General features: G+C 48.0%; 47 protein-coding genes, 2 pseudogenes and 1 riboswitch (2 of these 50 only partly in view). Of the genes and pseudogenes, 38 read left to right on the forward strand and 11 right to left on the reverse strand.

Annotated features, from left to right (window positions below; all coding sequences use genetic code 11):
* The 3 genes from M3194_RS26945 to tatC all read left to right on the forward strand — a co-directional run.
* Nucleotides 1-292, forward strand: partial view of a molybdopterin-binding protein gene (locus tag M3194_RS26945; protein ID WP_251657216.1) — the end only. The gene continues 728 nt to the left of window position 1, outside the view; the window shows 292 of its 1,020 coding nt (coding positions 729-1,020); its start codon lies off the left edge, out of view; the stop codon is at nucleotides 290-292.
* Between the two features lie 41 nt (nucleotides 293-333).
* Entirely contained in the window at nucleotides 334-555 is a 222-nt protein-coding gene (locus tag M3194_RS26950) for a twin-arginine translocase TatA/TatE family subunit (protein ID WP_251657217.1), read from the forward strand.
* A 111-nt stretch (nucleotides 556-666) separates the two neighbouring features.
* Nucleotides 667-1,410, forward strand: a complete 744-nt coding sequence (gene tatC, locus M3194_RS26955; RefSeq protein ID WP_251657299.1) for a twin-arginine translocase subunit TatC — start codon at nucleotides 667-669, stop codon at nucleotides 1,408-1,410.
* 59 nt (nucleotides 1,411-1,469) lie between these two features.
* Here tatC and M3194_RS26960 read toward each other — a convergent pair whose 3' ends face one another.
* Nucleotides 1,470-2,711, reverse strand: a complete 1,242-nt coding sequence (locus tag M3194_RS26960) for a sugar phosphate nucleotidyltransferase (RefSeq protein ID WP_251657219.1) — start codon at nucleotides 2,709-2,711, stop codon at nucleotides 1,470-1,472.
* A 480-nt stretch (nucleotides 2,712-3,191) separates the two neighbouring features.
* Here M3194_RS26960 and glgB point away from each other — a divergent pair, with 480 nt between their 5' ends.
* A complete protein-coding gene (gene glgB, locus M3194_RS26965) occupies nucleotides 3,192-5,222 on the forward strand; it encodes a 1,4-alpha-glucan branching protein GlgB (protein WP_285889576.1) in 2,031 nt (676 codons plus the stop codon).
* Nucleotides 5,223-5,249: 27 nt separating this feature from the next.
* Nucleotides 5,250-6,680 carry a glycogen synthase GlgA gene (gene glgA, locus M3194_RS26970; RefSeq protein WP_251657221.1) on the forward strand — a complete coding sequence of 477 codons (1,431 nt, stop codon included), beginning with the start codon at nucleotides 5,250-5,252 and terminating at the stop codon, nucleotides 6,678-6,680.
* 54 nt (nucleotides 6,681-6,734) lie between these two features.
* On the opposite strand, the gene M3194_RS26975 is transcribed toward glgA, so the two are convergent.
* Together M3194_RS26975 and M3194_RS26980 are read right to left on the reverse strand one after the other, a co-directional pair.
* A complete protein-coding gene (locus M3194_RS26975) occupies nucleotides 6,735-8,483 on the reverse strand; it encodes an alpha-glycosidase (protein ID WP_251657222.1) in 1,749 nt (582 codons plus the stop codon).
* Between the two features lie 42 nt (nucleotides 8,484-8,525).
* Nucleotides 8,526-9,329, reverse strand: a complete 804-nt coding sequence (locus M3194_RS26980; protein WP_251657223.1) for an SDR family oxidoreductase — start codon at nucleotides 9,327-9,329, stop codon at nucleotides 8,526-8,528.
* Between the two features lie 441 nt (nucleotides 9,330-9,770).
* Here M3194_RS26980 and M3194_RS26985 point away from each other — a divergent pair, with 441 nt between their 5' ends.
* From M3194_RS26985 to groL, 5 genes are all read left to right on the forward strand, one after another.
* Entirely contained in the window at nucleotides 9,771-13,550 is a 3,780-nt protein-coding gene (locus M3194_RS26985) for an S-layer homology domain-containing protein (protein WP_251657224.1), read from the forward strand.
* Nucleotides 13,551-13,790: 240 nt separating this feature from the next.
* Nucleotides 13,791-14,957, forward strand: coding sequence for a YhgE/Pip domain-containing protein (locus M3194_RS26990; RefSeq protein WP_251657226.1), 1,167 nt, complete (start codon nucleotides 13,791-13,793; stop codon nucleotides 14,955-14,957).
* Nucleotides 14,958-14,990: 33 nt separating this feature from the next.
* The gene (locus M3194_RS26995) at nucleotides 14,991-15,581 is read left to right on the forward strand and encodes a TetR family transcriptional regulator (RefSeq protein WP_251657229.1); all 591 of its coding nucleotides are present in this window, start codon (nucleotides 14,991-14,993) and stop codon (nucleotides 15,579-15,581) included.
* 220 nt (nucleotides 15,582-15,801) lie between these two features.
* Entirely contained in the window at nucleotides 15,802-16,083 is a 282-nt protein-coding gene (gene groES, locus M3194_RS27000) for a co-chaperone GroES (protein ID WP_251657231.1), read from the forward strand.
* A gap of 67 nt (nucleotides 16,084-16,150) precedes the next feature.
* Nucleotides 16,151-17,785, forward strand: coding sequence for a chaperonin GroEL (gene groL / locus M3194_RS27005; protein ID WP_251657233.1), 1,635 nt, complete (start codon nucleotides 16,151-16,153; stop codon nucleotides 17,783-17,785).
* A 231-nt stretch (nucleotides 17,786-18,016) separates the two neighbouring features.
* Here groL and M3194_RS27010 read toward each other — a convergent pair whose 3' ends face one another.
* Nucleotides 18,017-20,044 carry a right-handed parallel beta-helix repeat-containing protein gene (locus M3194_RS27010; RefSeq protein WP_251657234.1) on the reverse strand — a complete coding sequence of 676 codons (2,028 nt, stop codon included), beginning with the start codon at nucleotides 20,042-20,044 and terminating at the stop codon, nucleotides 18,017-18,019.
* 453 nt (nucleotides 20,045-20,497) lie between these two features.
* On the opposite strand from M3194_RS27010, the gene M3194_RS27015 reads away from it, so the two are divergent.
* From M3194_RS27015 to M3194_RS27100, 18 genes and pseudogenes are all read left to right on the forward strand, one after another.
* Nucleotides 20,498-21,529: an NAD-dependent epimerase gene (locus tag M3194_RS27015; RefSeq protein ID WP_251657235.1), complete on the forward strand. Its 1,032-nt coding sequence runs from the start codon at nucleotides 20,498-20,500 to the stop codon at nucleotides 21,527-21,529.
* 16 nt (nucleotides 21,530-21,545) lie between these two features.
* Nucleotides 21,546-22,889: a UDP-glucose dehydrogenase family protein gene (locus M3194_RS27020; RefSeq protein WP_251657236.1), complete on the forward strand. Its 1,344-nt coding sequence runs from the start codon at nucleotides 21,546-21,548 to the stop codon at nucleotides 22,887-22,889.
* Nucleotides 22,890-23,077: 188 nt separating this feature from the next.
* Entirely contained in the window at nucleotides 23,078-24,040 is a 963-nt protein-coding gene (locus tag M3194_RS27025; RefSeq protein WP_251657237.1) for an NAD-dependent epimerase/dehydratase family protein, read from the forward strand.
* Nucleotides 24,041-24,064: 24 nt separating this feature from the next.
* Nucleotides 24,065-25,216 (forward strand): acyltransferase family protein, encoded by a 1,152-nt coding sequence (locus M3194_RS27030; protein ID WP_251657239.1) that lies wholly within the window; start codon nucleotides 24,065-24,067, stop codon nucleotides 25,214-25,216.
* Nucleotides 25,217-25,299: 83 nt separating this feature from the next.
* Nucleotides 25,300-26,046 (forward strand): YveK family protein, encoded by a 747-nt coding sequence (locus tag M3194_RS27035; RefSeq protein ID WP_251657240.1) that lies wholly within the window; start codon nucleotides 25,300-25,302, stop codon nucleotides 26,044-26,046.
* A 49-nt stretch (nucleotides 26,047-26,095) separates the two neighbouring features.
* A complete protein-coding gene (locus tag M3194_RS27040; protein WP_251657242.1) occupies nucleotides 26,096-26,677 on the forward strand; it encodes a CpsD/CapB family tyrosine-protein kinase in 582 nt (193 codons plus the stop codon).
* Between the two features lie 84 nt (nucleotides 26,678-26,761).
* Nucleotides 26,762-28,060, forward strand: a complete 1,299-nt coding sequence (locus M3194_RS27045; protein ID WP_251657243.1) for a lipopolysaccharide biosynthesis protein — start codon at nucleotides 26,762-26,764, stop codon at nucleotides 28,058-28,060.
* 2 nt (nucleotides 28,061-28,062) lie between these two features.
* Nucleotides 28,063-29,295: an O-antigen ligase family protein gene (locus tag M3194_RS27050; protein ID WP_251657245.1), complete on the forward strand. Its 1,233-nt coding sequence runs from the start codon at nucleotides 28,063-28,065 to the stop codon at nucleotides 29,293-29,295.
* A gap of 18 nt (nucleotides 29,296-29,313) precedes the next feature.
* The gene (locus tag M3194_RS27055; RefSeq protein ID WP_251657246.1) at nucleotides 29,314-30,408 is read left to right on the forward strand and encodes a glycosyltransferase; all 1,095 of its coding nucleotides are present in this window, start codon (nucleotides 29,314-29,316) and stop codon (nucleotides 30,406-30,408) included.
* Nucleotides 30,409-30,420: 12 nt separating this feature from the next.
* Nucleotides 30,421-31,089, forward strand: a complete 669-nt coding sequence (locus tag M3194_RS27060) for a sugar transferase (protein ID WP_251657248.1) — start codon at nucleotides 30,421-30,423, stop codon at nucleotides 31,087-31,089.
* A 29-nt stretch (nucleotides 31,090-31,118) separates the two neighbouring features.
* On the forward strand, nucleotides 31,119-32,063 hold the full coding sequence (locus tag M3194_RS27065) for a glycoside hydrolase family protein (protein WP_251657249.1): 945 nt from the start codon (nucleotides 31,119-31,121) through the stop codon (nucleotides 32,061-32,063).
* A gap of 43 nt (nucleotides 32,064-32,106) precedes the next feature.
* A complete protein-coding gene (locus M3194_RS27070; RefSeq protein ID WP_251657251.1) occupies nucleotides 32,107-32,625 on the forward strand; it encodes a YdcF family protein in 519 nt (172 codons plus the stop codon).
* A 56-nt stretch (nucleotides 32,626-32,681) separates the two neighbouring features.
* Complete coding sequence (locus tag M3194_RS27075) at nucleotides 32,682-34,043, forward strand: phenylacetate--CoA ligase family protein (protein ID WP_251657252.1); 1,362 nt, start codon at nucleotides 32,682-32,684, stop codon at nucleotides 34,041-34,043.
* A 114-nt stretch (nucleotides 34,044-34,157) separates the two neighbouring features.
* Entirely contained in the window at nucleotides 34,158-35,096 is a 939-nt protein-coding gene (locus M3194_RS27080) for a polysaccharide deacetylase family protein (protein ID WP_251657254.1), read from the forward strand.
* A gap of 17 nt (nucleotides 35,097-35,113) precedes the next feature.
* Nucleotides 35,114-36,259 carry a glycosyltransferase gene (locus M3194_RS27085; RefSeq protein WP_251657255.1) on the forward strand — a complete coding sequence of 382 codons (1,146 nt, stop codon included), beginning with the start codon at nucleotides 35,114-35,116 and terminating at the stop codon, nucleotides 36,257-36,259.
* A complete protein-coding gene (locus tag M3194_RS27090; RefSeq protein ID WP_251657257.1) occupies nucleotides 36,256-37,428 on the forward strand; it encodes a glycosyltransferase family 4 protein in 1,173 nt (390 codons plus the stop codon). The genes M3194_RS27085 and M3194_RS27090 overlap by 4 nt, the downstream gene beginning before the upstream one ends.
* Before the next feature lie 315 nt (nucleotides 37,429-37,743).
* Nucleotides 37,744-37,847: riboswitch (purine riboswitch) on the forward strand.
* Between the two features lie 167 nt (nucleotides 37,848-38,014).
* A pseudogene (locus M3194_RS27095) lies at nucleotides 38,015-38,227 on the forward strand (type I phosphoribosyltransferase); the annotation flags it as partial.
* Nucleotides 38,228-38,256: 29 nt separating this feature from the next.
* Nucleotides 38,257-39,528: pseudogene (locus M3194_RS27100) on the forward strand (nucleobase:cation symporter-2 family protein).
* Nucleotides 39,529-39,587: 59 nt separating this feature from the next.
* Here M3194_RS27100 and M3194_RS27105 read toward each other — a convergent pair.
* Entirely contained in the window at nucleotides 39,588-39,878 is a 291-nt protein-coding gene (locus M3194_RS27105; RefSeq protein ID WP_251657258.1) for a hypothetical protein, read from the reverse strand.
* Nucleotides 39,879-40,127: 249 nt separating this feature from the next.
* Between M3194_RS27105 and M3194_RS27110 the strand changes: the two genes are divergently transcribed.
* From M3194_RS27110 to M3194_RS27120, 3 genes are all read left to right on the forward strand, one after another.
* On the forward strand, nucleotides 40,128-40,988 hold the full coding sequence (locus tag M3194_RS27110) for an ABC transporter substrate-binding protein (RefSeq protein ID WP_251657259.1): 861 nt from the start codon (nucleotides 40,128-40,130) through the stop codon (nucleotides 40,986-40,988).
* A gap of 93 nt (nucleotides 40,989-41,081) precedes the next feature.
* On the forward strand, nucleotides 41,082-41,753 hold the full coding sequence (locus tag M3194_RS27115) for an amino acid ABC transporter permease (protein ID WP_251657260.1): 672 nt from the start codon (nucleotides 41,082-41,084) through the stop codon (nucleotides 41,751-41,753).
* Entirely contained in the window at nucleotides 41,746-42,468 is a 723-nt protein-coding gene (locus M3194_RS27120; protein ID WP_251657261.1) for an amino acid ABC transporter ATP-binding protein, read from the forward strand. The genes M3194_RS27115 and M3194_RS27120 overlap by 8 nt, the downstream gene beginning before the upstream one ends.
* A gap of 83 nt (nucleotides 42,469-42,551) precedes the next feature.
* On the opposite strand, the gene M3194_RS27125 is transcribed toward M3194_RS27120, so the two are convergent.
* Nucleotides 42,552-43,817 carry an alkaline phosphatase gene (locus M3194_RS27125; protein ID WP_251657262.1) on the reverse strand — a complete coding sequence of 422 codons (1,266 nt, stop codon included), beginning with the start codon at nucleotides 43,815-43,817 and terminating at the stop codon, nucleotides 42,552-42,554.
* A 142-nt stretch (nucleotides 43,818-43,959) separates the two neighbouring features.
* Nucleotides 43,960-44,460: a CAP domain-containing protein gene (locus tag M3194_RS27130; RefSeq protein WP_251657263.1), complete on the reverse strand. Its 501-nt coding sequence runs from the start codon at nucleotides 44,458-44,460 to the stop codon at nucleotides 43,960-43,962.
* A gap of 107 nt (nucleotides 44,461-44,567) precedes the next feature.
* On the opposite strand from M3194_RS27130, the gene M3194_RS27135 reads away from it, so the two are divergent.
* On the forward strand, nucleotides 44,568-45,047 hold the full coding sequence (locus M3194_RS27135; RefSeq protein WP_251657264.1) for a GAF domain-containing protein: 480 nt from the start codon (nucleotides 44,568-44,570) through the stop codon (nucleotides 45,045-45,047).
* 333 nt (nucleotides 45,048-45,380) lie between these two features.
* Here M3194_RS27135 and M3194_RS27145 read toward each other — a convergent pair whose 3' ends face one another.
* Nucleotides 45,381-46,364, reverse strand: a complete 984-nt coding sequence (locus M3194_RS27145; protein WP_251657301.1) for a diaminopimelate dehydrogenase — start codon at nucleotides 46,362-46,364, stop codon at nucleotides 45,381-45,383.
* Between the two features lie 123 nt (nucleotides 46,365-46,487).
* On the opposite strand from M3194_RS27145, the gene M3194_RS27150 reads away from it, so the two are divergent.
* The 3 genes from M3194_RS27150 to M3194_RS27160 all read left to right on the forward strand — a co-directional run bounded on the left by M3194_RS27150 (nucleotide 46,488) and on the right by M3194_RS27160 (nucleotide 50,821).
* Nucleotides 46,488-47,489 carry a CobW family GTP-binding protein gene (locus tag M3194_RS27150; protein WP_251657266.1) on the forward strand — a complete coding sequence of 334 codons (1,002 nt, stop codon included), beginning with the start codon at nucleotides 46,488-46,490 and terminating at the stop codon, nucleotides 47,487-47,489.
* 110 nt (nucleotides 47,490-47,599) lie between these two features.
* Entirely contained in the window at nucleotides 47,600-48,082 is a 483-nt protein-coding gene (locus M3194_RS27155) for a hypothetical protein (protein WP_251657267.1), read from the forward strand.
* A 258-nt stretch (nucleotides 48,083-48,340) separates the two neighbouring features.
* On the forward strand, nucleotides 48,341-50,821 hold the full coding sequence (locus M3194_RS27160) for an EAL domain-containing protein (RefSeq protein WP_251657268.1): 2,481 nt from the start codon (nucleotides 48,341-48,343) through the stop codon (nucleotides 50,819-50,821).
* 56 nt (nucleotides 50,822-50,877) lie between these two features.
* Here M3194_RS27160 and M3194_RS27165 read toward each other — a convergent pair whose 3' ends face one another.
* Both M3194_RS27165 and M3194_RS27170 read right to left on the reverse strand, forming a co-directional pair.
* Nucleotides 50,878-51,528 carry a hypothetical protein gene (locus tag M3194_RS27165; protein ID WP_251657269.1) on the reverse strand — a complete coding sequence of 217 codons (651 nt, stop codon included), beginning with the start codon at nucleotides 51,526-51,528 and terminating at the stop codon, nucleotides 50,878-50,880.
* Nucleotides 51,529-51,691: 163 nt separating this feature from the next.
* Nucleotides 51,692-52,471: an AraC family transcriptional regulator gene (locus tag M3194_RS27170; RefSeq protein ID WP_251657270.1), complete on the reverse strand. Its 780-nt coding sequence runs from the start codon at nucleotides 52,469-52,471 to the stop codon at nucleotides 51,692-51,694.
* A gap of 152 nt (nucleotides 52,472-52,623) precedes the next feature.
* On the opposite strand from M3194_RS27170, the gene pyk reads away from it, so the two are divergent.
* Nucleotides 52,624-54,045: a pyruvate kinase gene (pyk, locus tag M3194_RS27175; protein ID WP_251657271.1), complete on the forward strand. Its 1,422-nt coding sequence runs from the start codon at nucleotides 52,624-52,626 to the stop codon at nucleotides 54,043-54,045.
* A gap of 51 nt (nucleotides 54,046-54,096) precedes the next feature.
* Here pyk and M3194_RS27180 read toward each other — a convergent pair whose 3' ends face one another.
* Entirely contained in the window at nucleotides 54,097-54,822 is a 726-nt protein-coding gene (locus M3194_RS27180; RefSeq protein WP_251657272.1) for a YqaA family protein, read from the reverse strand.
* Between the two features lie 375 nt (nucleotides 54,823-55,197).
* On the opposite strand from M3194_RS27180, the gene M3194_RS27185 reads away from it, so the two are divergent.
* A complete protein-coding gene (locus tag M3194_RS27185) occupies nucleotides 55,198-56,574 on the forward strand; it encodes an asparaginase domain-containing protein (RefSeq protein ID WP_251657273.1) in 1,377 nt (458 codons plus the stop codon).
* A 35-nt stretch (nucleotides 56,575-56,609) separates the two neighbouring features.
* Nucleotides 56,610-57,671, forward strand: partial view of an asparaginase domain-containing protein gene (locus tag M3194_RS27190; protein ID WP_251657274.1) — the start only. Its footprint extends 1,386 nt past the window's final position; 1,062 of the gene's 2,448 nt are visible here — the first part of the coding sequence; its start codon is at nucleotides 56,610-56,612; its stop codon lies off the right edge, out of view.

Raw genomic sequence — 57,671 nt, forward strand, 5'->3', positions numbered from 1 at the left:
TTATGATATGATACTAGTGACCGGCGGAATGTCGGTTGATCCTGATGACCGGACACCAGGCGCCATTAAAGCGTCCGGAGCGGATATAGTCAGCTACGGCACACCGATGCTGCCGGGCTCGATGCTGCTTATGGGATATTTGAACGGCGTACCCATTATGGGACTGCCAGGCTGCGTCATGCATGATCCGTATACTTCCTTCGATGTACTGCTGCCTCGTATATTAGCTGGTCAGACTATCGTGAGAGAAGACATTGTCCGTATGGGATATGGCGGTTTGAACAACGGTTAGTGTAGTACATAAGCGTATAACGATTAGGGGGAAGATCAAGGATGTCAGGTATAGGCGCAACAGGCTTTATATTACTCGCAATTGTTGCTTTGCTGCTGTTTGGACCAAATAAGCTTCCTGAGCTTGGCCGTGCGTTTGGACGCACGCTGAAAGAGTTTAAAGCAGGGGCAAGAGATATGATGGATGATGAGAAAGACACGAAACGCGTTGAAGTGAACCGATCGGAAAATATCGAATCGGATAATAAGCGGCTTCCGGACTAAACCGGGCCCGCTTTTTTGCTGAAAGGGGGCCTATAGAAGTTGAGCACATCGCAAAACAATGCTTCCGGACAGCAGCCGTTTGATCGGGCTCGAATTCGTGAGGAAGGCTTAATGCCTTTGTTTGAGCATCTTGGCGAGCTGCGGAAGCGTATTATTTATATGCTGATTGTCATCGTTGCCGGCCTTATTATCGGACTTGTTATTGCAGAGCCGGCCTACACTTTCCTGATGGAGCAGGAACCGGCAAGAGGCTTGCAGCTGCATGCCTTTTCTTTATGGGACGGCATCGGTATCTATATGAAGTTTGCATTTGTGATCGCGCTACTGCTTGCGATTCCATTCACGGCATACCAGCTGTGGGCTTTCGTCAAGCCCGCGCTTAAGCCGGTTGAACAAAGAGCAACATTGAAGTACATCCCTTTTGCGCTTATTATGTTTTTAATTGGTCTGGCGTTCTCGTACTTTGTCGTTTTTCCGCTGGCCTTTCATTTTACGCGTAAAATCTCTTCGAATTTGAATCTGGAAGAAACGATTGGAATCACGCAATATTTCTCGTTTATGTTTAATATTTTGATTCCGATCTCCCTCTTGTTCGAGCTGCCGCTTGTCATTATGTTTCTGACGGCTATCCGGATTCTTAATCCGACCCGGCTCCGCAAGATGAGAAGAATCGCTTATTTTCTGATGATTCTTATTGGGGTTATTGTTACTCCACCGGACTTCGTATCCGACAGCCTTGTGGCGATCCCGCTTATTATCTTGTACGAAATAAGTGTGTTATTGTCCGGTATGGTCTATAAAAAACAGCTCGCGGCAGCCGCGAAACGTGAAGCGGAATGGGCAGGTCAATCATAGGAAATGAAAAAACCTCGGGGATTCCCATTCCCCAAGGTTTTTTTTGGCTTCGGCCGGCTTTAGTAGCTGAGTACTTTACCCTTGTACAGCTTGCGTTCTCGCCGTCCGGCTCCGGCGAGCAGCGTGGTAATCGCCTCCCGGCTTGCGGAGACGGACTTGCGGCCTGCTGTGACACGCTCGCCCGGTCCGATGACCGTTATTTGCTCCGATTGCGGAGCACCGATAACGGCACCGTCTTCAATAACGGCGTTCTCCCCGATAATAGCCTTATGGATGCGGACATTACGTCCTATCCGTGCCCCCGGCATAATCACGCTCTCGAACACGAGGCTGCCTTTTCCTACTTCTGCACCTGTGCTAATAACCGAGCGTTGCGCGCTGCCGTCCATCCGGCAATGGCTGTCGATGATGCAGTCGTCAGGAATACTATTATTCTTGCGGTACTGACTGCCTGAAGCCGGCACATAGCCGGCATAAAGAGGCCATTGCGGTTCAGATAGCTGCAATGTACCGTCGATTAGCTCCATGTGGGCTTCCCACAAGCTCTCAACCGTACCCACATCCCGCCAGTAGCCTTCGTAAGGATAAGCGGTCAGGCTGGCTCCTTCCTGAAGGAGCATCGGAATGATGTCTTTCCCGAAGTCATGGCTGGAGGCTGGGTTGCAGGCATCGCGTGCGAGCACCTCCTTCAGCTTGTCCGTCCGGAACATGTAAATGCCCATAGAAGCCAGGTTGCTCCTTGGACGGGAAGGCTTTTCTTCAAATTCAACTACACTGTAATCCTCATTGGTGTTCAGAATGCCGAAACGGCTTGCTTCATGCCACGGTACCCGCTTAACGGCAATTGTAGCGGCCGCACCGCTCTCGATATGCGCTTCCAGCATGGGACGGTAGTCCATTTGATAAATATGATCGCCGGATAAGATGAGAACATGTTCCGGATTATGCTGTTCGATGTACGAGAGGTTGCGGTAGATCGCATCGGCTGTTCCCGAGTAGAGGCCATCTGGAGAGCTGTCGGAAGCGGGCAGCGACGCAATTTCTCCCAGATGTTTCGTTTGGATCGCGTTCAGCCACGCTCCTCCGTCACCAATATGGCGATGAACCGTGTCCGCGCAATATTGGGTCAAAACACCGATTCGGCGGATACCCGAGTTCATGCAGTTGCTTAGCGGGAAGTCAATCATCCGATACCTTTCCCCAAACGGTACAACCGGTTTGGCGAGTTCGGCGGTAAGTGGTGCCAGTCGTTTGCCTTCGCCGCCCGCAAGCAGCATGGCCAAGCAATTCATCTGTGTCATTCTATATTCCTCCAAGCTTTCTTATTTGGGTTTCATTTGATCAACAGGTGTTCTTGTACCATCTGCTTACACCTTAACCCTCCCATTTGAAACAGCTGTTTCAATAAAATGGATAGCGGGTATTAAACATTCTGGATTGTGTTGTTGCTTTAGAGGGGAAATGCTTGCGAAGCAAGAATTGCTATATAGCTGAAACAAGCTTTCCAAATGCTTACGTGCAAGAAATGCCCTAAAAGGCATAGAGCATTTCTTTTAGCGAATGCTTGCGAAGCAAGAAATGCCCTAAAGGCATAGAGCATTTCTTTAAGCGAATGCTTGCGAAGCAAGAAATGCCCTAAAAGGCATAGAGCATTTCTTTAAGCGAATGCTTGCGAAGCAAGAAATGCCCTAAAAGGCATAGAGCATTTCTTTTAGCGAATGCTTGCGAAGCAAGAAATGCCCTAAAAGGCATAGAGCATTTCTTTTAGGAGGTTGGAACCATTGAAACGAAGCATCAAGCTTAACGCAGACGATATTTATCAATTTCATGAAGGCACATGGATGGACAGCTACCGTAAGCTGGGCGCTCATCCGGTTCAAGAGAAGGGGAAGACGGGTACCCGTTTTACCGTCTGGGCGCCCAATGCCCGCCGGATTGCGGTTGCATCCAATTGCAACAGCTGGGACGGGTTTCGAAATGCCGGATATGACCTGCAGAAGGTCGAACAGTCCGGTTTGTGGAGCGGCTTTCTCGAAGGCTTTGGTGAAGGCGATATGTACAAATACGATATAGAGACAGCAGCGGGTGACAGGCAGCTGAAGGCAGATCCGTATGCGTTTAAGGCAGAGGTCCGTCCGCGCACGGCTTCGGTAATCTGCTCGCTGGAAGGGTACGAATGGCAGGATAAGGCGTGGCTTCGCGGCCGTAAGCCGCTGTTCAACCAGCCTTTGAATATATATGAAGTGCATGCGGGTACCTGGAGGCGGCATCAGGACGGAACCTTATATACCTATGAGGAACTTGCGGAGGAGCTGCCTTCTTACGCCGCGGATATGGGATATACCCATATCGAGCTGATGCCTCTTGCGGAGCATCCGTATGACCGCTCCTGGGGGTATCAGGGGACGGGTTTTTTTGCAGCAACAAGCCGGTATGGAGAGCCTCATCAGCTGATGGCTTTTGTTGATCGCTGCCATAGCCTGGGGCTTGGCGTAATTCTGGATTGGGTTCCCGGACATTTTGCCAAGGATGCGGCAGGCCTCCGCCGTTTTGACGGCAGTCCGTTGTACGAGCATGCCGATCCGCTTATAGCAGAGAAGGAACAATGGGGGACCCTTGCTTTTAATTACGAGAGGCCGGAGGTATGCGGTTTTCTGATCTCAAACGCCTTGTTCTGGATGGAAATGTACCATATCGACGGTTTGCGGGTAGATGCGGTAACCAGCATGCTGCTTCGGGACTTCGACCGCCCGGATGGGCGTTGGCGGCCGAACCGTCATGGCGGGAGAGAAGATCTGGATGCTTCCGCGTTCATTAGACGGTTGAATTCGGCTATATTGACTCGGTTTCCCCATGCTCTCATGATGGCGGAGGAATCGCATGCCTACCCCGGCGTGACTGTTCCTGCCGATAAGGGAGGGCTGGGCTTCACGCACAAATGGAATATGGGATGGATGAACGATACGCTGAAATACTTGGCGCTTCCGCCGGAGGCAAGGAGCTCTAATCATGGCTTGCTTACATTCCCGATCTGGTATGCCTTTGACGAGAAGTATACGCTGCCGCTTTCCCATGACGAGGTTGTTCACGGCAAGAAGTCGCTGCTCGACAAAATGCCCGGAAGCTACGAGGAGAAGTTTGCGGGATTACGTCTGCTCCTGGGCTACATGATGACCCATCCGGGCAAAAAGCTGCTGTTTATGGGCGGCGAATTTGGCCAGTTTATTGAATGGCGTGATGAAGCGGAGCTGGACTGGCTGCTGCTCGCTTATGAGCAGCATCGGATGCTTCACGGCTTTGTCCGCACGCTGAACCACTTGTATCTGGAGCAGCGGTCGTTATGGCAGCTTGACTCTTCTCCGAAGGGCTTCGAGTGGATCGACTTCCGGGATGAGGGGCAAAGCGTAATCGTGTACAGACGTAAGGGGAGGGCAAACGCAGAGTCGCTGATCATCCTCTGCAACTTCCATACGCATGCCCATGCCCATTACAGGATAGGAGTTCCGAGCCAAGGAGGCTATAAAATATTGCTGAACAGCGACAGCCCCTCTTATGGCGGCTCCGGATTTATGGAGCTGTCCGCGGCGGAAGGGACTGTCATTCCGTCACAGGCGGTTATCTGGCATGGCCGCAAGCATAGCATTGAGCTGCCGCTTCCGCCGCTGTCGATCGTTATTTTAAAGCGGGAGAAGGAATCGCGTGCCGCTGTCCGAATGGAACAGGAACCGCAAGCGCTGCATAAGGAGCTTAGTCTGGAATTACCTGGTAATAAGCGAAGAAGCCGGCAGAGGGAACGAATTGCTACGGTATAAGCAGGTTTACAAAGGAGAGAACGAAATTTGAATATTTTGTTTGTAGGAGCGGAATGCGCCCCGTTTCTGAAGACGGGCGGGCTTGGCGACGTGCTTGGCGCACTGCCGGCCGCGCTTAAATCCCAAGGAGTTGAAGCACGCGTAATGCTGCCGCTGTATACCTCGATTCCAGAGCATTACCGGACCCGCATGAAGACGATAGCGGAAATCCGGGTTTCGGTCGGATGGCGATATGCGTATTGCGGAATTCGCGAATTGGAGCATGAAGGTATTATTTATTATTTTCTCGACAACGAGCAGTATTTCAAGAGAGGCTCTGCCTACGGACATGACGATGACGGGGAGCGATTCGCCTTCCTGTGCCGCGCTGCGCTGGAGTCCCTCCCTTCAATCGGATATTGGCCCGATCTTATACACGGGCATGATTGGCATACCGGCATGATTCCTGCGCTGCTGCGCCATCATTACGGCTGGCGGAAGGAATATGCGGGAATTAAGACGGTGTTCACCATTCATAATTTGCAGTATCAAGGCAATTATCCGCCGCATGTACTCGGCGATTTGCTGGGACTGCCGCCTCATTATATGAGCTACGATCATGTGGAGTCTTACGGCTCCGTCAGCTTTATGAAAGCCGGCATTCAGCTGTCGGATCGCGTCACAACCGTTAGTCCGTCTTATGCGGCCGAAATCAAGACGCCGGAATATGGCTGCGGAATGGAAGAGGTGCTGCGCAGCCGGGGCGGCAGCCTGGTTGGCATCGTGAACGGCATCGACGATGGTTTGTATGATCCGGCGGCGGATGCGGAGCTGCAGGCGCATTATTCGGCCGTCTCGCCAGATGCCAAGATGGTCTGTAAAACGGCGCTGCAGTGGGAGCTAGGCCTGCGGGAAGACGTAGAGGTACCGCTCATTGGCATGGTTGGCCGTCTTACGGACCAGAAGGGGCTTCCGCTCGTTCTGGAGCGCTTGGACGAGTTGGTGGCTACCGAGCATGTCCAGCTTGCGCTGCTTGGCACCGGGGATCCACATCTGGAGTATCTGTTCCGCGAAGCGGAGCACCGCTATAAAGGAAGAGTTGTCTCCTATATTGGCTTCGACGAAGGTCTTGCCCGCCGAATCTATGCCGGCTCGGATCTGTTCCTGATGCCGTCGCGGTTTGAGCCATGCGGGATCAGCCAGCTGCTTGCGCTAAGATACGGCAGCCTGCCCATTGTCCGCGAGACGGGAGGACTGCGTGATACCGTTCAGAGCTATAATGAGTGGACGGGAGAGGGCAATGGCTTTTCCTTTGCTTCCTACAATAGCGGGGATATGCTGTATACGGTACGCCGGGCGTTATCTTTATGGAGAGACCCGGAGGTACGGGATAAGCTCGTAAGGCGCGCTTTGCAGGGCGACTACAGCTGGAACCGATCGGCGCAGCAGTACAAGGAATTATATGAGGAGCTATTATAAAGACAATGGCGGTGCCGGATTCGTCCGGCACCGCCTTTATTGTTGCTTCACCCGCTAATCAATCTTGCGCCATACAATCCGGTACCCGTTTGGTTCCAGAGAGATAACGAGCTTGCCGTCAGGATTGTCTATCTGCTCGTCGGTCAACGCATCGCGCCATCCGCCTTCCTTCATTGGGTGCGACAGCTCCACAGGCTCATCCGAACGGTTCATCCATACCGTGAAATGCTCTTTGCCGTCCAACCGTTCATAGACGAGAGAACCGCCTTCGCCATCGGCAGACAATACGCGGTAACGGCCGCTTCGCAGGGCGGCGCGCTCCTTCCTGAGCGAAATAAGCAGCTTATAGAAATCAAACAGCTCCCGGTTCTGGTTTTCCTCGTCCCAGACCATGCATTTGCGGCAATCCGGATCTTCGCCGCCATCCATGCCAAACTCATCCCCGTAATAGATACAAGGCAAGCCCATTGTGGTCATCAGATACACGACGGCCTGCTTCAGCCGTTTGGCATCCCCGCCGCACCGGGTCATAACGCGCGGAATGTCGTGGCTCGACAGCAGGTTGAACAGCGTTTCGTTCGTCTGCTGCGGATAACGCATAAGCAGCCGGTTCATCTTTTCCGCGAATTGGGCTGAAGAGATTGAACGGTCGGCGAAAAAACGGAGGACCAACTCCTTGAACGGATAGTTCATAACGGAATCGAACTGCTCGCCAAGCAGCCAGCGCAGCGAATCGCTCCACACCTCGCCTATAATAAAGGCTTCCTTGTTAGTTTCTTTCACCGCTTTACGGAAGTCGCGCCAGAAGTGATGGTCCACCTCGTTTGCAACATCCAGCCGCCATCCGTCTATTCCGGTGTCTTTCATCCAGCCTACCGCGGTTCCGATCAGATAGTTCTTCACGTCCGGATTAGCCGTATTCAGCTTAGGCATATTGCCGTAGAAGCCAAACGTATCATAGTTCGCAACGCCGTCCCGCACTTCAACGGGGAATTGGTTCAGATGGAACCAATCCTTGTACTTCGATTGCTCGCCTTTCTCCAGCACGTCCCGAAACGGCGGAAACTGTTCGCTTGAGTGGTTAAACACGGCATCCAGCACAACGCGGATGCCGTGCTCATGGCAGACGCTGACCAGCTTCTTCAGCAGCTCCTTATCTCCGAACTGAGGATCCACTTCACGGTAATCAACGGTGTCGTATTTATGATTGGAGGGAGAGAGGAAGATCGGGGTCAAATAGACGGCGTTTACGCCCAGCTCCTCTAAGTGGCCAATCCGGTTGATAATGCCTTGCAGATCCCCGCCGAAAAAGGATGCACCCTCCGGCTTCTCTCCCCATGGGGAGGTGCCTTCAGGATCATTGGACCGGTCTCCGTTCTCGAAGCGGTCGGGGAAAATCTGATAGAAAATCGCTTCTTTGGCCCATTCGGGAGCCTCGAACAGATCGATGGGATGAATATAATGTCCCTCGAAATAACCTCCGGCAGGCGCTGGCTGCTCGGAAAAGAAGCCGTCCTCCGTCAGCCAGATCGTCTCCTCGCCGCTATGCAGCCGGAAGCCGTAGCTGAACCGTTTGAATTCCGGCCGGATGACGGCCTCCCAATAATCATGAAGTCCATCTGCCGCAATATGGTCCATGTCGATTTCCTGGCAATGATGATCCCAGTCGTATTTATCTCCTGCAATAGCAACAACCCGCTCGATATCGTCGCGTTTGGTTCGAAGACGCAGATGGAAAGTTTCCGGATCATAGGCATATGCCCATCTGTGGCTGGGGGAATGGTAGATGCTCTCTAATTGCAAACGGGTTCACTCTCCTTTTCTCTATACTTACGGTTGTGCATGTTAACCGCGAAGCAACGACTCTGCTCCGTCAATATAGACCGGTGTTCCGGTTATATGGCTGGACTCGTCCGATGCCAGAAACAAAACGAGATTAGCAACCTGTTCTGGCTTTCCGGGGCCATTCTCAAGCGGGTGGCCGCCTTCGGGAAACTCAACGGGGATCCGGATTTCCTCGACCTCCGGCTTCGGTTTGGTCGACTGATCGATGTTCGTCGAAATGGCTCCAGGGCATATGGCATTGACGCGGATGCCGTATTCCGCCAGCTCAAGGGCAGCCATTCGGGTAAAGGCAGTCTCTCCGGCCTTGGAGCTGCTGTAGGCGCTGAAGCCAAAGTTCGAGAACACGCGGTTGCCGTTAATGGAGCTTGTTACGATAATGCTGCCGCCTCTTTTCTTCATAAGCGGTATCGCATGCTTGACGGTCAGGAACGTGCCGGTAAGGTTAACGGCGATGGTCTTCTCCCACTCCTCCTTGCTCATGTGCTCAATAGGGGATATGGTGCCGTTAATGCCTGCATTGGCAAACACAATGTCCAGCTGTCCAAACGCGGAGATAGCTTTGCCATAAGCTTCCTCCAGAGAATGCTCGTCCGAAATGTCCGCTTCGACGGCTATAGATTTCGCGCCAATCGCTTCGGCTTCACGGCACACCGCGGCAAGCGTTTGCCGGTCCCGGTCCAGCAGGACAAGATTTGCTCCCTCCTCAGCGAACCGGATGGCGGCAGCTTTTCCGATTCCGGAGCCTGCGCCGGTAATGAGGGCGACCTTTCCTTCTATTCGTTTAGCGGATGAATGGCGGGGCATATACATCTCTCCTTTTTTATTGTTTGTTTAGTAAGTACACGGGTTCCATCCGTATCTAAACATTTTTTTAATTGTTGGCAGCAATTTGTTAACTACGGGTTAGTTTATATAACGCAAATGTATAAAAAACAAATTAATTGACGTGCTATTAATAAGAGAATAATATAATAATATTAGGATTTGTTATGTTTATGTTAATTTATATAACATTATATAAAACACAAATTCTAAAACTGCGGTAAATACGATCCGATGCGCATGATCTTGCGAGTGGAACGTATAAAAGACGGAAGCAAAAGAGGTGGTATATTTCGCAATAAGCTTAAATTTTTGCCGTCAATGGGTATGTCCCCTCATGGCATTTGTGGATCGACTGGAGATGAATAAAGAAGCAAAAAACGGAGGTTCACTAACATTTATCATTGGAGGAATGCATGTAGCATGAAAAAATTCCCAAGCGTCATCCTTTCGGCCGTACTGGCCGGCACGTTATTATTTTCATCCTTCAGCACTTCGGCGCTAGCCTCTGCGGAGGCTGTTAAAGGAATATCGACTTCTGTTCCCGCTCAGGTTGATCTGCCGAACGGCTCCGCCCCAGCGGAAGCGGGTGAAGTTGAGGCGACAAGCCCGCCCCCTGTGTCAACGCCTTCGGCAGGCGATTCGACGGATGGCCAACTGCAGACGGATATGGCGCCTGAGCCGGTATCCTTGGTGGTTGACACGGAGGTCGACAACTACCTGACGGTAGACGACAATCACGAGGTTCATCTGAAACAATTATTTAGCGACGGTACCTCGGTGGACGTGACCCAATCCGCCGAATGGACATCCAATGACGAGTCCGTTGCGACCGTGTCGAAATCCGGGAGCTCCGACAACACGGCTGTTGTTATCCACGCTGCGGCAGCTGGCGATACCGTTGTCACCGCTACATACAACAACGATGCTCCGGTGTCCTTCTGGGTATCGGTTTCCGAGAAACCATTGCCTGATGAGACTTTGGACATCGTGCTGAACAGTGAGCGTGTCAAGTTGAAGGAAGGCGGCTTCTATCAACTATCGGCAACACGGAGAAATATTAGCCTGATAAGAAACGATGTTACCACCCAAGGCGAGTGGCTGTCGCTTGACCCGAGTATTGCTACTGTCACTGCCGAGGGATTGATCCAGGCTAAAAAATTAGGCGAAACCTATATCCATTTCAAATATGAAGACCTTACGTACACCGTGCAGGTGAACGTGATCGACACGGTTGGGCTGACCGCAAGTGAAGACAGCGTGGAGATTATGCCAAATGACGGAACGAATGTTAGTTCTTATATTATTTTTAATGACAATACAAAGAGCGACATCACCACGCAAGCCGTCTGGACGGTTAAAGACCCGGAAATTGCGAACGTTGATACCGGCGTCATTTTCGGCTTGTCCGAGGGCGAAACAACGGTGACGGTCTCGTATGAATCCTTTACTTACGATATTGCCGTATCGGTGACCAACAATCCGAAGGAGCCGATCTTGCTTGGACTGAGCGTTAACCAGCCGAGCTATACGTTGGGCAGGACTGAGAAATCGGAGCCGATGGTCGTTACGGGGGTGTTCAGCAACGGTACCACCAAAGACGTTACCGATGAGATCGAATGGGAAGTCGGCAATATTCTGATTTCCGTAGAGAACAATGCCATAGTGGCTACGGACGCCGGCTTTGGAGCTAGTCTTGTTATGGCCACTTACATGAACAGATCGGTTTATGTGCCGGTTTACGTGAAGCAGGATGCGGGAGAGCCGCCTGTGGAAACACATATCTTCACCTCTTTGGAGGTAACTCCTGAAGTAACGACCATGCAAGTGAATGAGACTCGGGATCTTCATGTGGAAGGGATCTATAACTTCGGTTCGGATCCTGCCAAAAACTTCGATATTACCGACCTTGCTCTTTATACATCGCTGAATCCGGATATTCTGAGCGTAAGTCCTGACGGAAAGCTCACGGCTCTGAAAGAAGGGAAAGCAACGATTACCATTTATGGTCTTTCCTTTACGAAGAGTCTGACCATTGATGTTACCTCCGGAGTGACAGTTGCTTCGTCTGGCATTGTTCCTTTTAAACAAATGACAGGGCTTGTGCTGGATGAGAACCAAGTCAAGCTTGAGCCAGGCTCCTCGCATGATTTGAACGCGCGGGCGCATTATAATGACGGCTCTTCCGATGACGCTACACAAGCTAGCTCCTGGGTTTCTCTGAACCAGAACGTTGTTAGCGTAAAGGACGGAGTTCTGACTCCTGTAGGTAAGGGTAAAACCGAAGTATTGGTTCATTACGGCAGCTTTAGTGAAATGATCGAAGTAGCGGTAGGTATAGATGACGGCCTTCCATCGGCAGATGAAAGCCATGTTGACGTCTTTTATCAGCCTGCCCATATCGTTGTACAGCCTACTGGTCTGTATCCAGCGCGTCTGCAGGCTGCATTATCCGATGGCCGAATCGTTGACGTGACGGAGCTCTCCGAAAATGATCCTGTCGCGGGTCTCGCTGCAACGGAATGGGGGATTGCGGACGACTCGATCGCTACAGTTTCTCAAGGCAAAGTGAAAGGCGTTGCCCTCGGGGAAACGACTGCAACTGTCCAATATGGCGATTATCCGGCGCTTGATATTCCGGTTACCGTGCAATCGGAACCCGGTGATGTTGTGCTCGTCGGAATCTGGATTGAAGACATTGACCTTCTCATTAGTCGTAATACTCAGGAGCCGGCACATCGAGTGTTTGCCGAATACTCCAATCATCGCATTGTTGAAGTAAATGATCAGGGAAGATGGAGCACAAGTGAGCCTTCCATTGCAACCGTGGACTCCCATGGCAATGTCGAGACGTATAATGAATTCGGCATCGCTTATGTCAAATTCGAGTATGACGAACCAAGGCAAGAAACACCGCTTAATGATCAAATGTTCGTCAGAGTTGTAACTCCAAGCTCTTTGGCAACCTTTGACGGTGCAACCGAATATACGCTTCCGGCTAAGACAGAGCATCAAACCATAATCCAAATGTTCTATGAAGGTGTGCCTCGTGTATCTCCGGCTGAAGTGCAGGATAATGGAGACTGGACTTCTTCGGATGAATCCGTAGCGACTATAACGGACTTTGGTTTAATTCTTGCGCAATCTCCGGGTACAGCAGTTATTACAATCAGTTATATGGGACTCAAGCTTGATCTTACAATTACGGTGACGGATCCGATTGTTGATCCAGATCCTGCTCCAATCGTTTCGACTTACGCTTCGCCCGGTTATGTGATTGAAAGCGTCGGCTCTGAAGTGAAGCCTACGATTACAGCCATGTTTTCGGACGGAACGTTTAAAGATGTCACTTCCAAAGTAAACTGGTTAGCGTCGAGTGCGAAGGTTACTGACGTTCAGAATGGTGTTATTAAAGCTAATTCCCGCGGAGCGGCGGTTATCGGCGCGGAATATCATGGCGATCTTGTTATTATTCCGGTCGTTGTAAAAGCCGGAACGTCCGGCGGCGGCACGAATCCGCCAACAACGCCAAGCAATCCGGGAACACCAACGCCGCCGCCGGCGAATCCTGATGCCGGGAAGCCATCTCTCATCGAAGGCGTAGATGCCGTCAAGCTTAAAACCGTAATTGAGCAAGCGCTAGCCAATACGGCTCCCGTTGCATATAAGGATGTGGCAACCCAAGCATGGAGCACGAAGGCCATCACGCTTGCGAGTCATATTGGGTTTGTGAACGGCTACTCTGACAATACCTTCCATCCGGAGGCAAACGTTACGCGTGCTGAATTAGTAACGATGCTTGCGCGTGTACTAGGCTTGAACGACGGCAAGGGAGCAGCAGCCTTCTCCGATGTTAGCAGCACGAGCTTTGCGGCAAATGCCATTAACAATCTCCATGCCTTAGGCTTGATTAATGGCTATGGCGACGGCACTTTCAAGCCAAACCAGGTCATCACGCGCGCGGAGGTGGCTACCATTCTTGCAAAAGCCGTGAGCTTGACCTCCGCATCGTCAGCCGGCAAATTCGCGGACGTGAACGGCCACTGGGCGGAAGACGCGATTAATTCGATGGCCGAGCAGGGGATTCTTAAGGGCAAAGGCGCCAATCTTTTTGCTCCTGATGCGAACACATCACGCGAAGAGGCCGTTGTGCTTGTTCTCCGCACGCTTGGCAAAGCGTTGGAGCTTGACTTGAAGCTGTAAATGATATAATTCTCTAAATTTAGAAGAATAGGCGGTGAAGGGTGCCTCCCTTCACCGTTTTTCGATGGATGAGCAGCTGGTCTTTGCGATTAGCTGCTTTTTTTGCGTTATAGGTGGTGGTTGATGGAAGGTTTTTTTGTTTGCCATTGACATGAAGAGGCGTGCTTGATAATGTATTAAACAGTTGTATTAAACAGTTGTTTTAAACATATGTTTAAATCATTAAAACAGATATAGGGAGTGGAGAGATTGAATCAGGCACTGCAGGCATTTATGAAGCGTCCGACCACATGGGTAGGCATTATTACAGCATTAACCTTCCAGATTGTATTCTCGTTGATCTGGATGACGGGTTATGACGGGGTAACCGACCGCGTTGACCGGCTCCATATTGCGATCGTCAACAAAGATCAGCAGCTTGGAGCTCAGGTAAGCGATAATTTGATGAAGGAACTACCGTTCCGGATGTCGAAGATCGATGAATTGGAGAATGCCAAGCAGCAGCTCGATGACCGCAAGCTGCAGATGGTTATTTATATGCCGGAGGATTTCACGCAGAAGACCGCGTCTCCGGACGGACACGCCAATATTCAATATTGGATTAATGAGTCGAATCCTGCTTTAATTAAAAGTATAATGAACGGGGTAGCGCAGCAGGTAACGGCCGAGGTTAACAAACAAGCTGTTTTCGCAGGCGTGAAGTCAACTCTAGGAGCGACGGCTAAGATGCCCGAAGCTCAGGCTGCAACAGCGGCACAAAGTTTGGCTGAGCGAGTAACGGCTGATATCCAGTCAACCAATGCCATACATGGCATGAACAATCAGATGGTTCCGATGATGATGGTGCTTGCTTCTTATGTAGGCGCTATGATAATGGGAATGAATCTGGAGCAGTCGTCTATGGCGGTTCAAGCGAGCGTAAGCCGCTGGAGAAGATTTGCCGCAAGAAGTATCATTAATATCGTCGCGGCCCTATTTGTGTCGTTAGTTGGCTCGACGCTGCTTTATTCGCTAGGCGGACAAATCGAGCAGGGCTTTATCCATCTGTGGTTATTTGAAATGCTGTTCCTGCTGACCTTTATGTTCGTATCGCAGATGTTTCTTTATCTGTTTGGCATGGCGGGCATGCTGTTTAATATTATGCTGCTGTCGGCGCAGCTGGTGTCATCGGGCACGATCGTGCCGCGTGAGCTGTTGTCGGACTTTTATACCGGACTGGTCTTGCTTCTTCCCGCAACGTATGCGGTTGAGGGCAATATGAACCTGTTGTTTGGGGGGCCGGGAGTAGGGCATGAGGTAGCCATCCTCTTCCTGATTACCGCGGTGGCTGTCGCGGTCAGCGCTGCCGCTACGGGATTGAAACGAAGCGCGGGCAGACAGCATGAAGCAGCAATCGCAGCCAAATAAATGGTGTAAATAGATATGCTGGAGGATTAGACAATGACAACGAATGAGAGCGATGTGAAGTCTCGCATCCTGCTTGCAGCAAGGAAGCTGTTTGCCAGCCAAGGCTTCGACGGGACGACGGTAAGGCAAATATGCGAGGAAGCGGGTGGGGCTAACGTCGCTCTCATCTCGTATCATTTTGGCGGTAAAGAGAATATGTTCGCTGCGCTGTTTGATGCTTATTTTCCAAGCCGACAGTTTGCAGAAGTAAACATGGACTTGCCTCCCGCGGAGGGCGTAAAGCTTGTTATTGCGGAAGTCACCAAGTTTCGTTACAGCGATCCGGAGCTAATCCAAATTATCCAGTATGAGATTTTGCTCAATACCGTCCGAATCGAGAAAATTCGATATTACGTAATGCCGCTGTGGAGAGCGCTGCGCCAATGGCTGGAGACAGGGCGAGAGCAAGGCGTCTTTCAGTTTCGCTCGCTTGACCTTACTCTCTTCTCCATAGCCGGAGTACTGCTCTTTAACCGTTACTCGGATTACTGGCAGTCAATCCGCATTGAAGAGCCTCATACTCTGGAAAACACGATTGAAGAGATGACTCATTTTATTATGAACGGCTTGCAAGCCAAGCTGTAGAAGAAGACGGCATGCGCGTTAATCGCGTATGCCGTCTTTTAGCTAGGGCTATAATGGTGAAGGTGCCATGTGAGCTGATGTTAAATAACTGCAAAAATGACCAAAGACACTTGAAATCGGACAAGAAAATGAGTATGATAAAAATGGTTGTTAGCACTTCAAGCTTACGAGTGCTAATTTAAAACAATAAGCGACAAATTTTTTAAGGAGGCTATTTTCAATGATCAGACCTTTAGGTGAACGCGTATTGATCGAACCGATCGCAAAAGAAGAAACGACTGCAAGCGGCATCGTTTTGCCGGATACGGCTAAAGAAAAACCACAAGAAGGCAAAGTGGTGGCAGTTGGCAGCGGCACGCTGAAAGACGGCGTTCGTGTTGCGCTGGAAGTTAAAGAAGGCGACCGCGTTCTTTTCTCCAAATATGCGGGAACAGAAATCAAATACGACGGCAAAGAGTATTTGATTATGAAGGAAAGCGACATTCACGCGATCTTTGGATAAGCCCGCTTCTTAATATAGAGGGCAAGGCGTAAGATACTTATTATACTTTTTGGGAGGTAACACGATAATGGCAAAAGAAATTAAATTTAGCGAAGACGCTCGCCGCGCAATGCTGCGCGGTGTCGATTCCCTTGCAAACGCGGTTAAAGTAACGCTTGGTCCTAAAGGCCGTAACGTGGTGCTTGAGAAGAAATTCGGCAGCCCGCTCATCACAAACGACGGTGTTTCCATCGCGAAAGAAATCGAGCTGGAAGATGCATTCGAGAACATGGGTGCTCAGCTGGTTAAAGAAGTAGCAACAAAAACAAACGACGTTGCCGGTGACGGCACAACTACAGCTACCGTATTGGCTCAAGCGATGATTCGCGAAGGCTTGAAAAACGTTACGGCTGGCGCTAACCCTATGGTTATCCGCAAAGGTATCGAAAAAGCGGTTAAAGCTGCTGTAGAAGAGCTTAAAAACATCGCAAAACCAATCGAAGGCAAACAATCGATCGCACAAGTTGCTTCGATCTCCGCTGCTGACGACGAAGTAGGCCAACTGATTGCGGAAGCAATGGAAAAAGTGGGCAACGACGGCGTTATCACGGTTGAAGAATCCAAAGGCTTCGTAACGGAGCTTGAAGTGGTTGAAGGCATGCAATTCGACCGCGGTTATGTTTCCCCTTATATGATTACAGATACAGATAAAATGGAAGCTGTCCTCGACAATCCATACATTCTGATCACCGATAAAAAAATCTCCAACATTCAAGAGATCCTTCCGGTTCTGGAGAAAGTCGTTCAATCCGGCAAACAACTCCTGATCATCGCGGAAGACATCGAAGGCGAAGCGCAAGCTACGCTCGTACTGAACAAACTTCGCGGCACATTCACTTGCGTAGGCGTTAAAGCTCCAGGCTTCGGCGACCGCCGCAAAGCCATGCTGGCTGATATCGCTGCTCTGACTGGCGCTCAAGTAGTTACGGAAGAGCTGGGCCTTGAGCTGAAATCGGCATCCGTCGAGCAACTCGGTTCCGCACGCCAAGTTCGCATTACAAAAGAAAACACGATCATTGTTGACGGCAGCGGCAACGCGGAAGACATCCAAGCTCGTGTGAACCAAATCCGCGTACAATTGGAAGAAACAACTTCCGAGTTCGACCGCGAGAAGCTGCAAGAGCGTCTGGCTAAACTGGCTGGCGGCGTAGCGGTTATCAAAGTCGGCGCGGCTACTGAAACAGAACTGAAAGAGCGCAAGCTCCGCATTGAAGACGCCCTGAACTCGACTCGCGCAGCGGTTGAAGAAGGCATCGTATCCGGCGGCGGTACTGCTCTGATCAACGTATACAAAGCTGTTGCAGCCGTTCAAACAGGCGGCGACGAGCAAACAGGCGTTAACATCGTATTGCGCTCCCTCGAAGAGCCGCTTCGCACAATCGCTGCGAACGCTGGTCAAGAAGGTTCCGTCATCGTTGAGCGTCTGAAAAACGAAAAAGTCGGCGTTGGTTACAATGCCGCAACCGGCGAATGGGTGAACATGTTCGAAGCGGGTATCGTTGACCCTGCGAAAGTAACTCGTTCCGCTCTGCAAAACGCTGCTTCCGTAGCGGCTATGTTCCTGACGACTGAAGCTGTAGTAGCTGACAAGCCTGAGCCGAAGGGCGCAGGCGCTGGCATGCCAGATATGGGCGGCATGGGCGGTATGGGCGGCATGATGTAATTCAATCATCTAACGAATTAACAATTCGTAGATGAGCGACCGCGCCTCAGCGGTAGTCTGATATGCCGATCGGGCAAAGTACGTCCGATGCGGAAGTTCGGCCGCGATTTAGCGGTGAATTGAAGAAGCTTTCCATAAGTTCGCTGAACTATGGAAAGCTTCTTTTTATTACTTTTATACGAAAAACGGCGATCCATACCTGTTATAAACAGGAATAAATCGCCGTTTTTTTTATATCGAGGTTATTGTTCCTATACCGGCGTCAGACAAGTCCGCCTTCGCGCCTCCGCCGCGAGTATCATTATTCTGCATTAGGGTTGCGCTGGTGTTTACGTCAATCAATATGCCATACTGCGGTTTGTTCGTGAGTCCACCTGCGCGGCAAATATTGCCTTGTACATTATTTGTAGTGTTCGCCCCTTGTGCCCCGCCACTGACAAAGATATTGTGATAGCCTTGGTTAGTTGTTTGGCTATTTTCTTTGCATTGATTGTTTGAGATAGTGTTGCTGTGCGAATCGTTCGCCGAGTCCCCCTTGATAAAGATCCCATGTTGACCGTTTTTGGCACAGCGGTTGCTGTTGATCAAGTTATATTTACTATTCCAAAGGTAGATGCCGGACAAAGTGTTGCTTGAGCTGGTATTGCCATTAATGGAATTGTCGGTGCTAACGGCCAAGAAAATACCGCGGCCTGAATTGTTTGTAACGTTATTGTCATTAATGACATTGTCAAAGCTTTTATAAACATTGATACCCTCACCGGAGTTTCCATATACTTTGTTGTCTGTTATGACGTTCCGGTCTGCATTGTTCAGCAAATAAATACCGTGCGAGCCGTTATTATAGACAACATTACTGCTTATAACATTATCAGTAGAGGTGTTAACGTAAATACCGTAACTGCCGCTAGCGTACACGATATTGCCAGTAACGCTGTAATAACGCGAAGATGAAGCCAAGTAAATCCCCCACATAGTATTTCCGTCGAATACATTACCGGTGATTGTCGCGCTTGCATCGCCGAGGGCTTGGATCCCAATTTTATTTCCTTTAAAGACATTCCCCGTAATTGTAACGTCTTTAACCGTACCGCCGAGCTCTGGCTCGAGATCAATCCCCGCTGCTGGATCCGTACCCTGCGTAGTTTCGAAGGAACAGCCGATTACACGAAAATTTTCATTGGCGCAAATCGAAATACCCTGCCTGCGGTTATCAATAAAGTTGACATTCTCGACGGTAACTTTTTTTGTGTTACCAAGTGTGGCGTGATATAGAGTGTAAATGCCATCACCCCAAAACTCTTTGCAGGTTACATTCCGAATGGTTACGTTTGTTGCGCCCTCAAGCCAGACGCCTACACCAACTTGACCCGCGACGGGGCCAGTATGCGTATATCGTTCTCCTTGCAGAATGCCGCCTTCAATAGTGACGTTAGAAACAGCTCTGACAAGAAAAATCGCATAGTTGTTGAACGCATTTGTAATGGCTTTCAGTACTGTGTTTTCGGTCATTTTAATTGTGATGTTATTTTTTAAAGAAATACATGTTGCGTTTGTTACCGGGTTGTAAGGGTTTCCTGTATTGATCATATAAGTGCCCTCGGGAATGTACACCGTGCCGCCAGAAGCCGGAAGAGAGTTAATAGCAGCGTTAATTTTTGTTGTGTCATCGTTAATGCCATTACCCAGAGCACCAAAGGCTTTCACATTCACCCAGTTCTCAAGAGGGCTTGTGCCGCCAGCAGTGCCGCCAGTAGTTGTAATGGTAATATCACTTGAGCCGTCAAAGGTGGCAGAGCCCGCAACACTTCCTGTCAGCGTAATTGTTCTTGCGGTCTGTAATTTTGCTGCTTGATCAACAACGCCATTATTGTTTGTGTCATACACGGATTTCAGCATATCTCCGCTGCTACCCTTTGCATTCCACGCTGCTTTCTCTATATCGGTTACGAATCGATGTGTTGTGTCTTGAACGATTATGGAGGCAGGGTGTGTGGAAGGATGGACATAGTTATTTGCTCCTGTTGCCACCCCATCTAACTTTGCTTTATCTGCAGCGCTCATTAAGCCTTTTTTGCTTGATGTTGCATTTGGAATAGTAGTCGCAATGTTGATATTACTACTGCCATCAAATGCAGCGGAGCCTGCGGCATCTCCGCTTAACGTAATGTTTCGAGCAGTTTGCAGCTTTGCTGCCTTATCCACAACACCATTATTGTTCGTGTCATAGACAGATTTAAGCATATCCCCATTTGCCATACCAACATCTCCTTTTCTCTTGTAACTAAACACAAGCGGGTTTATTTGCTACAACCCGCGTGAGCGTCACCCGTTTTTTGCTTGAAAAAATAAAAGGTGGTGCCGAGTAGTCAAGCAGGGACATGTAGAATCAGCCGGTGTTTGGTTACCAAAATTTTTAATATTTATGACACTATGACACTCACTTTTATATAACATATGAAAGAATAGTAGAGTTGGTATGGGTGGATAAAGAAGAATTATGATAAAATTCATGACAAAAATTGATATTTAGCGTGTTGCAAAATGTGAAACTAGTAATGGACGAATGCTTATGGTTAGTGGAGAGAGACACAGAAGCCCTATAAAGAAAATTATCTTGACTTGTTACAAATTGTATCTTAAATTTAGAATTATAATCAAGGATACAAATTGTATCTATTTTCTTACTCTAAAATGGGGCGTGAATGAAAGATGCGTATCTTGGTAACGGGCTCCGCTGGATTTATTGGCTTCCACGTATCCAGTAAGCTGTTAAATCTGGGCTACACGGTCGTTGGTTTTGATAACCTGAATAGCTATTACGACTTGGAGTTGAAAAAGGCTCGTTTGGAACATTTATTGGAGTATGATCAATTTCATTTTGTAAAAGGGTCTCTAGAAAATCGATCCGAGCTTGAACAGCTGTTTGCAGAACATCAGTTTCAAGTCGTGATTAATCTAGCTGCACAAGCAGGAGTACGGTATAGTTTGGAGCATCCTCAAACCTATATTGACTCTAATGTGACGGGTTTCCTCAACTTATTGGAGATGTGTAGAATCCATCAAATAGGCCATCTTCTGTATGCATCGTCAAGTTCGGTTTACGGAGCTAACCTAAAAGTACCTTTCTCTGTAGAGGATAAGACCGACCATCCGGTCAGTTTGTATGCAAGCACCAAAAAAATGAATGAGATGATGGCGCACGCCTATAGTCATATTTATCGATTACCTGTGACGGGAATGCGGTTTTTTACCGTATATGGTCCATGGGGGCGACCGGATATGGCTTACTTTTCGTTTACGCGCTCCATTCTGGAAGAGAAGCCGATTACAGTATTTAATAATGGAGAAATGTGGCGTGATTTTACATATGTAGATGATGTCGTGCAGGCAATCATCCATCTTATACCGCTTCCGCCTGTGGCTGACACCAATTGGAGTGGGCAGACAGGTAGCAGCAATGCTCCTTACCGCATCTATAATATCGGCAATCACAATCCGGTTAAACTGGCCGATATGATCAGTCTTCTTGAACGGCATTTGGATAAGCCAGCTCGTATTGAGTATCGCCCCATGCATCCTGGCGATGTTGAAGTGACTTATGCCGACACGGAATCATTAGAGGAGCAGGTTGGATTCAAGCCTGAAACTCCATTGGATACGGGGTTAGGTAAATTCGTTTCCTGGTATAAAGCCTTTTATGAAGTAAACGAGCTAGCATTGACGAAGTTAAGCGGAGAATAATAGGGGAGATAGAAACATGAGAAAAATTGCTATGATTGGTACGGGGTACGTAGGGCTTGTAAACGGCACATGCTTGGCACATATCGGCCATAGCGTGCAATGCTGCGATACGAATTCCGATAAGATCGAATGGCTGCAGCAGGGTCGAATTCCGATTTATGAGCCGGGACTGGAAGCTTTGGTCGCAGACAATGTTGCTGCCGGACGGTTGTCGTTCACGTCCAATATGGTTTCTGCTATTGAGCAATCGGATTTGCTGTTTATTGCTGTTGGAACGCCAATGGCTCCTACAGGTGCAGCGGATCTTGGCTATATTCAAGCGGTAGCGGAATTCATTGGCTGTCATTTGACGGCATACAAAACAATCGTAATCAAGAGCACTGTTCCGGTGGGTACAGGACGCAAGGTAGAGAACTGGATCAGGGAAAATATGCCAAATCCGCATATCCCATTTGATGTGGTCTCCAATCCTGAGTTTCTACGCGAAGGTTCTGCCGTAGCAGATTTTATGAATATGGAACGGTGTATTGTGGGGGCGCTTCGTCCTGAAGCCGCTCAGGCTGTAGCAGACTGCTTTGAGCCGCTTGGCACGAGAACCTATTTTACAAGTAATGAGAGTGCCGAGATGATCAAGTACGCGGCAAATGCATTTCTCGCGACTAAGATCTCGTTTATTAACGCTATTGCGAATCTATGTGAACGGTATGGGGCAGATGTTGAGGATGTGGCTGAAGGAATCGGTTCGGATAGCCGCATCGGTTCTGCGTTCCTGCAGGCAGGTATTGGCTATGGCGGATCATGTTTCCCGAAGGATACCCATGCTTTGAACTGGATGGCTGATCAAGCGGGGTATAATTTCGGATTGTTGAAGGAGGTTATTCAAACCAACGAAGAGCAGAAGTATATGCTACTCAAGAAATTGGTTCTAGCCTTAGGCGATTTGAGAGGAACAACGATAGCGGTGCTGGGATTGTCGTTTAAACCTAATACCGATGATTTGCGCGATGCTCCATCGCTGGCACTCATTCCTGCTTTGATTGCCGCCGGAGCAAACGTGCGGGTGTACGATCCGGTTGCCATGCCTGAGGCGAGAAAATGGTTTGGTAGCGATGTGATTTACGGTACGGGCGTTTATCAAACCATCTCTGGTTGTGATGCATGTATGATTCTTACAGAGTGGAGGGAATTCATTACGCTTGACTTAGAGCAAGTTCGTCAGCTCTTAAAGCGTCCGATTGTAGTAGACGGACGAAATTGCTACCCGCTTGAAAGCATGAGTCAACATGCTATTGAATACCATTCCATTGGGCGTGCTGCTATTCATGTAGAATTATCGGAAAACCAATATCTAGTGAACTAGTCGAGGTTGGGGGAAGAGAGTGAATGATCACGCTCCCTATGATACAAATTGTATCGTTATGATGGCAGTTGTAAATCGTAAAGAAGCATCACTCATACAACAGTCTAGCTGTACATTGCGTTGTCGCTGCATGATAAGTCACCGCCGCTGGACTAACTAAATAATTTGAAGAGGTGGATTGAACCCCTATGAATCCCAAAAAAGTAATTGTTACAGGCGGTGCAGGTTTTATTGGCTCTCATATTGTTGAACGTTGTCTCTTGAAAGGCTGGGAGACAATCGTAGTTGATAATCTGTCTAAAGGGGAATTCGAGAATATCCCTATCGGGGCTCGTTTCTATCATACCGATATCAGATCGCATGAGATGGAAGGGATTCTAGCTAAAGAACGACCGGATGTGATTGTTCATCAAGCTGCACAAACAGATGTTCAATATTCCATTAATGAGCCGCTTGAAGATGCCACTGCGAATATTTTGTCCACAATCCGTTTACTTGAGCTTGCCGTCAAGTATGGCGTGCGCAAGTTTGTTTATGCTTCATCTGCCGCCATCTATGGAATGCCGGAAGCTGTTATGATCAACGAGGCGCATCCGAAGCATCCGATGTCCGGCTACGGAGTCTCCAAGTATGTGCCTGAGCTGTACATTTGTACGTATGCTAAATTATATGGATTGGAATATGGTATTTTACGCTACGCAAATGTATATGGACCGCGCCAAGCTAGTGATGGGGAGGGCGGCGTAGTAGCTATTTTCGTGGACCGTCTGCTGCGCGGAGAAAAGCTTGTCATTTATGGAGACGGAGAGCAGACTAGGGATTTTGTCTACGTTGAGGATATTGCAGATGCGAATATTGCTGCCATTCTTACAGAACAGAATGTGATCGCGAACGTAGGCACGGCGCACCCACTAAGCGTCAATGCTCTTGTAGCAAGCCTGCAAGACTGCTGTGACCAGAAAACAAGAGTTGAGTACCGTCCTGCTCGTGCCGGTGACATCAAACATAGCTGCCTGGACAATCAAAAAGCAATTCAACAGTTGAAATGGGAACCCAAAGTACGTTTGGAAGAGGGACTTTGGAAAACATACTCCTACCGATTGTCAAAAATGGCGCAAGAGAAAGCACTCAAATCGGCGGCGCATATTTAATTAGGCGTTGGAGGGTGGATGGGTATGAAGGATTCATCCAAGGTTATTAAAGAAATGTTTGTGCTAAGAAGCATTGCTTGCTTAGGAATCGTATTATTCAACACACTGGATACGGCTATTACACATTTCAATCTAACCGAGTCTGCGGGTTACAGCATAACACCGGACATCCTCCACACGATACAAATGCTGCTGCTGTTCTCTACACCTATGTTTATTTTTATTTCTGAGTTTATTATATCGAAGTCGTATCGGGATGAGGTTCCGCCAGGCTTTTTGAAAAAAAGAGCCAAGTATATTTTAATGCCTTATCTTACAATGGCGGTTTTATTTTCATTGATCGATGTGAACGTTGATCATGCGGTACCTTCCTTTAAGCTGTACCTTTACGAGCTCGCCAAAAACATCCTGCTTGCAGACTTCTTCGGTTATTTCCTTCTAGTTGTCTTTCAATTTTATCTGCTGCATATCTTGTTTGCCAGATGGGTATCTCGCAGATTTTCAATGAGATTCGTGCTTATTTGCTCGATTGGAGCCAATGTAGTCTATCTGGCTATCTTTAATCTGATTGACCTTGAATCTCTCCCGTTTGGAAATTACTACGTGATCAGCTTTCTGAACAAGGTGCCGGCGATCGCTTGGCTTGCCTACTTTTCGATAGCATTCTATAGCGGCAGAAACTATGAAGTTTTTGTCGAAAAGCTAGGCAGGCATATCAAATGGATAATCGCTCTCGCTTTACTCTCGGCAGCAGCCATGCTTACCCTGAACCAGTTAGGCATTATAGACAGGGTATATTCCAAACGGTTCGATGTCTTATTCTATACGACGGGTATCATCTTTACTATGGTGTATTATGCCAAACAACTAACGCAAGTTCCGGTCGTTCTAGTGAAAGTCAGCCAATATTCCTTCGGAATATTTTTGCTGACTCGGTTCTTTCTGTATGGTGTAAGTCTACTAGCTCCCGCGTGGTATTCATTAACTAACCTTTTACTATTTATCGTTATTGCATTCTTGGCTGCTGTCTTCGGTTCTATAACCGTTACGCATTTGCTCAATAAGAACCGGTTTGGCCCGCTTATTGCAGGCAGGGTTGGTATAGGAAACCAGCAGCAGAAGCCTAAGAAGCAGAGCAACAAAGTAAGTGGACAAAGAATGGGTAAATTTGATTGACAAGTTACAATTTGTATCATAAAATCTGAAATGCAGAGTATAGATACTAACTGTAACAAATTACGAGTGAAAAGAGGGTACAAATGGAGCTAAATCAAGTTCTAAGAGTGCTTAAGTCCAAAGCCTGGTTCATTGTTGCTTTCATTTTGATTATTACAACGGCTGTAGGCATCTTCAGTGTTTTTTACATTAAACCCGTATATGAAGCCTCTGCGAAAATAGTTTTAAAATCTAACGGTGAAACAGAAGGCAGACTGGTTGATTATGATTCGCTCTTAGCCAACGTGATGTTGATCGAGACCTATCGGGATATTGTGAAGACGCCTGGACTGATGGAGAAGGTCATTGCGGCTTATCCGGAAATAAACATGGCGCCGGAGCAGCTTATTCTAAAGGTCAAAGTAAATTCTTCCAATAACCAAATTATGTCGGTTCAAGTAAGGGACGCTTCCTACGACAAAGCTGCACAAATCGCTAACGCCGTATCGGTCGTACTAGTTCAGGAAATTCCGAGAATAATGAACATCAATAACGTTTCCATTCTGGATCAGGCAGCAAACCTGCCTATTCCAAAGCCTGTCACACCAAACATAATAATTAACATCGCCATCGGATTTATCCTTTCGTCGTTGTTCAGCATGGCCATTGTACTCCTCAGAGAGTATCTGGATGATAAGGTGAGATCGGAAGAAACGATTGAGAAGGAGCTTGGGCTTTCCGTACTAACCGTTATTCCACAGATGAAGAAGAATGAAGTGCTCCCGAGTTCGCTTCGCGTTACATCTGATGAAAGAGTTGGTGAGAGAACCTATGTGGCCATTAACCAGTAGAAAAGCAAAGTATAAACCGTCATCTCCTATCGTTGAGGCAAGTTGGAAAATGCGGACGAAGATCGATCAAATTATGCAGAATGAAACCTGCCAGGTGCTTATGGTCACTTCGGCCGGGAAATCGGAAGGTAAGACGACAGCCGCAGTGAACCTGGCTTGTTCTTACGCTCAGAATAACAAGAAAGTGCTGTTAATAGATGCCAACCTCAGGACGCCATTCCTGCATGAAGTATTCGGAACATCCAATAGTAATGGGCTTACAAATGTAGTAACGGATCGTTACGAGATCAGCGACATCATTCGCTACACCATGATGACGAACTTGTTCCTGATTTCATCCGGTCCAAGTTTCATCGACCCGATTGAATTACTGACTTCTAACAAGATGTCAGGCCTTCTGGAGGAGTTAAAAAAGGAATTCGATTTGATCATAATGGATACCCCTCCGGCCATGAGATGGTCGGATGCCCAAATTATCGCTTCCATGAGCGATGGCGTGCTGCTGGTCATGAAGGACGGTACGGTGAAGAAAAATCAAGCCTTGAAGCTGAAGAGCATGATTGAGCAGGTTAATACCAGAGTCGTCGGAGTTGTATTTAATAACAAAAATAAACGCAAAGTCGCTAATTAGTTTTGGTGCAAGGTGAAATGTCGCTGCATCTTTATCCTTGTTATTGATGGTTAGAGGTGCAGCGGTGAGGACGGAGAGCATCATATGAAGATAAGCAGTCTTACGAATCCCAGGTGGATAAACAATACATTTATCAGAAATGTCTCTGTCGTAATGTCTGGAACGGCAATTGCCCAGGTTATCGCCATGATTATCGTACCGGTGTTGAGCCGGATCTATCAGCCGGACCAGCTTGGCGTATTCTCACTCTATGTATCGATCATCACGTTGTTCTCCGTTGTTGCATCCTTCAAATATGAAGTGGCTATCGTGCTGCCCAAAGATGAAGATGAAGCGACTCGTATTTTTCTCCTTTCCTGCATCATTACCGTATTGCTGAGTGCGGCATTGCTAATTGTTTGTTTGGTGTTTGATGATTCCATTGCCGGATTATTTGGCTCCCCGGAATTAAAAAGATGGCTGATCTGGGTACCTTTAAGTGTTTGTGCAATGGGTCTTTATCAATGCCTCAATTATTGGAGCACAAGACAGAAGCAATACAAACGGATGTCCAAATCACTGGTAGGACGCCAAGGCAGCATAGCCTCTTCTCAAATCGCAGCAGGATCATACGGATTTACTTCGCTTGGTTTGATCGGCGGTCAAATTTTCGGACAAGTGATTGCCTCCACAATTTGGTTATTCCAAACCTGGAGAGAGAGTTCAAGCCTCTTTAAACGCAACTTCAAAGTAACTCAGTTAAAGGAAGCAGCACGAAAATATTCGGAATTTCCGGTATACAGCACTCCTCAGACGCTTGTGAACTCGTTATCGCAAAACTTGCCGATTTTTATGCTCAGCTATTTCTACGGTTCAGCGGTTATTGGCCTTTATTCACTAGGGCTTAGACTTATTCAATTCCCTGTTACCTTGGTCGCCCAATCGGTTAGACAAGTGCTCCTGCAACGGATAAGTGAGGCCGGGCAGGATGAGATTAATCTGAATGCGATGTTCAAGAAATTTACGATCATTTTAGCCCTAATTGCTTTATTGCCTTCTATGTTCATCGTGGTTTTTGGCCCGCAGCTATTCAAGGTTATTCTTGGCAGCGAGTGGATGGAAGCCGGCGTTTATGCGAGCTGGATGGTAATATGGATGTTCTTGTCCTTTATAAGCGCTCCGGCCTTAGTACTAATGACCGTTTTTGGTCTGCAAAGAAGGCTGTTAATCTACGAGACGCTGCTCATGTTAGCAAGATTCGGGGCATTGTTCGTAGGCGGAACCTATTTTTCAGTGGTGAACTGTATTGCAATGTTTACCTTGGTCGGAGTTGTATTTAATACCTATTTGATTGTATCCATGCTGAAGGCCAGCAAAGAAAGAGTGAGGAAATATGGAGGCTAATCATGACCAATACCATGGCGGCTGACAAGCGTTTAACGTTGACCAATATATGTTTATCCGTATTTGTTTTTACGATTATCTTGTTTTCGTTTAATCCCTCTTTGTCCTGGATTCCACAAGGCTGTGCATGCCTGGTCGTTGGTGCCTTTGTATTTGAGATCACTCAAATCAAGAATTATAAGTTTGTAGTGCCTATTCCGCTGCTTTGCTACCTTTGCTTTATTGTTTATATCTCCATAAGTTTGATATGGACGAATCAGAGCGTGGATATGATGTTCACTCTTGTCCAGCTGTTCTTCATATCCCTCATCTTGGTCAATATCGTCAATTATCAGGGCCATTTCCACTCCATCACGATCGGCTTTCTTGCGGCATTAGTTGTTGCGACCATCGATATCTGGAATAAGATCGGCGGTTTTATCGTTACGGATGACAATACCAGGGTCACATCGTTTTTGGGGAATCCGAATACCTTTGCAATCGCCTTGTTTATCGGCATGCTACTCTCGATGGAAGGGCTGATGAACAAAGCAAGGAAAAGCCTTCTCATAAAAGGAATATACATCCTTCTATTATTGCTTTTCACTTATGAAATCGTCTTTCTGACAGGCTCTCGCAAAGCCATGCTTTCCGTATTTATGCTTGGCTTCCTGATTTTTATGAGATTCTTTATCAAAGTGAAATTTCTGCAAAAAGTGCTCATTCTCGTTGTAGGAGCTGGCGTGCTGACAGAGATGTTTATTCTTTTGAAGGAATCCGTGTTTTTTGTCAGATTGAGCAGAATCTTTGACATGCTTCAAGGTAAAAATGTCAACGACAGCAGCTTAACGGAACGATCTAGCATGATGAGCGATGCGTTAAATCTATGGAAGGCCAGACCGATAACGGGCTGGGGCACCGATCAATTTCGGTATCTAACGGATTATCAAACCTACTCCCACAACAATTATCTCGAGCTGTTAAGCGATAATGGGCTGCTGGGTTTAATGCTGTATTACTCCATATTTATCATCTTGCTGGTCACGGCATGCAAGCAGTTATTAAGCGGTAATGAAAAAGAGAGCCATATTGGATTCTTTAGTATTTCTACTCTTCTCATTTTCCTGTTATGGGATTTAGCGCATGTCTCCTACTACAGCAAATTTCACTGGATCATGTTGTCGATCATTATGGGGATTACTTATTACATGAGAACGAGAACGTCCGTTCCGCAGTCTCAAGCTGTAGAACAATAAAGAGAGGGAGTATTTCGTTTGAAAACAAAGCTGATGCTAATGACTCCCAATTTGCATGGTGGCGGGGCGGAGAGAGTATTTGTCAATCTGTTAAAGCATTTTGACAGAGAACGGATTGAGCCCGTATTTATGACAGCAAATTTAACGGGACCCTATACCAAACATCTTCCAACAGACGTTGAAGTGATTGATCTAGGTATAACCAGAGCACGTTATATGATCCCAGAACTGTTGAAGGTCATTCATAAGACCAAACCCGATGTGATCCTCTCCACGCTAGAACAATTGAATTTATCTGTGCTCCTAGCCAGGCCATTTATCCGCAGACAAACGAAAGTGGTTATAAGAGAAGCGAATCTACCCTCTAAAACAATAAACTCCTACAGCTTTTATCGCAAAATGATTTATCAATCGATGTATAGAAGACTATATCCGCTGGCGGATCAAATTATCGCTCAATCCGAATTGATGAGGAATGAGATTTTAAGCTTTACCGGTGTTCAGGGGAGCCTAGTGACAACCATTAATAATCCAATCGATATCAAGACGATTGCCAAGCTCTCCAATGAACCAAGCCCATTCTCAAGTCGCTCAGGGAAAAATATTGTATCGGTCGGCAGGCTGGAGTATCAAAAGGGTTACGATATTCTGATTCAAGCCTTCAAGCGGGTTTCGCTTCAATACCCCGATTCAAATCTGTATATCTTGGGTGAAGGGAGCCTGCAAGAGGAACTTGCCCGGTTGGCTGCATCCTTAGATATTGGTGAGCAAGTACACTTTGTAGGCTTTACGGAAAATCCTTACCCGTATATGAGGCATGCAGATCAATTTGTATTGTCTTCCCGGTACGAAGGTTTCCCGAATGTCCTGCTCGAAGCGCTGGCATGTAACGCCAAAATAGTGGCAGCGGATTGCGACAGCGGTCCAGGTGATATTTTATGCAGAAGCGAGTATGGCCTGCTTGTCCCTGTGGAGAATGCAGAAGCTCTTGCGGACGGAATGATAAGAGGATTATGCGACCCTCATATTGGAAGCAATGGATATATCAGAGCGATGGACTATGATTCTCGTAAAATTACTGACTTGTACGAAAAAGTACTTATTAGCTTATGAGGTGAGCAACTGATGATGACGGAAGAGGCGATTAGGAAGTCTTATCAGCCAGATTTGGCAGAATCCATCTTTGTCATTTCGCATGCGGAGAATAAGCAGGGCATTTATCTCCAGTTTTTCAAACGGGCGTTGGATGTGGTCCTTGCAGTGGTCGGGTTGATGCTGTCTTCACCTGTGATAGCCATTTTTACCATTGCTATCATTTTGGAAACAACCGGCCCCGCTTTTTACAAACAGGAGCGTGTTGGACTAATGGGAAGAAGCTTCTCTGTCATCAAGCTGCGCTCGATGGTCAAAAATGCAGAGAAAAACGGCATTCAATGGGCAGAGAAGAATGATTCCCGAGTGACTAAAGTAGGTGCGTTCATAAGAAAAACAAGAATTGATGAGCTTCCTCAGCTATGGAATGTCATTAAGGGTGAAATGAGTATTGTTGGGCCAAGACCGGAAAGATCGCATTTTACCTATCAGTTTAACAGCGAAATTCCTGGCTTCGTGAACAGACTTGCCGTTAAGCCGGGATTAACCGGATGGGCACAAATTAATGGCGGCTACGATATTACTCCAAAACAAAAGCTGGAGCTGGATATGCATTATATTGAGAGGCTTTCTTTAAGGATGGATCTTCTGATTATGCTGAAAACCGTTCGAGTAATCATAACTGGCGAAGGGGCTAGATAAGGCTAAATTGATTATAGCGGGGCGGATTCATGAAGAAAAAAACAGCGTTTATTATTATAATTGCAGCCGTATGCGCATTGGCAATTTATAACTATTGGTATTCTGACCGCTCCAATAATACTATGCCTACGAAGGCAGGTGATCAAGTGCTGAAAGCAATAGCTCATATACAAGACGGCGACGATATACAACAAGCGATTGATGTGGCAGCCGCAAACGGCGGTGGGGATGTGGAGATTCCCGCAGGCAAGTATGAAGTGAAGAATACGATCATCGTAAAACCCTCCGTCACCCTTCAGCTCAACTCGGGTACCATGCTTGTACCGGTCAGTAATGTCAACGTTATTGAACTAAGCAGAAATTCCGCCGTTAACGGGGGAATCATCTATGCCTATGATCTAAAGAGGTATAGTAAATCGGGTATTTACTTGGATGGAGCACAGGAATTCTCAGGAACGTTAAAATCGGCCAGTATTTCGAATATCAAGATTATTGGCCGTCCGGGACTTGGTAATGGCCTGTTTTTTTATGCGGAGGAAGGATCCGATCATGTGAGCTGGGTGGAAGCGCATAACGTGAACATTACCGGCTTTGATAAGGCGATTTATTTCAAAACAGAACCTGTGAAGAAACCTGACAAAATATGGATTAACGGCAACAACCTTTCGCAAATCTTTATAAAAGACGCGTATTACGGCATATATCTCGACGGCCATATGGATTTGCCTTATGAGATTTCGGGGAATAACTTCACTGGCGTACAAATCCAAACGAGTGAGTTGACGAGGCAGGCCATATTTATTAAAGGAACAAAAAACTATATTCAAGCAATGATTTGGGATTACCATTTGGGTGCGGAAGCGGTCCATCTTGACAAAGACTCGCTGCGCAATCAAATTCAATCGAATGTCTCCGCGGATGACTTGGCTTATATCGATGATGGAATAGACAATTTGTCTGTGTCGGCCAAGTAACATGATTAGAAAGTTAATAATAATCAATGTAGTGGTTTTGTTGGTGATTGCTTTTTTAGTTTTTTCTATCGGCAGATTCCTGGTCGTCAACGAAGCCCCGAAAAAAGCGGATGTCATCATTTTGCTAAGCGGAGACGTGGGCAGGATGGAGAAGGCTATCGGACTTCTGAAGCAAGGATATGCCGATCGCATTATTGTGACAAGAACAGATGGACGCGGTTACGGTGAAATTAAATTAAACTCGCTGATACGTTCGGGGGTTTCACCGTCAGCTATTATTCCTGAATACCAGGCGACAAACACTTATACGAATGCTGTTTATTCAAAGGCTCTTATGGAGAAGTACGGCTTTCATTCGGCCTTAGTCGTATCGAGTAACTATCATATGCGACGAGTAAGCTACACATTCAATAAGGTTTACAGCCATTCAGGCATAGATCTGACCTATGTTGATGCTCCAAGTGTGAACTTCGATCCCGTGTACTGGTGGAGTGAACGGAAATACGTGAACTACACGATTTCAGAATATATCAAATTGTTCGGCTACATTATCAAATACTAAATATATTCAGACGTAACTCAACCATTCATTGTTCGGTTAGGAGAGAGATACCAAATATGAACAATATTAAACGGGCAGCCTGGAAGCTTGAGCTTAACGTAAGAGGGAACACGCTGAAGTACAAACAAAAACTTGATGACTGGCAATGGCTTTGCAGACAAGAAATATTGAAATTACAGCAGCAAAAACTAACCGCGCTGCTCCAGCACGCTTACGTGCATGTTCCCTATTACCGGAAATTATTGCTTGAGAGCGGAACGGTTGATAAGAGCGGCAATGTGCACCTCGATCGTTTTCAACACATACCGCTGCTCGATAAAGATACGATCAAGCGACATTTTGAAGCACTAAAGTCGGATGATCTGGATTCCCGCGCACCATTTGAAGAGTCTTCTGGAGGATCAACAGGGGTACCGATTACGCTGCTTCAGGACAAGGAGTTTTTAGACTGGAGCTCAGCGGTCAAGATGCAAGACGACGAGTGGACCGGTATGATGATGGGCTGCAGAAGAGCTTATGTCTGGGGATCCGTAAGAGACACGCTAGTTGGGAAAGAGACTGTAAAAACCTATTTAGGAAGATGGATGAGGAATGAGCGGTGGCTAAATTCTTTCCGTATGACGCAAGAAAGAATGAAAGAGTTTATCCATGAATTAAATACATTCAAACCTGTTCAGATTACTGCTTTTGCGGAGAATCTCTATGATCTGGCAAGATTCATCGAGGAAAGAGGACTTTACATTTATACTCCCAAAGCTGTATTAACCTCTGCCGGCGTCCTCCATCCGCATATGCGGGAAACCATTCAGAGGGTTTTCAAGGCACCGGTGTTTAATCGATACGGTTCGAGAGAGGTAGGCGATATTGCTTGCGAATGTGATCATCATCACGGATTGCATTTGTCGTCAATGACGCATTATGTAGAGGTTCTAAATGACAAGGGATATCCGGCAAAACCTGAAGAATATGGAGAAATCGTCATCACTTTGCTGACCAACAATACCATGCCCTTGATTCGTTACCGCATAGGCGATATGGGCGTCTTATCGGATGAAGAATGCTCCTGCGGCAGGGGAATGCCTTTGCTGAAGGATGTGATCGGAAGAACGACGGATATTTTCATCAATAAGAATGGCGATCGAATAGATGGAAGGATGTTTATCCGCCTGTTGATGTCAAGTTCGTTCATTAATAAATTTCAGGTCGTCCAAGACAGATATGACAGGATCAAGATTATTGTAGATCCTGCTGATAAGAAGCTGGATCATTATAAGGTTTATTCGGAGGAAATTAAAAGCTTGGTAGAGGATGCCAGAATTATTATGGGCGGGCAATGTGAAGTGGATTTCGAGTTTGTTGAATATATCGAATCAACTGTTTCGGGGAAATACCGCTTTACCATTTCAATGGTGCATTAAGCTTAAGAAAAATTAACCTACGATAAGGAATGAAACTAATCCATGCGAAACAATGGCCGCTTTGTCATATCACTTGATTTTGAATTGTACTGGGGAGTAAGGGATATTATTACGTTGGATCAGTATGAAACACAAATGTCCAGTGAGCTGGAAGTCATCCCGAAACTGTTAAAGCTGTTTGAAGAGCAGCGTATCCACGCTACCTGGGCGGTAGTTGGACTTATGTTCTGCGAGCATGCTAATGAGATGATGGGCAGCATCCCGCAGCAAAAACCAACCTATGAAAATCAAAATTTATCTCCCTACCCTTATATTGAAGATCAAATATTTGCCGGCGGCCAGCAGGAAGCGTTTCATTTTGCACCAGGAATCATAAAAACGATTCAAAAAACGAAGAATCAGAGCATATCTACACATACCTTCTCCCATTATTATTGCTTGGAGGAAGGGCAGACGGTTGAACAATTTAGTGCGGATATAGCGGCTGCCATTCGTATCGCGGAGAAGAAGGGCTTCAATATCCAAAGTATCGTATTCCCTAGAAATCAATTTAATGAAAAATATTTAGGCGTGCTGCAGGAGCAGGGTATTGCATCCTACCGGGGCAATCCCGATCATTGGATTTATCGAAAAGGATACAGCAAAAATGATTCAATCCTGTTAAGAGTATTCCGATTAATGGATACCTATTTCAATCTTTCAGGGCATAACTGCTATTCGGTAAAGGAGTCAGCAGACAACATGCCAGCTAATATACCAGCCAGCCATTTTCTGAGACCCTATTCCGGGAAGCTTCGGTTCCTTGAACGACTTCGCTTGAAACGGATTCTATCAAGCATGACCCATGCTGCCAAACATGGTCTTGTCTATCATCTGTGGTGGCATCCTTATAATTTAGCGAGAAACCCCGAAGAAAACTGGATTTTTATGAAGAAGATAATAGATCATTTTCAAGAGCTAAATAAGCAATACGGAATGGAAAGCATGAGCATGGAAGATCTAACTGCCCAAGTAACGTCTGTCAAGTTTGATGAAAATCGATTAAGTGGGTAAGAAGGAGACTTGAAGAGATGAAAAAAATTCTATTTCTTATCACTGGTTTGGATCATGCCGGAGCTGAAATGCAAGTTCTTGAGCTGGCGAGAGGATTGGCGTTGAAAGGCTGGACAACTCAGATCATCTCCATGATAAAGCCTACCATTGATGTAGAGAAAATAAGCAAGGAAGGCATCCAGATCAATACACTGGATATGAGTAAAGGAGCGCCGGATCCGCGGGCGATATGGAAATTGAGAAGGCTGATCATGGAATTTGGGCCGGATATCGTTCACAGTCATATGATTCATGCGAATTTACTGGCGAGAATCACCCGTATTATTACGCGCATGCCTGTATTGATCTCAACGGCGCACAACACGAATGAGGGCGGAAAAGTAAGGATGCTGATGTACCGGCTAACCGATTCTCTATGTAATTTAATGACGAATGTAAGTCAGGATGCGGTAGACAGCTTTATACAAAAGGGAGCAAGCACGAAGAAGAAAATTATATTTGTTCCAAACGGGATCAATTTGAAGCGATTTAAGAAAAATGCAGCTAATGACGAATCACTTCGCCAAGAACTCGGGATAAAAGACGAGTTTGTATGGCTTGCAGTAGGAAGATTAAGCGAAGTAAAGGATTATCCCACATTAATCCGTTCCTTTAAACAGGTTATTCAGCATAATAGTCGGTGTCAGCTGTTGATTGTTGGTAATGGAGAAGATCGCTCTGCACTAGAGCAGTTGTCCAGGACTCTGGAAGTAGATAATAATATTAAGTTTCTAGGTATTCGTGAAGATATTCCTCGTATCATGAACGCTTCTGATGCCTATGTGATGTCCTCATTATGGGAAGGCATGCCTATGGTTCTGCTTGAAGCCTCAGCATGCGAGCTGCCGATGGTAGCAACTGATGTAGGCGGTAATCGTGAGGTAGTTAAAGAGGGGATATCGGGATATTTGGCAAGATCCTCTGACAGTGAGCAATTGGCTGAGAAAATGATTTCGCTTATGTCCATGCCGACAGCCGAGAGGGAAGCAATGGGGAGAAATGGCCGTGAATTTGTAATGAAGCATTATGAGATGGACGCGATTATCGAAAAATGGGAAGCCTTATATCAACAATTAAAGGTGCGAAAAACCAAAGTGGGAAGCATGCAAGGAGGATTTCGATGAGTACAAGAAAAGTCGCTTATGTAGCAACGGTTTATTCTCATTTGTCCGTTTTTCATGTACCATTCATGAACATGCTGAAGAGTCAAGGGTATGAGGTGCATGCCTATGCAAGTCCAGATCACTGCAGGGAAGATGTCAAACGAGCCTTTATTGCCTGTCACGATATTCCGTTTAGTCGAAATCCGCTCTCTATGCAGAATTTTAAAGCATTAAAGCAATTGATTAAGCGATTCAAAGAAGAGCAATACGATATGATTCATGTTCATACTCCCAATGCCAGTGTTGTTTGTCGAATAGCCGCTAAGCTTGCTGGCTGCAAGAATGTTATTTATACCGCACATGGCTTTCATTTTTTCAAAGGCTCACCGCTGCTCAACTGGCTGCTCTACTATCCCGTGGAGCGGATGTTAGCGAGATGGACGGATATATTAATAGCAATCAATCATGAAGACTACGAGAGAGCCTCTAAATTTTCAGTGCGGGATAAGGCTGCCTATATCCCTGGTGTTGGCGTTGATGTCAGCTCTTATCGGAACATTGATTATAAGAAAGTCGGTTCGCTCCGTAAGGAGCTGGGTTTGAACGGTCAAGAATTTGTTGTATTGAGTGTTGCAGAATTGAATCGCAATAAGAACCTGGAACAACTCATACATGCATTGCATGAATTGAAACAGCTTGGCGTGCCTGTTGTTGGCTTGCTGGCTGGTGTCGGCGATCGGGAACCGATTTTGAGAGCGCTGGTCCATAGTTTGAATATGGAGAAGAACATCCTATTCTTGGGTTTCCGCAGAGATATTGCAGAACTGATGAATATTGCAGATACCTGCACGTTAATGTCTGAGCGAGAGGGACTTCCTAAAGTGCTGCTTGAAGCGATGGCGGCCGGAAAACCGATGGTCGTGACAGATATTCGTGGAAATCGAGAGCTAGTCGCACAAAACGAGAATGGCTATAGAGTACCGGTTGGAGATGTTACCGCGACAACGGGAGCTTTGTTGAAGCTGTATTTAAATCCAAAGCTCCGCGCAGAGATGGGGGAAAACAGCTGGGAGAAGGCAGACTCCTTTGATATTCGAACCATAGTCGAAGAGATGAAGAAGTTGTACTCCGAACGTATTCCGTTACCGAAAGAGCATGAAGAAATATCACCGATAAAATTCACTGTGTAGGGAAATTCAAATATGAGGGGGAATCGTCCGTACTTGTGACTATCCTATCGTTTATATAAGGAGGGCCCCATGGTCATGATTTGAAGTGCTAAGAAATTATTTTATATGTATTCCTTCATTAAAAGGTGGAACAGCAAGTCTGAGGGATATAGGACTTCATAATTTCCGAGGATGAGCGACTATATGTTGTAAAAACAGAGACTATACACGAGCTATGTCAGCTCTTGTATAGTCTCTGTTTTCTAATAACATCTTATGAGTCGTGGAAGATTTTTCTTCTTGTCATCCAACCTTCATACCCTGTAAGATAGAAAATGCTTTTTTAAAAATGAGACTCATATAATCATGGGAATATGGCCCATAAGTTTCTACCGGATAACCATTGCAATTATCCGACTATGAGTGATTCGCTTTTCGCATTTTGATTGCTATAGCTATTCTCTTATGTACTAGGAAGAGCATGGATGTAAACGAATGCAGGGCAGCGTGCACGAATATGGATATCGTAGGGACAGGCCACACTGGAGCAGTAGCTCGGGGGCTTGTCCTTTTTTTACATTCCACGAAGAGGAGCGGAATTAGAACAATGAAAGTGCTGGAAGATCGCATACGCGAAGAAGGACTAATTTTATCGGATACGGTACTTAAGGTGGACTCCTTCTTGAATCATCAAGTGGACACGGCGCTTGCATTAGAGATTGGCAAGGAACTGGCGGGAAGGTTTGCGGACAAGCAAATTACAAAGATATTGACGATCGAAGCAAGCGGCATTCAATTTGCGATGGCCGCCGGGCCTGCCAAAGAGCTTGCAAAGGAGACCGTATAGGTATGCTGGGCAAACAGAGAGCAATTACATTAGGATTTCAGCATGTCTTAGCCATGTACGCGGGCGCCGTTGTTGTTCCCTTAATCGTCGGAGGCGCGCTTCAGTTAAACGGAACACAGATGGCATACTTAATTGCAGCCGATCTGTTCACTTGTGGCCTTACGACGATCCTGCAGGTGCTTGGCACAAAATATTTCGGCAGCAGACTGCCCGTCATACTCGGCTGCACGTTTACCGCAGTAGGTCCGATTATCGCGATTGCATCGGCTTCGAATTTGGCTACCGCCTACGGAGCGATTATATTATCGGGCTTATTCGTCGTGCTGGCAGCCCCGTTATACGGGAAGCTGCTAAAGTTCTTTCCCGTTATCGTGACCGGTTCGGTCGTGACGATTATAGGGCTCTCTTTGATCCCGGTAGCCATGAATAATGTTGCCGGCGGTCAAGGCAGCAGCGATTTCGGAATGCCGCGCAACTTGCTATAGGCATTCGGCACGCTTGTTGTTATTCTGCTTGTGAATCGGTTCGCCAAGGGCTTCTTGCGATCGATATCCGTTCTGATCGGGCTTGCGGTTGGTACGATTGCGGCTTATTTCATGGGGATGGTCAGCTTTGCTCCCGTATCGGAGGCTTCCTGGTTTAACGTGGTTCAGCCGTTCTACTTCGGTACGCCGCAGTTCAGCTTAACCGCAGTCTTTACGATGATGATCGTCAATATTGTAAGTATGGTGGAATCTACGGGCGTCTACCTGGCTGTCGGCAGAGCGACGGACCAAAAGGTTGAGCAGAAGCAGATTATTAACGGTCTCCGCTCCGAAGGGGCGGCAATTATGCTTGGCGGTTTATTTAATGCCTTTCCCTATACGGCTTTCTCGTAAAATGTCGGCTTGATCACGCTGACTCGCGTGAAGACCCGGGACGTTATTTTTGCGGCTGGCGGCATTATGGTTGTGCTTGGCCTGCTGCCAAAGCTTGCCGCTGTTGCAACGGTTATCCCAAATGCCGTGCTCGGCGGAGCGATGATCGTCATGTTCGGCTCGGTTGCGGCATCCGGTATCTCGATATTATCGGATGTGGATTTACGCGAGGAGCGTAACTTGCTTATCGCCGCTTGCAGCATTGCCGTCGGCCTCGGGTCGTCTGCGGTTCCGCAAATATTCGACCATTTGCCGGATTTTGCGAAGATGCTGCTCCAGAACGGAATCGTAAACGGATCGTTTACCGCCATTCTGCTGAATTTGCTTTTATCGCGCAAGAACAGCTCCGATGCTTGAGTTCATAAGGAGAGGATGTAACCCTGCGGTTACATCCCCTCCTTATTTTAAATGTATATTTACTTGTCCTTCGCAAGCTGCAGCCGAAGCTCGGCATTCTTCACGGACAATTGCTTGGCCAGATCGGTCTGCATGTCCGTTAATTGAGCAGCCTGAGCGTTCAGCTTTTTGATCTGAGTCAGCTTGCTTTGCTCGGCCGGTGAGGAATGATCCTTGGCGTCTTTTTGCAACTGCTTGATTTTCGCATTCATTTTGGCGATTTTGCTTTTATCATTTGCGATCTGCCGCTCGATCTCGGTAATTTCCCGTTTTAAACGGCTTATGATCGATGATGTGAAGCTGATAGACATTCTTAGCACCTCATTATGGGATTGGGTAAGCTTATTATACTCGTTATTTTGGCTTCGGGATGAAGTTTTTAACAGATGCATGACGGGAAGGTTTGTCATGAATTTGGGTATGCTTCCATAGAAGGCTGTTTTGGGGCTAATGACTTAGCAAAGCTGAAAATTTTGGGAGAAAAAACCTGTATCTTTATACGCGATTATGAATTATAATCAACTAGTTTTTAAAGATAAAGACATCAGGAGTTGAATGACATGACGGTTAAGAAAAGCTTGGTATTGGTATTAACTTTGGTTGTCGTACTGACGCTTGCAGCATGCGGCGGCAACAAAAATGGGAATAATGCATCGTCTAACGAAAGTCCGGCCGCTTCGGCCGACAACGGTGCTGCAGAGGCAACGGGCAAGCTGGCGGACATTAAGAAAGCCGGCAAAATCGTCCTTGGGACAAGCGCCGAATATGCGCCTTACGAGTTCCATAAGAACGTTGACGGCAAGGATACAATCGTAGGCTTCGACATCGAGATTGCGAAAGAAATCGCCAAGGATCTGGGTGTCGAACTGGAGATTAAAGATATGGACTTCGGCAACCTGCTTGCGGAGCTGAAATTGGGTAAAATCGACTTCGTTATCGCGGGCATGACACCGGACAAAGAGCGCGCGAAAGCGGTAGACTTCTCGAAGATCTATTACGAAGCGAAGCAAGGCGTCCTTGTACGCGCCGAGGATAAAGCCAAATTCAATACGATGGCTGACCTGGAAGGCAAAGCTATTGGAGTTCAATTAGGCTCTACTCAAGAGAAAATCGGCCAGGGCATCAAAGGCGCCAAGCTGAAATCCCTGGGTAAAACAACGGATCTGGTTCTTGAGCTGAAAGCGAAAAAAGTTGATGCGCTTATCGCCGAGCTTCCGGTTGCTCAAGGTTACGCCAACACGAACTCGGATCTCGTATTGACCTCGATCTCGCCGGAGTACGAGAACAGCGGTTCCGCTGTCGCGGTTAATAAAGGAGAAGCGGATCTCCTGGCGGAGATTCAAAAAACGCTTGATCATCTGATTGCGGACAAGAAGATTGATCAATGGGTTTCGGAAATGACGGCTGTCTCGGAGCAATAAACCGATTTATCTCATCGCGAAACGAAAGCGGCTTCCCCTAGGGAAGCCGCAGCCGTTTACGCTTGCGTGAATACAGAAGGCAGGGTAGACAACGTGGAATTAGCGTATCATTGGGATTTTTCATTTCTGAACGAATATGGATCATACTATTGGAAAGGCATCAGGATGACCCTCGAGGTGTCTCTGCTTGCCGTTCTTAGCGGACTTGTATTAGGCACCCTGGTGTCATTGCTTCGCCTGTCGGGGCTATGGCCGCTTCGTTTTATCGGATCTGCATATGTGGAGATTATTCGCGGGACACCGCTTATCGTACAGTTATTCCTGTTTAACTACGGTTTACCGATTTTCCTGGGCTTTGATATCGGCATCTTTACGGCAGCATACCTGGCTCTCACCATCAACAGCGCGGCTTATATCGCCGAAATTATGAGAGCGGGGATCCAAGCGGTTGATAAAGGTCAGATGGAGGCCGCAAGGTCGCTTGGGATGTCGAGAGGCATGGCGATGCGCCAGATCATTCTTCCTCAAGCTTTCAAAAACGTCCTTCCTGCGCTTGGCAACGAGTTCGTTGTCGTCATTAAAGAATCCTCGGTCCTGTCGGTTATCGGTTTCGCCGAATTGACCTACCAGGCGAATGCGATTCGGGGCGCGACCTATATTTCGATTGAGCCTATGCTTATTTCGGCACTTATTTATTTTGTCTTGATCTTTACGATGTCCAAGCTGCTTGGCATTGGCGAGAGGAGGTTGAAGGCTAGTGATTAAGGTAAGCGGACTTAAGAAGTCGTTTGGCAAAGCGCATGTCCTGACCGGCATCGATGCGGAAATCGCAAAGGGCGAGGTTGTCGTAGTTATCGGGCCGAGCGGCTCCGGCAAAAGCACCTTCCTTCGATGCTTGAATTTGCTCGAGACGCCAACAGGCGGCGAGATTGAATACGAAGGCAAGCTGCTGACCGACCGGAACGTTAATATCAACGAGCTGCGTCAAAGCATGGGCATGGTATTCCAGCAGTTTAATCTTTTCCCGCATAAGACTGTCCTGGAGAACGTCACGCTTGCTCCAATCAAGGTGCTGAACACGCCGAAGGAAGAAGCGGAGAAGATTGGCCTTGAACTGCTTAGACGGGTTGGTCTGGAAGAGAAACGCGATGCTTATCCGAACCGTTTGTCCGGCGGGCAAAAGCAGCGTGTTGCGATTGCGCGCGCGCTTGCGATGCGTCCTCATGTGATGCTGTTTGACGAGCCTACATCGGCGCTGGACCCCGAAATGGTCGGCGAGGTGCTTGATGTCATGAAATCGCTGGCGAAGGAAGGGATGACGATGGTGATCGTCACCCACGAGATGGGCTTCGCTCGCGAGGTAGGCGACCGTTTATTATTCATTGACGGAGGACAGATTGTCGAGCAGGGACCTCCAAGAGAAGTATTTGGCAATCCGCAGCATCCAAGAACGAAGGAATTCCTCAGCAAAGTATTATAAGGAACATAAGAAAAGAGACCTTTTAAAGGAGCAGCTCCTTTAGAAGGTCTCTTGCAGTTAGCGGGGATCTTTCCTAGCGGGGTTTATTTCTTAACTGTAATATTCAAGGCTTGCGCGAGCTTGTTGAAGATGGAGGTATTCTCAAAAATGCCTGTGAACAGCTCGGAGCCTGCGCCAATTGCCGTAACCGGAACGTCAACGCCCGTATGGCCGGAGGTTGTCCAATCCACCACAAAGCTCATTTTGGAGTTTGCGATGGCAAATGGGCCGTCTTCGCCGGAGATTGTTTTGCCGTCCGTAGACTCGTCCGAGGCATCAACCTCTTCAACCGAGAAGCCGCCTGTTTCGTGGTCGGCAAGGACAAGTACCAGCGTATCCGGGTGCTTCTTGGCGAAGTCCTTCGCTACTTTAACGGATTTGTCCAATTCCTGGCCGGCTTTGATCGTCAGCTTGGCGTTATTGTTATGCGCCATTTCATCCGTAGCTTCTTCTTCGACCATAAGGAAGAAGCCTTTTTTGTTGGTGGAGAGGGTGTCGAGCGCTTTCTTCGTCATATCGGGCAGGGAGACGATAGGGTTGTAGACATCGCCTTCTCCTTCAGGCTTTTGCTGGAACATTTCTTCGTTAGCGAAGAGGCCAAGCAGCTTGCCTTTTGCTTTGCTCATGTCCGTTTTGTTCGTGACGTACGTGTAGCCGAGCGATTTCGCTTTTTTCACGAGATCGCCTTGCGTCCCTTTGCTTTTCTCGGAAGGATCAGCCGCCGTCTCGTCCGCGAAAGCCCCTTTGTTTCCTGCAGGGTACCAGAAATCCTCGCCGCCGCCGAGAAGAACGTCAACCTTCGCCTTCGTTAAATATTGCAGGGCGATGTCGCTTTGCTTCGAACGGTCTTCCACGTGGGAGGCAAAAGCCGCCGGCGTAGCATCCGTAATTTGGCTTGTTGTTACAAGACCGGTCGACATGCCTTTATCCTTCGCATATTCCATAATCGTTTTTACGCTTTTTTTGTTCGCGTCCACGCCGATTGCGCCGTTATACGTTTTTACGCCGCTGGCATAAGCCGTAGCAGAAGCGGCGGAGTCCGTAATGGCAGTTGTGGAGCTAGTATGAATGAGGCCGACATACGGCATTGAATCCATTGCCAGCTGCCCGCTCTCGCCTACTGTGGCAAGACGAATGGCATCACGCTGAGCGGTTCCCATGCCGTCGCCAACGAATAGTACTACGTTTTTTGCTTTTTGCGTCGCTGCACTTGCCTCATTGCTGTTATGAATGCCCGTATATCCGGTAACGACAAGTGCGGCTGCCGCCGTGCCAAGCAATGCTGTTTTCAAAGCTTTTGTGCCTTTCATTCTATTATCTCCTCCTAATTGAATGCTCTCGCTTCAACTGCATCTTACAGAGCTTCTATTAGGAGAATGTACGAGGAAAGTAAAACTTGTGTAAATAATTTGCATTAATAGGAGTTAAGTAGGAGTTTGCTGGAAAATCAGTCTATAGTCTCACAAACTCCTGCACCCAATAAGTCCGGTATCGGCTGTCGGTTGTCCCGGGAGCGTAACCCACTCCAAGATGGGTGAATTTGGAGGATAGAATATTGGCCCGATGGCCCGGACTATTCATCCAAGCTTCCATAACCGCGGCGGGAGTCCGTTGTCCGGCAGCGATATTCTCGCCATATGCGGTCCACGCGACGCCAAATTGCGTCAGCATTTGCCCGGGAGTGCCATACGTAGGGGATATATGATCAAAGTAGTTATTATCCCGCATATCCTGCGCCTTGGCTTCCGCGGCTTCAAAGAGCACTTCCAGTCTCGCGAGAGGCAGCAATCCCGCGGCTTCGCGTTCCTGATTAACAAGCGCAAACACTTCATCCTCAAAGGTTTCCTGTAAAGGATAGAGCAGATCCGTTTTCGTATTATTGTCGGCGGTTTTCTTGGCGGCAGTCTTCTTGGTTGTGCTAGTCTTCCTTACCACAGTTTTCTTCTTCGTCACCCAAATTATCCCCCTAATCGCTCATGCTGCTGGAATATGATATTCTATTCATACGATCAAGTCTGGTTTGGATGGTTGGTCAGGTTGATAGAGTAGGAGTGATATTATTGTTTAACGGAAGCTTGTACACGGGCACAAGAGAAGAGAACTATGCGCTGCTTATCAAGCAACTAACGGGGCTGGTAGAGGATGAGCGCAGCCGGATCGCCAACCTGGCGAATGCTTCGGCATTGCTGGAACAGTTTCTTGATGATATCAATTGGGTTGGTTTTTACTTGCTCGAGGGGGATGAGCTTGTACTGGGTCCTTTCCAGGGGAAACCGGCTTGTACACGGATAAAGGTCGGCAAAGGGGTATGCGGGACATCGGTTGCGCGCAAGGAAGCCGTTCTGGTCGAAGACGTTCACCAGTTCCCCGGGCATATCGCCTGCGACAGTGCCTCCAATTCGGAGCTGGTTATTCCGCTGTACAGCGGCGGCCAGATCGTTGGCGTGCTGGATATCGACAGCCCGTCCTTCAGCCGTTTCGATGAAACGGATCTTCATTATTTGACTATTTTTAACGAGCGGTTGGGTGCACATCTATAAAATCGTCCTAAAAAAGGGTACATGCTCAGTTTCTTGAACAATGTGCATCAGAATCCAAAATTCAGCAAACGCACAATTTTGGTGAATGCCTATACCGTTTGGGTTTTTAAACATAGGATACTGTACATTAGTTAAAGGAGATGAACAAATGAGCTACGGAGTAGGTCCTGTTGCAGGTGCCGGTTGCGGATATGGCGGCGGCAGCTCTTTCGGATTCGTTCTGGTCCTCTTTATTCTGTTAGTTATCATAATCAGATCCGTTTGGTTATAATTTCAGCTTAAATAGAAAGAGGCTGCCCTCGCCATTATGGCGTCGGGCAGCCTCTTTTGTTGTTACAGCAATTCGCGGCGAAGCTCCTCTGCCGATTTTGGCGAGAGCAGGCCAAACGGAATGTCAAATACGGTTTTGGCGCCCGACTGGCCGCTTGCGCTCAGACGATGGGCTGCTCTTGCGTAAGCAACAAGCACGCTTGCCGTAAATTCCGGATTGCTCTCCAGCTTGAGACCAAATTCGATCAGCTGCTTTGTGCCTTCGCCGGTTACGCCGCTGCGGATGACGAATCCGCCATGCGGCATGCCTTGATGCTCGGCTTTCAGCTGCTCTTCGGTAATAAAAGTAACCGTTGTATCATAATCGGAGAAATAATTCGGCATATTTACGATCGTTTGACGGATTTGCTCCTGATCCGCGCCTTCTTCGGCAACGACATAACATTCGCGAAGATGCTTCTCGCGCGTTGTAAATTCAGGTGTTTCACCGGAGCGGATCCGGTCAATAACGCTTTGCACAGGGACGGTATATTGCACGCCGCCCTTCACCCCCGGCACGCGGCGGATAGCATCCGAGTGGCCTTGGCTTACGCCTTTGCCCCAGAAGGTGTAGTCCTTGCCGTCAGGCAGAATCGACTCGGCCAGCAGACGGTTGAGCGAGAACAGACCCGGATCCCATCCGGTCGAGATTACGCTCAGATTGCCGTTTTCCGATGCGGCACGGTTTACGGCCTCGAAGAACTCGGGGATTTTCGCATGCGTATCAAAGCTGTCGACGGTATTAAACATGCTTGCCAGGAACGGCGTTTGTTCAGGCAGATCGGTTGCAGAGCCCCCGCACAGGATCATAACGTCGATTTTTCCTTTATACGCTTCCGCATTCGCAATGGCTTCGAAGAGGATGCCCTCCGTGCCTGCTGCCAGTTTGGACGGTTCTCTCCGCGTGAACACGGCAACCAGCTCCATGTCGCTGTTTTGCGCGATGGCTTTATGTACCCCTTTGCCAAGATTGCCATAACCTACGATACCTACTTGAATCTTTTGAATACTCACTTTTTTGCCCCTTTATTAAAAAGTTTGAATAAAATAACTCTTAACATCCTAACATGTCATGTAAGATATGTCCATGCTATAATATAAGGAATGACAGACGGAAAGGGAACGACAACGATGAATAAAAGCATAGTACCGATTTATCTGCTGTCCGGATTTCTTGGCAGCGGCAAAACCACGCTGCTGACCGGACTACTGGAGCATTGGCAGGGACAAGGTCTCAAAGCGGCCGTAATTATGAATGAACTCGGCGATATTAATCTGGATGGGCAGATGGTCGGCAAGGATGTTCCGATGTCGGAGATGCTAAGCGGCTGCATCTGCTGCACGATTCGAAGCGATCTCAGCCTGGAGATTAAAACACTTGTTGAGACGCATAAGCCGGATGTGATTGTTATTGAGTCAACCGGAGCAGCTAATCCGATGGAGATTATGGATGGGGTTACGGAAGCGGCACTATACTGCCGGATCGAGCTGCGGGGCGTAATAACCGTGGTGGATGGACCGGAGCTGCTGCAGCGCAGCCGGAGCGGGAAAGGCAAGACGTTTAAACTGATGCGCGAGCAGATCCGCTGCGCGACAAGGCTACTGCTTAACAAAGCAGATAAGCTGCAGCCGGATGAGCGGGTAGAGGCGCAGCAGCTGCTTAGGGAGATGAATGCGGTAGCCCCGGTAATGACTACGGTTCGCTGCAAGGTCGAAGACTGGACATTCCTTGACGGACAAGTCGATGAGGTGGCTCGGTTGTCAGCTGCACGTCAAGAGGAAACAGGCAGCGGGCTTGAGCATCATGCGGAACATCATCATCATCATCACACTCATGAGCATGTGATGGTGATGACTCATTACATGAACGGTGCGGTTGACAGCGTTGCCTTTGAGAATTTCCTGAAGGCTTTGCCGGATAACGTGTACCGGGCGAAAGGAATCGTATCCTTCACGGATACAAACAGCCGATTCTTGTTCCAATACGCTTACCGGGAAACCGACTTTATCCGGATCACGCCGCAGGGCGAAGTGAACGATGTTGCTGTCTTTATCGGCGAGCATTTCTCGAAGGATAAGCTGCTTGAGGAGCTTCTTGAACTCGACAACCTGGCTGATGATTCGACAGAATAATGGGTTTGGCGCCAACTTATGTCTATCCGATCGCATGCTTGGGAAAAATAATCCATTAGGGAGCTCCAAGGCTCCGGCATCACGAATTGGATAGGAAGGTGTGGCAAGGCATGAAGGGTAAATGGATCATCGGCGCATTCGCAGCGACTATGCTGCTTCTATCGGCTCCGGTCTATGCGGCGCAGCCGGAGGAGAAGGCACCACCCGCAGCTCAGGATAACCGCATGGAGGATGGCCCCAGACATGGCCATCACCATGGACGCATGTTTGGCAAAAACGGCGAGGAGCACAGGCTTGAGAAGCTCCGCTATATGGCCGAGTATTTCGGCATCAAGACGGAAGGCAAGTCGGCTGAGCAGCTGAGATCAGAGCTGGAAGCGGCTAAGCAGAAGGATAAAGCGAAGTGGGAAGCGTTCAAGACGGAGCATAAAGCGAAGATCTTGGAGCATCTGCGTCAGAAGGCCAAAGAAAACGGCATCGCTACGGAAGGCAAAACGGCGGAACAGCTTCGTGAGGAGCTGCATAAGCTTCACCGGATGCATCATAAGAGCGATGCGCAGCAAGAGCCGCAGCGAGATGTCAAACAGGGCTGAGCACAGCCGGGACCATAGAATCAGGAACAAAGAGGCTGCCCCGTTGCGAGTTGCGCACGGGCAGCCTCTTTTCTTTTTCCTGGATCATCGATTTGTGACATAATTCGACATTAATCTGTCGAAGAATTGATTATTATGTCATAGGAATTGCTAGTTTTCCGTTGAATTTATCTTATTTTGTCAAGTATACTAGAAGCATATCATAAATTGGAAAATAACTTGCGGGTAGGTCTGGAGACTGAGGAGGAGGATAGAGTTTTGAAGAAAATAAGGCTCAGCATCGCACAGAAACTAATTACTGCATTGGGAGCTCTCATGCTGCTGTCTTATTCTCTATTAGTTTTTTTCTATCTGAACAATCTCTATGACACCAGCCTGCAGAAGGGCGAGCTGCTCGCTCAGAAACAGTCTATCCAATACATAGACGAATTTACCACATCTATTAATAAAAGCTTGTCCTCTCTTACGACGGTAAGAGATTCCTTGCTTCAAATGCGAACCGATGCCGTGCAGAACCGACCTTATGCCGTACATATGCTTGAAGGTATTGTCCGCAATAACCCGGATCTGATTGGCGTTTATACCGTATGGGAGCCGGATGCCTTTGATCAGAAGGATGGTCAGCATCGCATGGGAAGCAGCTATGATGATGCTACCGGTCGTTTTATCCCCTATATCATGCGCACGAATGTCGGTCTTAAGGCAATCCCTACGGCTAATTATAACAAGGAAGGGGAAGGGGACTTCTATCAGGCTGTCAAAAAATCAAAAAAATTTACCTTAATTGATCCGTATCCTTATGACTTGAACGGCAAGGAGATCATCGTAACCTCCTTTATTTTGCCGCTCCTCGATGAGAACAGCCAGTTCCTTGGCATTGTTGGCGGCGATGTTTCGCTTCAGACGGTGCAGGAGAAGATCCGCAAGATCCGTCCGTTAAACGGCCACGCCAGCATTATTACGTCCAATAACTATTATCTCGCTAATGGAGCTTACCCGGATCTCGTCATGAAGCCTTATGAGATGTGGCAAGGCGGAGGATCCATAAGCGATTATAAGATGAGCTTTTCTACCATTCAGTACACTCCGGACCGTTATGCGAAAGGGCAGATGCTCCGGATGCTTATTCCCATTCAGATCCAGGACTTTACGTGGCATTTCGAGATGGCCATTCCGAAGGGCAATATGCTGACTCAGTTCTATTCCTCGCTGTGGAGCTCGATTTTGCTGGCGGTCTTTACTCTTGTGCTAATGTCGCTCCTTGCCTTGCTTCTGCTGAAGAAGATTGTGCTGGAAAATATTAAGAAGGTTATTCAGGTTACCTCGGCCGTGGCGATTGGCAATGAGAGGCTGAAGCTGGATATCCGGACCAACGATGAATTTGAGACGATGGCGAATCATTTTAACCGAATGGTTGATTTCCGCAAGGAAGCCGAGCATCTGATTCAGCATCAGGCCACGCATGATATGGTTACGGGGTTCCCCAACCGTTATGGTTATGCGCGGTACATGGAGACCAGAACGGACGGCAGCGGACAAGTCGCATTGCTGTATATTGATTTGGACCGGTTCAAAATTATAAACGAGACGCTTGATTATACGATGGGGGATCTGCTGCTTAAGCAGGTTGGGGACCGGATTGTGGAAGTAACCGGCCATTCCGGCCAGGTTTTCCGGTTTGGCGGCGATGAGTTTGTTGTTCTTCTGGATGAGATCTGCTATTTGGGAGAGGCTACCGCAATCGCCGCTCGCATCCTTAGCGTCATCGCCGAGCCGATCAAGATGAGGGGGAGGCTCTTCTATCTGACGGCCAGCATCGGGATGAGCGTGCAGCAGGAATGGACGGCTGAGACGGGCGACCGGCTTGTGAAGGAATCCGATATCGCCTTGTATGTAGCGAAGAAGCAGCGCAATACCTACAAGCTTTATTCGCCGATGATGAACGATGTCCCAACGAAAGAGCTTATTTTGGAAAATAGTATGTTCGAAGCGCTTGAGAATAATCAGTTCATGCTTCATTATCAGCCCAAGCTTGAAATTGAAACCGGCCGTATTTATGGCGTTGAGGCGCTGCTGCGCTGGAAGCATCCGGAATTTGGCATGGTATCTCCGCTTGAATTTATTCCAATCGCCGAGAAGACGGGCTTTATTATTTTGCTCGGGGAATGGGTGCTGAGGACGGCTTGCCGGCAGGTGAAGCTATGGGAGCAGATGGGGCTGGATTCTATTCTGGTCAGCGTAAACATGTCGATGATGCAGTTCCAGCAGAAGGACATAGTGGCTAGTATCAAGTCCATCATCGCGGAAGCGGGCGTGCGCCCGGAGCAGATCGAACTGGAGCTAACGGAATCGATCTTTATGGAAAACCCGGAGCATACGCTGCAAATATTGCATGAGCTTCAGGAGCTGGGATTAAAGCTTTCCCTGGACGATTTCGGCACGGGGTACTCGTCGCTTAGTTATCTGCAGAACATCCCGATTCATTATTTGAAGCTGGACAAATCGTTTATCCGCGGCATCGTGACGGATATCCGCAAGCAGATGATATTCAAATCGTTGATCGTCATTGCTCATAACCTGAACATGATGGTTGTTACGGAAGGCGTAGAGACTGCGGAGGAGCTGCAGATTATCAAAGAGCATAACTGTGATTTGATGCAGGGGTATCTGTTTAGTCCGCCGGTTACGCCGGAGAGATTCGTTGAATTGTTCCGTTCGGTTAAAGCATCCGGAGAATAAGATGCGAAGAAAAGGCGCTCTTATCGTCAACATGACGATGAGAGCGCCTTTTATCGTTAGATGGTCCATTGGGAATGCACGATGGCGCATGCATACCAGGCGCCGTTATGCTGCTCGAGAACAAGGATGAGGCTCTCCCAGTCCATGCCGCCGTATTCGGGGTTGAAGCCGCTGAAGTAATAGTCGAAGTACGTGCTGCCGGGGTAACTCTCTTCGATATTGACCAGCGTATTGCCCTGGCCAAGCACTTTGTTAGGGCTGACCTCTTCAGCCTCCGCAAAGTTTTGATCGTATACAAACTTTTTATAATAGTCGCCGAAGGTCAGGCTGATCGGCTCGCCCGAGCCGTCAAAGCTTCCCCACTCATAAATCGTTGGATCCTCAAGCACCGGCAGTTCACCTGCTTGAAACGTAACGGCGGTGTCCTTTTGGATATGCCCGTAAGGGGAAAATAACAGCCCTTTCTCCGGATGAATAAAGGAGGACAGCTTCTCCATATCCTTCTGTTGCAGGGCGCTCATAATCGCTTCAGCCGCTTCCTCAGCCGTCGCCGCAGGAGCAGCAGTTGGAGTTGGTGATGGTTCAACCGAAGGCTCGGCTGTTGGAGTGGCTGAAGGCATCGGCGATAACGAATTTCCATTCCCTCCGAGACCAAAACATCCGCCAAGCACCAGCATCACGGCCAGCATACTTAATAGACGCCACATGAGCCTCACTCCGTTTCATGACGCTTAATTAGTCTTGATTAGTCTCTTTTACCACAGGTCCTTCAGAGATAAACTCAGATGGAAGTTATCTTATCCTCATAAACGGAAATCGGACCCGAAGGTTGCGGTCGCGCTCGATTTTCCGCGGTTGCCCCGTGAGGGATTATGGAATGGGGTTTGGCCGGTCTTTCATGTAGGCGGTTGGTGTTTTGCCGGTCTCGCGTTTGAAGATGCGCTGGAAGTAGGACAGATCGCGGTAGCCGACGGATTCGGAGATTTCTCCTACGGTAAGCGTGGAATCAACCAGCAGGTAAATCGCTTTTTTTACCCTGGCCTTATGCACATAATCGCTGATCGTCTGTCCGGTTACCCGGCGGAATAGAGTAGCGGCGTAATTCGGGCTTTTGTGGATATGCTCGCCAAGCTCCTCCTTCGTAATCTTCTGCTGATAGTAGTTCATGATATAGTTCTTCATCCGTTCCACCTGCTGATGGGCTGCGGAGGTGACCGGACCTTCATCGAGCTCCCGGTTCCAGAGGGCGAGGCATTCATACAGAATGGCAAGGCCAAGGACGTTGGCGTACAGATGTTTTTCCGTCCATTCGTTGTGCATGGTTTTAATTCTTTCTAGGATCCGTTCATAGGCCCCGGTTTTCGATTTCACCCAATGATTGTTTTGCAGAAGCGGGAGCGGAGGACTGACAGCCGTGAACTCAATGACGTACTTCTCATGGAAGACGGTTGGCACGCATTTGCCATAATAGGACTGGCAGGCCGGGATGTATAACAAATCGCCTTTCTCCAAAATGATTTTCTCGTTTTCGATCCAGTACACGACTTTGCCGTAGCTGGCCAATACGAGCGTAGACGCGCCTTCGGGGCGATTGCCGTTGTCAAACCAGTCGGTTCCCCGGTGCTGTTTTACTTCTACAAGTCCAAGCATGGTTTCCTATCTCCTCCAAAAATAACCGTACTATGTTTCTATAAGAGTACTATAATTCATAGTCGATTGGGAAGAAACGAGCTACAATAAGATTATTCTTGTTTACCACAAACGCAATCAGACTTGTACAATCAGGAGGAATCAGACACATTATGCGCAAGACAAAAATTGTTTGCACCATGGGACCATCATGCGAATCGACAGAAGTATTAATTGACATGATTAACGCGGGAATGAACGTTGCCCGTTTGAATATGGCACACGGAGAGCTGGAGGATCATGCGGCACGTATTGCGCGTATTCGTGAAGCTGCGGCAGCGACGAACAGTGTAGTCGCGATCTTGCTTGATATTAAAGGTCCGGAGGTTCGGATCGGCAAGCTGGAGGAAGCTTCTTACCTGCTGAAGGTTGGGGAGACGCTGACTCTGACGACGGAAGAGATCATCGGTAACGGCGAGCGTATTCACGTGAACTACGCGGAGCTGCCTCAGGTAGTCAACCCTGGGAATAAAATTTTGCTCGACGACGGCTTGATTGAAATGGAAGTTACGGCAGTAAAAGGCACGGAAATCGAGTGCGTGATCCTGAACGGCGGCGTAATTAAAGCAAGAAAAGGCGTTAACCTGCCGGGTATCCGCACGACTCTCCCCGGCGTAACGGATCGTGATATCCGCCATATCCTCTTTGGTATCGAGCAGAAGATTGATATTATCGCGCCTTCCTTTGTGAGAAGAGCGGAAGATATTTTGCAAATTCGCGAGCTGCTTCACGAGAGTGGCGCAGGGCATATCCAAATCATCTCCAAGATCGAGAATGAAGAGGGCGTTAATAACCTCGATTCCATCATTGAAGCATCTGACGGCATCATGGTTGCCCGCGGCGACCTTGGCGTGGAAGTGCCGGCTTGGGATGTGCCGATGATTCAGCGCGAGATGATCTCCAAATGTAACACGGCAGGCAAAGTGGTTGTTGTGGCAACGCAAATGCTCGATTCGATGCAGATCAACCCTCGTCCGTCCCGTGCGGAAGTCAGTGACGTGGCGAACGCCGTTCTCCAAGGAACGGATGCTATTATGCTCTCCGGCGAGACGGCTGCCGGCAAATATCCGGTGCAGTCGGTCAGCATGATGGCTTCCATTGCGGTGAAGGCCGAATCGATGCTGGATTACTTCGATGAATTCCAACAACGCAGAGGCGCACAGCCAACAACAATTACGGAAGTAATCAGCCAAGCGGTTGTAAGCTCGTCTCTTGAGCTGAACGCGAAAGCGATCGTGACTCCGACAGAGAGCGGCTTTACGGCTCGCATGGTATCGAAATACCGTCCGAAATCGCCGATTATTGCAGTCGCTTCGGATGAGAAGGTTCTTCCGCGCCTGGCAATCATGTGGGGAGTAATCCCGGTTAAAGGCGGCAGACCTAATTCGACGGACGATATTTTTGAATCGGCGTTAACAAACGGCGGCAGCACGGGACTTCTGGAGAAGGGAGACTACGTTGTTATTACAGCGGGTACCCCTACAGGTAAAGCCGGCGCGACAAACCTTGTGAAGATTGCGCAGTTTGGCCAATAATCATAAGTAAAAGCCCCTTCCCGATCGGGAAGGGGCTTTTGGTATCTCCGTTTATGTGTGGCTTACGGGAGTTGTTGTGGTAATGGGGGTATCCGTCGAAGTTGCGGCTGTAGTCGATGATTCTTCCGATGCTGCAGCAACCGCAGGCTGCTCCTGAACCGCTTCCGCCGTTGCGCTGGATGCTGCCGCTTCCGCCGCCGCGACTGCTTTAGCGGCTTTTTTCTTGCGGTGTCTTTTCCGGAAGAACAAGAATAAGACGATTAACGGAACCGCGATGGCGAACAAATACATCGATGCGTTGTGGACCATCTTTTCGGCCGCCTGGCCGTAGAAGTAGATAAGTGCGCCAACCAGATAGAACTTAGCTGCGCGGCCTACTGCCGCATACATGATAAGGCGCCAGAGCGGAAAGTTTAGTGCGCCGGACAAGATGGTGAATACTTTGAACGGAATAGGGGTAAAGGAACCGATCAGTACAGCGGTGTCCCCATTCTTCGTGAACATTTTTGTAGCAGCCTCGATCCATTCCTTCTTAAGAATCTTGTACAGGATAGAGTTGCCGAGGAATTTGCCAATTAAGTAGCCGATCGGGGTGCCTATCAAACAACCGATATATCCTACGGTAGCCAGTAAAAACGCATCTGACGGATTTACTAGGCTTAATGGAACCTGGAGGAATAAGGCCGGTATTGGAAAGATGATTGCATCAATCATAGAATGAACAAACAAACCCCAGGGGCCAAATTTCATTAGGAAGTCTACAATGTCTTGGAGCATGAAAATGGCACACACCTCTCTACGCATGGAAAGCCATAGTTAATTATACGATAGTTTAGGACTTAGGTTTCACTTTTTTTCTGGCCGCTAAAGAAATATAAGTAAGTTCAGAAGCGAATTTCGACAATCCTCCGTTATTTCCATATCCCCTCCCTTTTAAAACCACACGATCAAGTTTTGTTAACTTTATGTTAGTTTATATAACATTTAAATCAATTGAATTATCCAGCATCTATAGGAAAAATGACGGAAATGCTAGATTTATACAGATGATAGCGCTTAACCTTGGTAAAATAAGGTTTGTTAATATATGTTACATCAAATAGACTTATAAGTGCTAGAAACAAATAGATAGAATAGGGAGGAAGGCAAATCATGACAAACTATGTAAAGGGTATGTTTGGTAAGAGGTTTGTTGTATTACTTCTATTATTGTCGATGGCTGCGGGGACGGTCGGTGTTGTCGTTTCGAGAAATCTGGCAAATGCAGCCGAACCTGTACAGCTTCCTACGTTTAACATTCCGCCTGTTTCGGCTGAATTCGAGGCTTCGGAAAAGCCTAATGTTCTTGTTATCGCAACGGGAGGAACAATTGCGGGGGCAGCAAGAAACGGCGATAAAACGAATTTCCAGAACTATGCGGCAGGCACTTATACAATGGCGGATATGGTCGCTCAATTGCCCGTACATAAAACGGCGGACGTATCTACTTTCCAATTCGGCAATAAGGGCTCAGGCAGCTATTCGATAAAAGATTTATACGATCTCTCCCTGGCGGTGGATACCGCGCTTGCTGACTATGACAGCGTAGTCGTAACGACGGGGACGGATACGATGGAGGAAATCGCTTATTTCCTCGATCTGACGGTTCGCAGTGAAAAACCGGTTGTGGTAACGGGGGCGATGAGACCTTGGGATGTTATCGGGACCGATGCACCGGCTAACCTGTATCAAGCGATCAAAGTGGCAAGCAGCAACAAAACAAAATGGTTTGGTACGGTTCTGATGCTTAACGATGTGATTTTTGCTGCGCGTGAGGTAACGAAGACAAACGCGCATCGCTTGGATACGTTTGATGCACCGATGTTTGGCGCGCTTGGCTATGTAGATGACCCGGCGGTACGTATCTACCGCGCACCTGCCAGAGCGATCAAAGCGGGCACGGAGGAATGGGCAACACCGTTTGATCTGAAGACGATCTCCAAGGACAGCCTCCCGATTGTCGAGATTGCCTACAGCTATCAAGAGGCAGGCGGCGGAGCGATCCGCGGATTTGTAGAGGACGGCGCGAAGGGCATTGTTACTGCGGGTACAGGCGCTGGCGGCATTTCCTCCAAGATGAGCCAAGCACGTTCGGCTGCGATCCAGCAAGGGGTTGTATTTGTCACAACGACGCGTACAGGCTCCGGTACGATGTATGACAGCGGTACGGGCAGCACAATTGGCGGGGATAACCTGAATGCGGCGCATGCGCGAATGCTGCTTCTCCTTTCTCTTGCCTTCACGAGCGAGCTGCCTACGATTCATTCCTGGTTCCAATCGTTTGGTACGGGTGACGTTGAGATTTCCGTGGACGAGAATACGGTCCTGACAACTTCGATTGAGGAAGATGCGGCAGCAGAAGAACCAATCGTAGAGGTGCCTGCTTCTGCGGAGCCAACGGCCGAACCTTCGGCACAGCCTTCAGCTGAACCTTCTGCCGATCCGGTTGAATCCGCGCCTGCGACACAAGAGCCTGTTGGCGCGCATTAAACAGAAAGCCGAATACGAAGGGAGGGTAATCCGATATGACTGTCATCAGCAATAATCGAATGCTGCGGAGATTTCTGTCTCCCCTGCTGATCCTTGCGCTTCTCTCCGGATTTGTGGGGTATGCCCGGGCGGCAGAAGACGCGGTCCCCCAGCTTCCAACCTTTAATATACCGGCGTTGTCGGCAGAAGCTGAAGCTTCTCCGCTGCCGAATATTATGGTTGTGGCAACCGGGGGAACCATTGCCGGAGCTGCTTCAGGCGGCGACAAAACAAACTTTCAGAACTATGCGGCCGGCACGTACAAAATGGCGGATATGGTCGCTCAGCTTCCTACGCACAAAAATGCCGACGTATCAACCTTTCAGTTTGGCAATAAGGGATCTGGAAGCTATACCATGAAGGATCTATATGATCTGTCGCTCGCAATAGACCAAGCCCTCGACGTTTATGATGGCGTTGTTGTTACAACGGGCACGGATACGATGGAAGAAATTGCTTACTTCCTTGATCTGACAGTGCGCAGCGAGAAGCCGGTTGTTGTAACCGGCGCGATGAGACCTTGGGATGTCATCGGTACGGACGGCCCTGCGAATCTTTATCAAGCGATCAAAGTGGCAGCCAGCAACAAGACCAAATGGTATGGAACGGTTCTTATGCTAAACGATGTCATTCAGGCAGCGCGTGAAGTAACAAAGTCCAATTCCCATCGTATGGATACGTTTGACACGCCGATGTTTGGAGCGCTTGGTTATGTCGATGATCCGGCAGTACGGATGTACCGGTTGAATGCCAGAGCGATGAAAGCCGGTACACCGGAATGGTCAACTCCGTTTGATCTGCGGACCATTTCCAAAGATGATCTGCCGATTGTAGAGATCGCCTACAGCTATCAGGAGGCAGGCGGCGGAGCCATCCGGGCTTTGGTTGAGGACGGTGCAAAAGGAATCGTCACTGCAGGAACGGGAGCGGGGGGCATTTCTTCGAAGATGAGCCAGGCCCGCAGCGCAGCTATTCAGAAGGGAGTTATCTTTGTTACAACGACAAGGACAGGCTCCGGAACGATGAGCGGCAGCAGCAACGGGGTTATTGCCGGGGAT

Source organism: Paenibacillus glycanilyticus (genome assembly GCF_023715145.1).
Classification (GTDB): Bacteria; Bacillota; Bacilli; order Paenibacillales; family Paenibacillaceae; genus Pristimantibacillus; species Pristimantibacillus glycanilyticus_A.

What these genes read in the sequence shown, in the direction of transcription:
- M3194_RS26960 (WP_251657219.1), bottom strand. Translation starts at nt 2,711, where the DNA reads ATGACACAGATGAATTGCTTGGCCATGCTGCTTGCGGGCGGCGAAGGC.
- M3194_RS27090 (WP_251657257.1), top strand. Translation starts at nt 36,256, where the DNA reads ATGAGTACAAGAAAAGTCGCTTATGTAGCAACGGTTTATTCTCATTTG.
- groES (WP_251657231.1), top strand. Translation starts at nt 15,802, where the DNA reads ATGATCAGACCTTTAGGTGAACGCGTATTGATCGAACCGATCGCAAAA.
- groL (WP_251657233.1), top strand. Translation starts at nt 16,151, where the DNA reads ATGGCAAAAGAAATTAAATTTAGCGAAGACGCTCGCCGCGCAATGCTG.
- M3194_RS26980 (WP_251657223.1), bottom strand. Translation starts at nt 9,329, where the DNA reads ATGCCCCGCCATTCATCCGCTAAACGAATAGAAGGAAAGGTCGCCCTC.
- M3194_RS27015 (WP_251657235.1), top strand. Translation starts at nt 20,498, where the DNA reads ATGCGTATCTTGGTAACGGGCTCCGCTGGATTTATTGGCTTCCACGTA.
- M3194_RS27180 (WP_251657272.1), bottom strand. Translation starts at nt 54,822, where the DNA reads ATGCTCCAAGACATTGTAGACTTCCTAATGAAATTTGGCCCCTGGGGT.
- M3194_RS26985 (WP_251657224.1), top strand. Translation starts at nt 9,771, where the DNA reads ATGAAAAAATTCCCAAGCGTCATCCTTTCGGCCGTACTGGCCGGCACG.
- M3194_RS27165 (WP_251657269.1), bottom strand. Translation starts at nt 51,528, where the DNA reads ATGTGGCGTCTATTAAGTATGCTGGCCGTGATGCTGGTGCTTGGCGGA.
- M3194_RS27170 (WP_251657270.1), bottom strand. Translation starts at nt 52,471, where the DNA reads ATGCTTGGACTTGTAGAAGTAAAACAGCACCGGGGAACCGACTGGTTT.
- M3194_RS26950 (WP_251657217.1), top strand. Translation starts at nt 334, where the DNA reads ATGTCAGGTATAGGCGCAACAGGCTTTATATTACTCGCAATTGTTGCT.
- M3194_RS27020 (WP_251657236.1), top strand. Translation starts at nt 21,546, where the DNA reads ATGAGAAAAATTGCTATGATTGGTACGGGGTACGTAGGGCTTGTAAAC.
- M3194_RS27035 (WP_251657240.1), top strand. Translation starts at nt 25,300, where the DNA reads ATGGAGCTAAATCAAGTTCTAAGAGTGCTTAAGTCCAAAGCCTGGTTC.
- M3194_RS27010 (WP_251657234.1), bottom strand. Translation starts at nt 20,044, where the DNA reads ATGGCAAATGGGGATATGCTTAAATCTGTCTATGACACGAACAATAAT.
- M3194_RS27125 (WP_251657262.1), bottom strand. Translation starts at nt 43,817, where the DNA reads ATGAAAGGCACAAAAGCTTTGAAAACAGCATTGCTTGGCACGGCGGCA.
- M3194_RS27040 (WP_251657242.1), top strand. Translation starts at nt 26,096, where the DNA reads ATGCGGACGAAGATCGATCAAATTATGCAGAATGAAACCTGCCAGGTG.
- M3194_RS27060 (WP_251657248.1), top strand. Translation starts at nt 30,421, where the DNA reads ATGATGACGGAAGAGGCGATTAGGAAGTCTTATCAGCCAGATTTGGCA.
- pyk (WP_251657271.1), top strand. Translation starts at nt 52,624, where the DNA reads ATGCGCAAGACAAAAATTGTTTGCACCATGGGACCATCATGCGAATCG.
- M3194_RS27155 (WP_251657267.1), top strand. Translation starts at nt 47,600, where the DNA reads ATGAAGGGTAAATGGATCATCGGCGCATTCGCAGCGACTATGCTGCTT.
- M3194_RS27030 (WP_251657239.1), top strand. Translation starts at nt 24,065, where the DNA reads ATGAAGGATTCATCCAAGGTTATTAAAGAAATGTTTGTGCTAAGAAGC.
- M3194_RS27110 (WP_251657259.1), top strand. Translation starts at nt 40,128, where the DNA reads ATGACGGTTAAGAAAAGCTTGGTATTGGTATTAACTTTGGTTGTCGTA.
- M3194_RS27150 (WP_251657266.1), top strand. Translation starts at nt 46,488, where the DNA reads ATGAATAAAAGCATAGTACCGATTTATCTGCTGTCCGGATTTCTTGGC.
- M3194_RS27050 (WP_251657245.1), top strand. Translation starts at nt 28,063, where the DNA reads ATGACCAATACCATGGCGGCTGACAAGCGTTTAACGTTGACCAATATA.
- M3194_RS27105 (WP_251657258.1), bottom strand. Translation starts at nt 39,878, where the DNA reads ATGTCTATCAGCTTCACATCATCGATCATAAGCCGTTTAAAACGGGAA.
- M3194_RS27185 (WP_251657273.1), top strand. Translation starts at nt 55,198, where the DNA reads ATGACAAACTATGTAAAGGGTATGTTTGGTAAGAGGTTTGTTGTATTA.
- M3194_RS27085 (WP_251657255.1), top strand. Translation starts at nt 35,114, where the DNA reads ATGAAAAAAATTCTATTTCTTATCACTGGTTTGGATCATGCCGGAGCT.
- M3194_RS26995 (WP_251657229.1), top strand. Translation starts at nt 14,991, where the DNA reads ATGACAACGAATGAGAGCGATGTGAAGTCTCGCATCCTGCTTGCAGCA.
- M3194_RS27075 (WP_251657252.1), top strand. Translation starts at nt 32,682, where the DNA reads ATGAACAATATTAAACGGGCAGCCTGGAAGCTTGAGCTTAACGTAAGA.
- M3194_RS27065 (WP_251657249.1), top strand. Translation starts at nt 31,119, where the DNA reads ATGAAGAAAAAAACAGCGTTTATTATTATAATTGCAGCCGTATGCGCA.
- M3194_RS27025 (WP_251657237.1), top strand. Translation starts at nt 23,078, where the DNA reads ATGAATCCCAAAAAAGTAATTGTTACAGGCGGTGCAGGTTTTATTGGC.
- M3194_RS27045 (WP_251657243.1), top strand. Translation starts at nt 26,762, where the DNA reads ATGAAGATAAGCAGTCTTACGAATCCCAGGTGGATAAACAATACATTT.
- tatC (WP_251657299.1), top strand. Translation starts at nt 667, where the DNA reads ATGCCTTTGTTTGAGCATCTTGGCGAGCTGCGGAAGCGTATTATTTAT.